This window comes from Pseudomonas sp. SWRI179, assembly GCF_014268705.1.
In the GTDB taxonomy this organism is placed as follows: domain Bacteria; phylum Pseudomonadota; class Gammaproteobacteria; order Pseudomonadales; family Pseudomonadaceae; genus Aquipseudomonas; species Aquipseudomonas zanjanensis.
This window is the reverse complement of sequence record NZ_JABWRA010000019.1, coordinates 1-56,179: the sequence shown is the minus strand read 5'-3', so window position 1 is coordinate 56,179 and position 56,179 is coordinate 1. Positions and strand designations below refer to the sequence as shown.

Sequence of the window (56,179 nt, the reverse complement as noted above, 5' to 3'; positions counted from 1 at the left end):
TTCTTTAAACTTCCCTCGGGAATTTTCTTTCACAGTTAGGCGAGGCAGTTTTTGCTCGCTTAACCAAAATGAGGATTCTCAAAATGGCTAACACCGGAAACAAGAACCCAGGTAATTTCGCAAATGACCGTGAGAAAGCTTCGGAAGCCGGCAAGAAAGGCGGACACGCTTCGGGCGGCAATTTTGCAAATGACCGGGAAAAAGCCTCTGAAGCCGGCCGCAAAGGTGGCGAACGCAGCCATGGCGGCGGCAGGAAATCGTAACCTGGAAAACCGTCGGGGCGCAGTACTGCTGCGCCCTGGCGCTTAACCGCAGCGAGGCCGCCCATGAGCAACCAGGATCGATTCATCATCAGTTTCATCAGCAACAACCAACCTGACAATCGTGTGGTGCAGGCGAGCACCGAGACATTGAGTGCCGACGAAGCCGAAGCACTCTTGAGGGCGACGTTCAGTGAACTCAAGGATGTTGAACTCAGCGATGTCCAAGTTCAGAAAAAAACCCGGCCCAACGAAGAAGAACATGGTGTGCCGGGGCATTTCAAACAGCCGTAGTTCAAACTATTCCGAAACGCACTTACTCCCTTTATTACTCCGAATACCCTGTGGCGAGGGAGCTTGCTCCCGCTGGGCTGCAAAGCAGCCCCCCTCTATTGCTCAACTCGGTCAGTGATATGCCTGAGGGTTAATGGGACTGCTGCGCAGCCCAGCGGGAGCAAGCTCCCTCGCCACAAAAAAGCGGAATTTCGACAACCTTTTAATGGGCGTGATCCCCTGTCGGATCCTTGATTTGCCACACCTGCCCTTTCTGCCAGGCGTCCGCACCGGGATCGATCGCCGGCGCTTCAATACCCGCTCGGGCCCGCTTTTTCGCTTCGCTGTCGATGCCCATCCGACCGTCCCGCTCGCGTACCAGCCGTGAGCTGATCTGCCCGTCGGCCGTGAACCCCATCATCAACTGAGGCACTCCGTAAGGCAGTGCGTTGCCCTGTTCGGTATGCCAGGTGTGCCAGGTCTTGCCATAGGTGCCGACCAGGTTTTCCATCAGCCGGGTTTCCGCAGCCTGGGGGATCCCCGGTGCGATCAATTGTCCGGATTTCACCTCATGCACATGGCTGTGCCACAGCTGTTTTTCACTGGCTGGCAACCCTTCGAACAAACGCTTGCTGATGATGTACTCGACGCCCATCAGCTTGGCGCTGGCGGTGTTGCCGTCGAAGATCGCGCACTGAAAGACTTCCTCGTTCAGCGCCGTGCAGTAGTGATGCGCTTCCATTTGCCCGGACATCCGCCCGTTATAGAAATGAAAACCATCGAGGTAGGTGTCCAGGGCCCGCAACGGCGGTTTGTCCTGCATGAGCCGCGCCCCGGTTTCCAGCGTCGCGGTGGTCGGGGTCTTCGCAGCGCCCGGCGCATCGACGGGCGAGCCGCTCGTGCCGCCCGCGCAACCGGTCAATCCCAAAGCCGTCGCCCAAAGCAGTGTCCAGGCGCCATAAACGCTTCGATCAGGCATGTCATCGCTCCTTTTCATGACTGTTCATGAGAAAGACAGTGCCGGGGGCGGGTTTGATTTTCCTGGCGACCTACCGACGAATGGCGCGCATCGGCAACCTCTGCGATCAACCGGCGCTATGGACTTGCTTCACCGTCTCGATCCAGCTCGGGTCCAGGCGCGACTGTTCAGTGTCCAGGCCCAACGCCTGCATCTTCGCCAGATGCGCGTCGGCCTCTCGTGCCAGGGAACCCTGGGCGCTGGAGTTGGCGTCCAGCTGATGCATCTGCGCCAGCCCCAGGTGATAGAAGCGCAGCAGCTTCATGGCGGCGGGGTCCTGGGCCTGCACACCGGCGGTCACCTGGTGCATCACGTTGGTGACTTTCATCAGGCTGCGCTTGAGTTGCCAGCCGTACACCGCGGCGGCCATCCACGGCTGCGACCAGAAATACTGGCGCATCAGCACCGCCATCGCCAACACGGCGACAATCACTCCGCCCAGGTTGAAGCGAAAGTTATCGCCTCCGGGCGTACCCAACAGCATCACGGCCAGGCTGGACAGCAGCATCGCCAGGGCCAGGAACACCACCGCGATGATCAGGGTGCTGCGGCGGGTCTGCCTGCGGTAGGTATCGCCATCCCACGGTTTGATCTCGAACATCGTGGCGCAATTTCCTTGTACGGCATCAAAAGAGTCACGCATTATCGCCTGCCCGGTCGATTTAGCTATGCTGGGGCTCATTTTGTATCGCTACCGACTCGCCGGGCGAGGATCGAAGTCCATGGCGATGGCGCAAGGATCGTGCGATCTTTCGGTGTGGACGTTTTTTTCAAGATGCCGTCGTTGTGTGCATGGCATCGTTTTCAAGGAAAGCTGAATGACTCAAAGACATGTAATCAACGCTTCGGTAAGCCCGAAAGGCAGCCTGGAAACCTTGTCCCAGCGCGAAGTGCAACAACTGAGCGAAGCCGGCTCCGGCAGCATCTACGACCTCTTCCGCCAGTGCGCCCTGGCCATCCTCAATACCGGCGCCCATGTCGATAACGCCAAGACCATCCTGGAAGCCTACAAGGACTTCGAGATCCGCATCCACCAGCAGGACCGGGGCGTGCGCCTGGAGCTGCTGAACGCGCCAGCCGATGCGTTCGTCGACGGTGAAATGATCGCCAGCACCCGCGAGATGCTGTTCAGCGCCTTGCGCGACATCGTCTACACCGAGAACGAGCTGGACAGCCAGCGCATCGACCTCAGCTCGTCCCAGGGCATCAGCGACTACGTGTTCCACCTGCTGCGCAACGCCCGCACCCTGCGCCCGGGTGTCGAGCCGAAAATTGTCGTGTGCTGGGGCGGTCATTCGATCAACACCGAAGAATACAAATACACCAAGAAGGTCGGCCACGAACTGGGCCTGCGCAGCCTGGACATCTGCACCGGCTGCGGCCCGGGCGTGATGAAAGGCCCGATGAAAGGCGCCACCATCGCCCACGCCAAGCAGCGCATCCATGGCGGGCGCTACCTGGGCCTGACGGAGCCGGGCATCATCGCCGCCGAGGCACCGAACCCGATCGTCAACGAGCTGGTGATCCTGCCGGACATCGAGAAACGCCTGGAAGCCTTCGTGCGGGTCGGCCACGGCATCATCATCTTCCCGGGCGGCGCCGGCACGGCGGAAGAGTTCCTCTACCTGCTGGGTATCCTGATGCACCCGGCCAACCAGGACCTGCCCTTCCCAGTGGTGCTCACCGGGCCGAAAAGCGCCGCGCCGTACCTTGACCAGTTGCACGCGTTTGTCGGTGCCACCCTGGGCGAGGCGGCGCAGAAGCACTATCAGATCATCATCGACGACCCGGCCGAAGTGGCCCGGCAGATGACCCAGGGGCTCAAGGAGGTCAAGCAATTCCGCCGCGAGCGCAACGACGCCTTCCACTTCAACTGGCTGCTGAAGATCGACGAGGGCTTCCAGCGCCCGTTCGACCCGACCCACGCCAACATGGCCAGCCTGGGCCTGAGCCGCGACCTGCCGGCCCACGAATTGGCCGCCAACCTGCGCCGGGCGTTTTCGGGAATCGTGGCCGGTAACGTCAAGGACAAGGGCATCCGCCTGATCGAGGAACACGGTCCTTACGAAATCCACGGCGACCCCGCCATCATGGAACCCCTCGACCGCCTGCTCCAGGCCTTCGTCGCCCAGCACCGCATGAAACTGCCGGGCGGCGCGGCGTATGTGCCGTGCTATCGCGTGGTGACCTGACCGGTTCAAAGACCACTGCAGGTCCAAGGTGGGAGCAAAGCTTGCTCGCGATAGCGGCTTAAAGCCAACAGAGGTGTTGTCTGTGATGACGCTATCGCGAGCAAGCTTTGCTCCCACAGGTTTGCCCCCAGGCTCGCATCCATAAAGGGGATCTGCTGAGATTACGAAAGAGGGGTCAGTCGCATCAGCCCGGCTTCATCCACTTCAAGGCCTAGCCCAAGGTAATCCTTGATCTGCGGATGAAGGGTCACCACCGGGTGCGTATGGGTTGCCGTCACCACCAGCACATCCGCCTCGGCGGCCTCGCCTGCCCGGATGCCCGCCTCGGCGTCTTCAAAGACCAGGCATTCCTGGGGCGTCACTTGCAGGCGCTCGGCGGCCAAGCGATAGCAGGCGGGGTTGGGCTTGCCGTCGCTGACGTCTTCGGCCGTGACCATGACCAAAGGACGCGGGATTCCGGCGGCTTCCATGCGGCGCAAGGCCAATGCCATGGGCGCTGAGGTGACGATTGCCCAGCGCTCTGGCGGCAGGCTGTTCAGAAAGGCCTGCGCACCGGGCACCTGGACCACCCCCTCGACATCTTCGATTTCCTCACGGGTAATCTGCTCGGCTTCCGCCTGGGCATCCACCCCTGGCAGGTGCTGTCGGGCAATGGTGTCGATAGCGCGCACGCCATGGATGGTCGGCAGGAACGCCGCCACGTCCACGCCATGGCGCAGGGCCCAGCGTGTCCAGATCCGTTCGGCGGCGGCGATGGAATTGAGCAGCGTGCCGTCCATGTCGAACAGGAAGGCGCGGTAGGCGATGTTGGAGCGCAGAGTGACAGGCATCGGATCCTCAATGATGAAGGGGCGCATGACGGCCACTGTAACATCGCTATGCCCCGAACCTGTGGGAGCGGGCTTGCTCGCGAAGGCGGTGGATCAGTCAATGTTGTTGTTGAATGCAACACCGCATTCGCGAGCAAGCCCGCTCCCACATTTGGATTTGAGTTGTGTCACACAGCAGCGATCTACACCAACCGCTCGATCGGCTGATGCTGCCACACCCGCTTGTAGTACAGCGTCTGCAACAGCAGCATGCTCAGGTAAGCCACCGGGAACGCCATCCACACCCCTTGCAACCCGAAGCGGGCGTCCAACAGATACGCCGCCGGCACTTGCACGGCGACGATGCAGAAGATCGAGATGGCGACCGGCGCCAGCACCGTGCCGCTGGCGCGCATGATCCCGCCAACGATTGCCTGGAAACCGAACAACAGCAAGCTCCAAAGCATGATATGCAACAGGTGTTCGGCCTGGATCCGCGCCGTCGGGTCAGTGATGAACAGCCCCAACAGCCAGTGGGACAACAGATAGCCCAGCAGCACCAGCCCACCGGTGAGCCAGAGGTTGATCGCCAGCCCCGTGCGCAGGATCGGCCCCAGGCGCTCCAGGCGTCCGGCACCGATGGCCTGGGCGCCGAGGATCGAGGCGGTGATGGCAATCGACAGCGCCGGGAACTGCACGTAGTTGACGATCTGCGTCACCGCGCCGTAGGCCGCCGTGGCCTCGGAACCGTGGCGATTGACCAGCGCGAGGATCACCAACTCCGACAGCGAGATCACCACCATCTGCAACCCTGTGGGCAGGCCAATGCGCAGCACTTTGCCGAGGATGTCCTTGTCCAGGCGCATCGCCGCGAACAACGCACGGTCCGGCGCCAGGGCATGCTCGCGACGATTCAGGCGCCACGCCAGCATCAGCATCGCCGACGTCGTCCCCACCAGCCCCGCCCATGCCGCGCTCTGGATGCCCATCTGCGGCAAACCCAGCCAGCCGCGAATCAACGCCGGCGTGAGCAGCAGCCCGACACTGGTGGACACCAGCAGCGCCAACATCGGTGACACCGTATCGCTCACCCCGCGCAGCAGTTGGGTGAACAGCACGAATACCAGCAACATCGGCAAGATCCACAGCATGACCCGGGCGTAGGAAACGGCGTCCTCCAGCACATCGGCCGGCGTGCCGAGCCCCTGCAACGCCTGTCGCGCAAAGACACTGCCAAGCACCGCCGCCGCCAGGCCGATGATCGCCCCCAGCAATAAGGTCGCCCCGGCAATCGCCTTCACCGTGCCGGTTTCGCCGGCGCCGTAGGCCTGCCCGATCAACACCCCGGCCCCCGCGCCGAGGCCGATCACCAACGCGATAAAGAAAAACACGATGGGAAACATGCCCGACACCGCTGCCAACGCCTGGGTCCCCAGCATCTGGCCGATGTAGATGCTGTTGAGCGTGCCGGACATGGACTGCAGGAAGTTGGACAGGACCATGGGAAGCAGGAACAGGAGATAGGTTTTCCAGAGAGGCTGGGTGGGCATGGGGGCTCTGATGGCAGGTTTGAAAATCCGGGTGCCGGTAATTTAGCTCAATCCATACAACTCGTTTCAGAAGATTCGGCGCAGGCTGCTCTTGTGGCTCTTGTGGCTCTTGTGGCTCTTGCGGCTCTTGTGGCGAGGGAGCTTGCTCCCGCTGGGCTGCGCAGCGGCCCCGAAACCTGGACACGCCGTGTATCAGGCTGACCTCGCCTGCCGCTTTTGGGACCGCTTCGCGCTCCAGCGGGAGCAAGCTCCCTCGCCACAAAAGCCCCGCGCACCCGCTATCTCGCCAATGGGGTTCATACCTTCGTCGGGGCCATTCGACATTTCCCAGACAGCGTCTAATCTGAAGGCACAGTGCCACGTACTGGGTAGGCCAATGCCTACGGCAATATCGGAATCGGACAGCCGGTCTTAAAGTCCGAGTAAGGGTCGCAGATAACCAGTTATTCGCAAATAACCTGTCCGCAACACTGTTCAAGGACCGAACCATGACGTCGTATTCTCACGGTCATTCCCTTTCCCGACCACAACCGCGCATCCTCTGGAGTGCCGTGCTGGTGGCCATTGCCGCGAGCGTTGGCGTGCTCGCGCTCAATGGCGCGAGTGCATCGAACATTGGCTTGAGCGTGGCGATCCTGGCCTTGGGCGTGGTTAGTGGCATATGGGGAGCGCGCGTACAACGCCAGCAGTTCGACAGCGCCCTCGCCGCCGCCATGGCCGACCACGACCTGCAAGGCAGCGAGCACCAGGCTCATAAAACCCACGCACAATTCAACGAAGTCATTCTCGGTGCCATGCCGATCTGGGCCAAGCAAGTCGAAAGCTCCCGGCAGCAGACCGAAACCGCGATCGTCTCCCTGACCAGCCGCTTCACCGGCATTTCGTCGCGCCTGGAAGACACCGTGCAAGCCTCGCAACTGGCCGCCGGTGAACTGGCCGGGCAGAGCAGTGGCGGCGCTGTGCAGGTGCTGGCCCAGAGCGAAGGCGAACTGGTCAAGGTCATCGATTCCCTGAAGGCCACCCAGGCCAGCCGCGACGAAACCCTGGCCCAGGTGCGCAACCTGACGGCCTATACCGGCGAGCTGCGGACCATGGCCGCCGACGTCGCGGCGATTGCCGCGCAGACCAACCTGCTGGCCCTCAACGCCGCCATTGAAGCCGCCCGTGCCGGCGAAGCCGGGCGTGGCTTTGCCGTGGTGGCCGACGCCGTGCGCAGCCTGTCGAGCAAGTCCAGCGAGACCGGCCAGCAGATGTCGGCCAAGGTCGACATCATCAACACCGCCATCACCCAACTGGTCCATGCCGCGTCCAGCGGTGCCGACCAGGACAGCCATTCCGTCAGCGCCTCCGAGCAGAGCATCCAGCAAGTGCTGGAGCGCTTCAAGAGTGTCACCGGCCGGCTGGCCGACTCGGCCGACATGCTGCAACGGGAAAGCTTCGGCATTCGCGATGAGCTCACCGAGGTGCTGGTCAGCCTGCAATTCCAGGACCGGGTCAGCCAGATTCTCAGCCACGTGCGCGACAACATCGAGGACCTGCATGTGCATTTGCAGCAGGCCAGTCAGTCGCCCGAACAGGCCGTCTCCATCGACGCCCGCCAATGGCTGGCGCGCATGGAAACCACTTACGCCACCGACGAGCAACGCCGCAATCACCACGGCGACTCGAGCGCGCAACAGACTTCACAGGAAATTACCTTCTTTTAGGAGAGCCGTTCATGGCTAAAAGTGTATTGGTTGTCGACGACTCCGCGAGCGTTCGGCAGGTGGTCGGCATCGCGTTGAAAAGTGCCGGCTACGACGTGATCGAAGCCAGCGATGGCAGGGACGCCCTGGGCAAGCTCAACGGCCAGAAAGTGCACCTGATCATCAGCGACGTGAACATGCCCAACATGGACGGCATCACCTTCGTCAAGGAGGTCAAGAAGCTGGCCAGCTACAAGTTCACGCCGATCATCATGCTCACCACCGAATCCCAGGAATCGAAGAAACAGGAAGGCCAGGCCGCTGGGGCCAAAGCCTGGGTGGTCAAGCCGTTCCAGCCGGCGCAGATGCTGGCGGCGGTCTCCAAGCTGATTCTTCCTTGATGGCCGGAGGCTTAGATGCCGTTGCACTACGAAACAACCGATGACACCGCCCAGGTGCGCATCGACGGCGAGCTGACGATCTACACCGCGGCCGAACTGGCCGCGCAATGGTTGCCGCACCTGGGTGCAACACCGCGGATGGCCCTGGATCTGTCGCAGATCACCGAGATGGACGGCGCCGGCCTGCAACTGCTGTTGATGGTACAGCGCGAGGCCTCCAGGGCCGGGACTCAACTGAGCCTGACCGGCCAAAGCAAGGCCGTCACCGAAACACTTGCCCTGTGCAACCTGGTTGCCTAGGGACGTTGGACACGACAAAGGATATGAGCGTGAGCATCAATCTCGATCAGGCACAACAGACCTTCATCGTCGAGGCACGGGAACAGTTGCAAGCGATGGAAGAGTCGCTGCTGCAACTGGAAACCGACCCCGGTGACGATGACGCCATTGGCGCGATTTTCCGGGCGGCCCACACGATCAAGGGCTCGGCCGGGCTGTTCGGCCTGGAACCGATCGTCAGTTTCACCCACATCGTCGAAGACGTGCTCGATCGCCTGCGCAACGGCAGCGTCGAGGTGGACGCCGGCCTGATCGCGGTGCTGCTCAAGTCCAGCGATCACATGCTGGAACTGATCAACGTGGCCGCCAACCAGGGCGGAACGCTGCCGCCGCCGGCCCTGCAACGGGAAGTGGAGCTGTGCCAGATCCTGCAGGAGTACCAGGCGCCCTCGCCCGCCGCGGCCCCGACACCAGCCCCTGAAACCAACCCCAGCGAACCCGGCGAAACGCGTCTCTGGCACATCTCCCTGCGCTTCGGCCAGGACGTGTTCCGCAACGGCATGGACCCGCTGTCGTTCCTGCGCTACCTGCAAACCCTGGGTGAAATCGTCGACATCGCCACCCTGACCGACGCCCTGCCCGCCGCCGAGGCCTGGGACGCCGAGTCCTGTTACCTGGGCTTCGACATCGCGTTTCGCTCGGCCGCGAGTCACGGCGCGATCAACGAAGTGTTCGACTTCGTCCGGGAAGACTGCGAAATCGACATCGTTGCCATCGATGACGCCGCCGCGCCACAGGGAAACACTGGCCTGGTCACGACCTCGCCGGAGCCGCCCGAGGAAAACACCGCGTTGGTCGCCACCGGCGAGTTGCTCGGCGACCAGCGCAAGACGCCGCGCATGCCCGCCCAGATCGCCCCCGACAAACAACCGGTGACCAGCGACAGCAAGGGCAAGGACGGCACCTACGTGCGGGTCAATGCCGACAAGCTCGACGAGTTGATCAACCTGGTGGGCGAACTGGTCATCGCCAGCGCCGGTGCGAGCCTGCTGGCCCGCACCTGCCACAACGACCCGTTGCAGGAAGCCACTTCGTCAGTCTCCGGGCTGGTGGAAGAAATCCTCGACGGCGCCCTGCGCCTGCGCATGATCCCCATCGGCGAAACCTTCAATCGCTTCCGTCGGGTGGTGCGCGATGTCAGCCAGGAGCTGGGCAAGGACATCGACCTGATCATCAGCGGCGCCGAGACCGAGCTGGACAAGACCGTGGTGGAAAAAATCGGCGACCCACTCATGCACCTGCTGCGCAACGCCATGGACCACGGCATCGAAACCGCCGAGGCCCGCCTGGCCGCCGGCAAACCGGCCAAGGGGCACCTGCACCTCAATGCGTACCACGACTCCGGCAGCATCGTGCTGGAAATCGCCGACGACGGCGCCGGCCTGAACCGCGACCGGATCCTGGAAAAAGCCCAGGAACGTGGCCTGGTGCCCCAGGGTGCCAGCCCCACCGACCAGGAGATCTACAACCTGATTTTCGAACCCGGCTTCTCCACCGCCCAGGCCGTGACCAACCTGTCGGGGCGTGGCGTGGGCATGGACGTGGTCAAGCGCAACATCACCCTGCTGCGCGGCACCGTCGACCTCGACAGCCAGCCCGGCAGGGGCACGGTGGTGCGCATCCGCCTGCCGCTGACCCTGGCGATCATCAATGGATTCCTGGTGGGCATCGGTCAGTCGACCTATGTCATTCCGCTGGACATGGTCCAGGAATGCATCGAACTGAGCGAAGACGATGGGCTCGCCAGCCGCGAACAAGGCTACCTCGACCTGCGCGGCGAGGTGCTGCCCTTGGTCTACCTGCGCGATCACTTCAACCATGAAGGCCCGCCCGCGCGTCGGCAGAACGTGGTGGTGGTGCGCTACGCCGAACTCAAGGCCGGGCTGGTGGTGGATGACTTGCTGGGTGAATTCCAGACCGTGATCAAGCCCCTGGGCAAACTGTTTGGCGCCCTTCGCGGCATCAGTGGCTCGACCATCCTGGGCAGTGGCGCCGTGGCGTTGATTCTCGACGTACCGGCCCTGCTCACGCAGATCGCCCAGACAGAAAACCGTTACAACCCGACTCAATTACAACAAGCCAACGCTCGCTGACGCTTTAGCAATTCCATGGAGAGGTACTTCCCAATGAAATGGTTCTACGACCTTAGAATCGCCACCAAACTGATCACTTCATTTCTTGTGGTGCTGGCGCTGACCGCCGTCATGGGGGTGTTCTCGATCATTCAACTGGGCCAGGTGAACCACACCGCCCTCGACATCCGCGAAAACTGGATGCCGTCCATGCGCGCCGCCTCGGGCATGCGTTTCTACGCGGCGAGCTATCGCCTCAAGGAAAATCGCCACATTGCCGCCGATTCCGAGCAAGAGCGCGTCACCCTCGAGCAAGAAGCCGAGGAAGCCAGGAAAGCCTTCGACACGCGCCTGGACACTTACGAAAAACTGCTCTCCAGCGCTGAAGATCGGCAGGTATTCGACACCACCCGCAACGACTGGGCCGCCTATCTGGCGATCAGCAAAGACCTGCTCGCATTGTCGCGGCAGAACCTGACCGAGCAGGCCAATGCGATGCTCAAGGGCGAGTCCAAGCGTCGGTTCGACCTGGTGACCGGCGACCTGCAAAAACTGGTCGAGCTCAACGCGGCTGGCGCTGATGTCGCCAGTGCACACGGCACCAAGCTGTATGAAAACGCACGCCTGTCGATCATCGCCGTGCTGGTTGCCGCCCTGCTGGTGGGCGTGGGCCTGGCGCTGTTCATCTCGCGCATCATCTCCCGCCCTTTGAAACAGGCGGCGGTTGTCGCCGAACAATTGGCCGAAGGCAACCTGAACGCAAAAATCGAAGGCGGCTCCAAGGACGAAACCGGCATGGTGCTCAACGCCATGCAGAACATGGTCGGCAAGCTCTCGCACATCATCGGCGAAGTGCGTAACGCCGCGGACAACCTGGCCAGCGCCTCCGAAGAAGTCAGCGCCACCGCGCAGTCGATGAGCCAGGCCACCAGCGAACAGGCGGCCAGCGTCGAGGAAACCAGTGCCTCCATCGAACAGATGAGCGCCAGCATCAACCAGAACACCGAGAACGCCAAGGTGACCGACGGCATGGCCAGCAAGGCCGCCAAGGAAGCCACCGACGGCGGCGAGTCGGTGCAGCAGACCGTGGTGGCGATGAAAAAAATCGCCCAGCGCATCAGCATCATCGACGACATCGCCTACCAGACCAACCTGTTGGCGCTCAACGCCGCCATCGAAGCCGCCCGTGCCGGCGAGCATGGCAAAGGCTTCGCGGTGGTCGCCGCCGAAGTACGCAAGCTGGCCGAACGCAGCCAGGTGGCCGCCCAGGAAATCGGCGAGCTGTCCTCCAGCAGCGTCGACATGGCGGAAAAGGCCGGGAACCTGCTAAACGAGATGGTCCCCTCCATCAACAAGACTTCGGACCTGGTGCAGGAAATCAGCGCCGCCTCCGAGGAACAGGCCGCCGGCGTGGCGCAGATCAACACCGCCATGACCCAGCTCAACCAGGTGACCCAGCAAAACGCCTCCAGCAGCGAAGAACTGGCCGCCACCGCCGAGGAAATGAGCAGCCAGGCCGAGCAACTGCAACAGGCCATGAGTTTCTTCACCTTGGACACGCCGCCCAAGTCTGCCGTGCAAGTTGCCAGGGTCGATAACACCCCAGGTCCGTCCAGCCGCAAACCGGCGCGGGCACCTGCTCCGGTCAAGCCCCCGGTGTATGCCTACAACACGGCCCACGAGCTCAACGAATCGGACTTCACCCGGTTCTGATGGCCCGGTTCCACAGGTTTGCTTAAAGGAGAAAAGGCAATGGGCGCCATCGCGACCACACGTCAAACCGCCCTCGCGGTCGAGGAAGAAGCGCAATACCTGACGTTCATGCTGGGCACGGAGATGTTTGCCATCGGCATCCTGTGCATCAAGGAAATCATCGAGTACGGCAACCTCACCGTGGTGCCGATGATGCCGGCCTTCGTGCGCGGGGTGATCAACCTGCGGGGCGCGGTGGTGCCGGTGGTGGATTTGTCGGCCCGTTTCGGCCGGCCGAATTCGGCAATCAGCCGGCGTTCGTGCGTGGTGATCATCGAAGCGTCCAGCGCCGACGGCCTCGCCCAGGACATCGGCTTGCTGGTGGACACTGTGTCGGCGGTGCTGGAAATCCCGGCCTCGCAGATCGAGCCGCCACCGAGCTTCGGTGCGAAGATCCGTGCCGACTTCATCAGTGGCATGGCCAAGGTCGATGGCAAGTTCGTCATCGTGCTGGAGGTGGACCGCGTGCTGTCCATCGACGAAATGTCCCAACTCGCCGAAGCCAGCCCGAACGCGCTGGAAGTGGATGCCCCGTGAACGCCGATACCTGCAAGGAGCGCACGCTGAACGCTCAGGCGCTTACCGACCGAGAGTTCGGCCAGTTCCAGTCCTGGCTGTACCAAGCCGCCGGCATCAGCCTGTCCGAGGCCAAGAAAGCCCTGGTGGCCGGGCGTTTGTTCAAGCGCCTCAAGCACTATGGGCTGGACAGCTACGGCGAGTATTTCAAGCTGATCATGAACGGCCAGCGCACCGATGAACTGCAGGTAGCGCTGGACCTGCTGACGACCAACGAGACCTATTTTTTCCGCGAGCCCAAGCATTTCGACTTCCTGCGCCAACACGTACTGCCCCACGCCACGCCCGGCAAGACCTTCCGCCTGTGGAGCGCGGCCAGCTCATCGGGGGAAGAACCCTACAGCCTGGCCATGACCCTCGCCGAAGGGCTCGGCACCACGCCTTGGGAAGTCATTGGTTCGGACATCAGCAGTCAGGTGCTGGCCAAGGCGCGCTCCGGACATTACCCGATGGAACGTGCCCGCACCCTGCCCCAGCCGCTGCTGGTGAAATACTGCCTCAAGGGCACCGGCAGCCAGCAAGGCACGTTCCTCATCGACCGGGCGTTGCGCAGCCGAGTCAACTTCATCCAGGTCAACCTCAACGACACCTTGCCGGAGCTGGGTGAGTTCGACGTGATCTTCCTGCGCAACGTCATGATCTATTTCGACCAGCCCACCAAAAGCAAAGTGGTTGCCCGCCTGCTCCCCCGGCTCAAGCCCGGCGGCTATTTCATCGTCAGCCACTCGGAAAGCCTCAACGGCGTGTCCGATGCATTGAAACTGGTGGCGCCCTCGATCTACCGCAAACCATGAGTGCCGCCATCAGGGATGTGGCCGAGGTGTACCTGGCGCCCGGGGAATTTCGCTTCGCCACCTGTCCGACCCGCCTGCGCACGATCCTCGGTTCTTGCGTGGCGATCACGCTGTGGCATCCGGAACGCAAAATCGGCGGTATGTGCCATTTCATGCTGCCCAGTCGGGTGCGCTGCTCCACCGCACTGAACGGCCTCTACGCCGACGAAGCCATCGAACTGTTCATCCGCCAGGCCAGGGCCCATCGCACCGACCCCGAAGACTACCAACTCAAGCTGTTCGGCGGCGGCGAGATGTTCCCCGAGCTGCAACGCCACGTGCCCTACGGCGATGTGGCGCGGCTCAACGTCAACGCCGCGCTGGAAATGGCCGCCCTCTATCGCCTCGACCTGATCGCCCAAGACATGGGCAGCACTGGCCACCGCAGCATCATCTTCGACCTGTGCAGTGGCGATGTGTGGGTCAGGCACCAACCCATAAGGACCCGGCACTGACCATGTCAAAAAAGATCAATGTACTGCTGGTGGATGACTCTGCCGTGGTTCGCCAGGTGTTGCTGGCGATCCTCAGCGACACGCCGGACATCCACGTCATGGGCGCGGCGTCCGACCCGATTTTCGCCATGGACAAACTGGCCAAGGAATGGCCCGACGTGATCGTGCTGGACGTGGAAATGCCGCGCATGGACGGCATCACCTTCCTGAAGAAAATCATGAGCGAGCGGCCCACGCCGGTGGTGATCTGCTCGTCCCTGACGCCCCGGGGTGCGGAAACCACCTTGCAAGCGATGGCGGCTGGCGCGGTGGAAATCATCACCAAGCCCACCACCGGGCTGAAGAACTTTCTGTTGGAATCGGCACCGGAACTGGTCTCGGCGATCCGCGCCGCAGCCCAGGTCAACGTGCGCAACCTGGGCAAGCGCCCGGCCCCGGCGGCGTTGACGCCAGCGACCAAACTCACGGCAGACGCCATGCTGCCCGCCGCCAACGGCCACGCCATGGCCCAGACCACCGAACGCATCGTCGCCCTCGGCACCTCCACCGGTGGCACCCAGGCCCTGGAAGCGGTGCTCACCGCCCTCCCGCGCGTGAGCCCGGGCATCGTCATCGTCCAGCACATGCCGGAAAAATTCACCGCTTCGTTCGCGGCCCGGCTCAACAGCCTGTGCCAGATCGAAGTGCGCGAAGCCCGCAACAACGACCGCATCCACCCGGGCCTGGCGCTCATCGCACCGGGCGGCAAACACATGATGGTGACTCGCAGCGGGGCGTTCTATCACGTGCAAGTAGTGGACGGCCCGCTGGTCAACCGCCATCGGCCCTCGGTGGACGTGTTGTTCCGCTCCGTGGCCAAGTTCGCCGGCCGCAACGCCACCGGCATCATCATGACCGGCATGGGCGACGACGGCGCCCGCGGCCTGAAGGAAATGCTCGACGCCGGCGCCAGCACCGTGGCCCAGGACGAAGCCAGCTGCGTGGTCTTCGGCATGCCCAAGGAAGCGATCAAGCTCAATGCCGCGCAACGGGTGATGGGGTTACAGGAGATTGCGCAGGTGATCTTGCATCGTTAGCCAGGAAGTGAATCAAGCATGCCCGGCACGCGACGAACGCTGTGTGACCGGGCGCAGTGCCGCAGAGTCGGGCAATGACGCGACATGGACCATGCGTGACGGGAACGCAAACTGCGTGTCGAGTTCTGCAACCGCTTCCATTATCGCCAGGTTGATCCGTTGCTGGACGTCCATGTAGACGTTGTAACTGGCGTCCAGAACGATATACACCGTCTCGAATTCCAGGGCGCTTTCGCCAAAGCTTCTGAAATGACACCGGTCGAACCGGGCTTTGTCTTCATTCCTGATGATCGCTTCAACCCGTTGCGTGATCTGCCTGATCTGTTCGGTGGAACATTCATAAGTCAGGCGAAACTCGAAGACGATCCGACGCTCCTGCAGCCGCTTGTAGTTCTGGATGGTGCTGCCGATCATATCGGCGTTGGCCATGACGATTTGCTCGCCCCCCAGGCTTCGTATCCGGGTGGTTTTCAGGCCAACGTGCTCCACCGTACCGGCGAGCGAACCCACCACGATGAAGTCGCCCACCTCGAATGGCTTGTCAACGGCGATCGACAGCGAGGCGAACACATCGCCAAGAATATTCTGCACCGCCAGTGCCACGGCGATACCACCCACACCAAGGCTCGCCACGAAGGCCGTGATGTTAACGCCAACGTTCGAGAGCATCGCGAGGAGGATCACCGCCCACAGGAGCACCCTTGCGCCCCAGAGGCTCAGGGTCGCCAAGGCACTTGCCTGGAATGTCCCGTTCGCACCATGGACCGAGAAATAGCGATGCAGCAACAGCGCCAACGCTCGGTTCGTCCATAAGCCGACCTGCAACGCCGCCACCACGAACCAAAGGCTGCTGACGCGACTGAGCCAACGCTCAGGCAAATCAAGGATGCCTATCCCCACCAGAATCGACGCCAATAACAGCAGCGTGTTACTGGTCGCTGAGAGCACTTGGCTGGCAATGTAGCTGAGATGACCATTGCCCGCCTTCGCCCTTGCCTGGATTCTCCTGAACACAAACCGGATCGCGGTTTTCGCAAGCACGTAGCTGAGCACAGCCGCACAACATGCAAAGATCCAGCTAGCCAGTGAAATACCTAGAATCATGTACCCCGTGAAAAACGCCTCGAAACCCTCAATCATCGCCCCACCCTTGAAGTCCTGCGGCTGCGCATGAGTGATGGAGCCGCGCCAGGTCAAACGCCGCTTGATCCCTTGCGCAAATCAAGTGGCCTGTTGGGGATTAGTCGTTATGGGCACCGCAGTGTTCAATGAAATCGTCACGTCGTCGCCAGGAAAAAGCGCCAACCACCTTGCCTATACCGGCGAAATCGTCGCCAGTACGCCGATCAAAAGCGTCAGTGCCAAAAACCCACCTAAAAAAATCGCCATCTTCGCCATGAGCACTCCTGAATCAAGAAATTGCAGTACACGGGCCGTCCGCTAGGCCAACCGCGTGGTTATTCTGGGGTGGCGACTGGGCGCGTTACAGAGGCACCTGAGGCAGGAAAGTACGGATCAGACGCCCCCCAGGCCAGCACAGGACTCGCTCAATGCAATTAACCCGGGACTGGGCCCTGGCGCACGACCGAAAACTCAAGCAGGTAAATCGCTAACGGTCCTCGATCACGGCTATGATTGCCGCTCGCCCTTCTGACAGGCGATGTCGCAGGCCACCCTCAAGGATCCAGGTATGACTTTTCTGCCGTCACGCACCACCCTCTTCGTCTCCAGTCTCCTGCTCAGCTCCCTGTGCTTTGCCGAAGGCGAGCCAACCGACGGCAGCCTCATCAAGGACTCGACCAAGGCCGCCGTTTCAACGTTCATTACCGCCGGAAAGAACCTGTTGGGCGGCGTTAGCGAAGGCGTGCTCGATGGCCGCGAATCAGCCCAAGGCACCGATGGCGCCGCGATCATTTCCTCCGGCGAACAAATGAAAGACCGCATCGCCGTTGAAGTGTTGAAGCTCGAACCCAGCGACGAAAACGTCAGCATTACCCTCGGTTTCAAGAACAGCACCGACACCCAACTGCGCGTGGTCAACCTCGGCCAGACCGGCGTGCTGCTGGCAATCGACCAGGCGGGTTACTCCAACCGCCTCACCGGCCTGGACAACCCGGACGAAGTCACCATCCCGCCGAAGACCGCCGTGCGCCAGAAGTTCGTATTCGAAGGCATGAACGAGGCGGTCAGCACAGTGCGGATGTGGGGGGAGGATTACCCGGTCAAGAAGTAATGCCGCAGGGTGTCTGGCAAGCGTGCCTGGTTCTCGCCATGTGCACGCTAACGGCTTGCGAGTACAGCTCAGAGCCCAACCCGCTAAAAACCGCCCTGCTCGACGCGCCACCTGAGCTCGTTTTCAAGGGCCCGCCACCACTGGGGGAACCTACCGCACGACCGATGGACGAGGATGGAAAAAGTTGTAGCCATAACACACCCTGTGGCGAGGGAGCTTGCTCCCGCTGGGCTGCGCAGCAGCCCCAAAAAAAGCCGCTACAACATCCCCTTCATTGTCTAAACCCACGACAGAATCAACCGACTTTTGCCCCACTCCCCGGCTCAAGCCTCAACGCCAACACGCTCATCAACACAATCACCGCCCCCACAATAACCATCATTGACGGGCGCTCAGCCAGCACCAAAGAAGCCACCAACATCGCCGTGGGCGGTATCAGGTAAAGCGCCATGGAAGCGCGGCTCACGTTGCTGTGCGCCAACACATAAGCCCAAGCAAGATACGCCAACGCACTGGGAAAAATACCCAGAACCAACACCGCCAGATTCACCGAAGCCGATGCCTGTCGCGCCGCGCTCAACACCCCCGGCGCAAAAATGAACAACAGGATCGTGCCCGACCAAACGGTGTAGCAAACCACGGTCAAACCGTCATAACGATGGGCATGGCGCTTCTGCAAAGCGAAATACACACTCCAGGACAGCGCCGCCAACAGGATCAATAGCCCATGAGCGTCCATGTCACCCAAGCCACGATCCCCCGCGACCACCACGCCAGCGCCAAGCAAGCCGCACCACACACACACCCACTGCCAACCACTGACCCTGTCCTTGAAGACAAAATGCGCCAGCAGCGTGCTGAACAACGGCGTGGACTGGGCCAGCACACTGGCCGCCCCGGCGCTGACGCCCCGCTGACCGTAATTGAGAGCGATGTGGTGCAGGCTGACGGCAAAGAAACCCAACACCGCCAGCAACGGCAAATCCCTGAGACGCGGCGAGGAAATACCCTTCACCATCGCCACGAAGCCCATGAACACGGAAGCGATGAGAAACCGCATCAACGCCAATTGACCCGGCTCATAAGCCTGCAAGCCAATGCGGATACCAATCGGCGAATAGGCCCAGCAAACAATCACCAACAGCGTTGCCAGGATAACCTTCACACCGGTTTTGCCGGAGGAACCTTCAACCCGCGCAAAACGCGTTTCCATCTAAAGTTCCCGCTCACAGGCCGATTTGCCTCGAAGTATCAAAACCACCCAGCCTCAGCACAAGTGACTTAAACTCAGCCCACCATTCACTTTTGGTGAGCTATGGAACTGTCCCAACTGCGCATGCTCAAGACCGTCTGCGACACCGGCAGCATCGCCCGCGCCGCCGAAGTGCTGCACTGCGTGCCGTCCAACATCACCGCGCGCCTCAAGTCCCTGGAACGGGAACTCGGCACGCCGTTGTTTTTCCGCGAAGGCCGCGGACTGCGGGTCAGCCCGGCGGGGGAAGTGTTTCTGGAGTACGCGACCAAAATTCTGAGCCTGACGGAAGAGGCCCGCCGCGCAGTCGCCCCCACCCGCGCCCCGAGTGGCCCACTGCGTATCGGCGCCATCGAGTCCAGCGCCACGGGGCGCCTACCCCAGCTGCTCGCCAAATACCACGCGCAGTATCCGCAGGTGTCGTTGGAACTGAGCACCGGCACCTGGGCGCAGCTGCTGGACGATATCCAGCATCACCGGCTCGATGGCGTGATCGTCGCGGTGGACATCGAACGGCCTGGACTCAAGCGAGCGGTGATGTACCGCGAAGACCTGGTGCTCATCGCCTCCGAGTCCCACGGCCCGTTGCGCAGCGCCGCCGATTTGCAAGGCAAGGCGATCTTCATGTGGCCCACGGGCTGTCCGTACCGCTTGGCGCTGGAACAGTGGCTGCTGCGTCATGACCAAGTGCAACCGATCACCAGCATCGCCAGTTATGGCGCCATTGTTGGCTGTGTCAGCGCGGGTGCCGGCGTGTCGCTGGTGCCCCGGGGAATCTACGAGCAATATCGCCAGGGCGCTGGTTGGACAGGCTATGAGTTTCCCGAGCTGACGGGCATCGATAACCTTTTCTACTGGCATGAAAACGCTGGCCGGCATCCTGCCAGAGAGGCGTTTTTGACAATGCTGCAAACGGAGTTCGAAAGCTAGTTGCAGCACTGCCCCTTGTGGCGAGGGAGCTTGCTCCCGCTGGGCTGCGAAGCAGCCCCAATACCCGATCATCCTGATAAACGAAGATTTCAAATTAACAGGGAGTCAGCTTTGAAATTAGCCCCACACTTCGTCCTCCACGAAACCACCCACTGGCTAGTCAACCACCACCTGGCATCCGCCCTGCCCGGCTACCTCATGCTCGGCTCCAAGCATCACGTTAATTCACTGGCGCAACTGCCCGAACCCGCACTCGCGGAACTGGGTGGCCTGATGGCAAACATCCAGAGCGTCGTTGAAACACAACTGAACCCCAAATGGCTTTACATCAGCCGCTTCGGCCACGATCCCCGCTACCCCATCCACTTCCATTTCATCCCGGTGTACGACTGGGTCGAGGCACTGTTCTGGAAAGATGCGCGGTACAGGTTGCTGGAGACCTTTGGGGCTCAAGAGAACGCCCAGACATTGACCGATGGCGCGGAGCTGACATTGTTCATCTGGCGTGAGTTTGGTGAGAGCCCTACGCCACCAGCGATCCAAGGGCCCTCTATCAGCCAGGTAATTGAAAAGTTGCGGCAAGCGTTCAGGACTCAGCCAACACCAAACCTTCCTCCAGCGCGGTGGCCATGATGTCTGCTGCAGGTGCGTTGACCCAGGTCGAAATATCAGTTTCGCCCCTCGACGCAAGCCAACGTCCGACCATTTGATAGCCCAACGAGTAACCGAGCCATTTGGGTTTGTCGCCAAAACCAAAGAACCACTCGTTGTGATCGTAATACCTCGACTCGAGAATTTGCAGTCCAACCGGTGAGCGCAATAGATCAGCAGATGCGATGGCATGCTCCCAAGGCTCCGGATCGCTACCAAGCACACGCCGAACAAACTGACCGGCAAGCCCTTCGCTGACCAACGCCTCGCCTAACGTCCAGCCATAACCAGGACCGCCCATGCGCAGGCAATGATGAACCTCATGAACAACATGTCGACGCAGTGCGCCGGTGCGTAGGCTGGAAAAGAAATTCGGGTTGTCGGGATCAAGGGTCATGGTAAACATGGAGCTGCGATACGCCCGTCCTACCAGGCCCATTTCCGGAATGGTTTCGCCCGGTAGCCGCTGAATCAGGACATCGAGTCGCGGTAGGGGCATTAGGCGAGCAATAGCCTCGTAAGCGGCGTCAAACTCATCAACCAGCTCGCGGCGAAACTCGGCCAGACTTCCCGAGGCCTCTAGCCAGTGCAGCGTCCATTTTTCCATGTCCCCTCTCCTTTATTGATCAAAGCACCTGACTCTATGACTCCGGGCCGCTCGCGACGGTAGATCCCCCGCCGGGCAGCTGTCCAGTGTCGATCAGGTTTGACTGCGCCTCTGTCTGCCCGGTTATCTCTGGCAAAAAACTGTCGCGATTCCTACAAGGCTCTCGGAAGCAGGTGTCTTGTCCGTCGTGTCTGGTGAAATCTATAGTCATTCCCATCGCCGAATAGGGTGATCAGGTTTGGCGACCTGCGTATCGGATCAGCCCTTTGAATTAATTGGAGCAATCCCATGCAAAGATACACGCCCATCACCGGCATCGACTGCACTCCCGCTTCCCTGCTCATCGACACCCAAGCCCCGCTTGACGTGCTACACGCCACAGCTGATTACCGCATCCGTGTGGTGACTCAGGTGCTGGAGAACATTGCGTTTCGCTCTGAGATCACCAGCGATACGGTGGTGCTTTCGGACTTTGCACAGCTTTTGGTGATTCCGTTGCGGGATGGGTGTGATTTGCTGGAGGTGATTGGTCGGCGGCTTCAGGCGCAGGTTGAAAGCTGATGGAACGACGGGCGCCTGAAAGCGCCCGTTTTACGTAATTAGAGGTGGTATCTGCACCGAACCTCAAATCTTGCTACCTAGTTCAAAGGTTCCAACCGGCAGAGATCGGCCAGAATCTGCCTTCCAGAAAGCTAATGCGGAGCGGTCACTCGTCAAACAAGGTCCAGCCATGGCAAATGCCGACAAAGTCCTTTGCCGTAAAAAATAATGTCAGTTCCTCTGGGTCAAATTCTTTGTAGAGCCAGTGCCCAGGAATTGGGCCTCTCGTTATCACGTATTCCAAGCGGTATTTTTGAACAGGTCCAAAACTGAAGGAGCGTGAGTTCAACTCAAACCTGCCACCTCTGTCGAGCGCCCATAGCTTTTCAACAAGGCAATCATCAAGCACCACCTCTCCAGCTATCTCAATGAGATGCTTTGAATGAAGTTTCTTTTGAAGCCTAACGCTTCTGGCCATACATCAACCTACCTATGAACAGTCCGGGCATCGGCATAATAATACTGGAACATGAAGATGACCGCTTTGGGTCGGTTAGCGACGGCTTGACTTCGACCGTCGCTATGCATAGTCAAACTGCTGCTCCAAGAGGCCCAGCTTTCTACGCTTACTCCACGAATTATCTGATCGATACCGAGCACGGCGTGATCATGGATGTGGAACCCACACCGGCTCATCGAACCGCAGAAGTCGAGAGCACCAAGACGATGATCGAACGGGTCGAAGCGCAGTTCGACATCAAGCCGGAGCGCCTCATTGGCGATACTGCTTACGGTACAGCGCCGATGCTGGCCTGGATGGTGGAGGAAAAAGACATCGAGCCGCATGTGCCGGTGTGGGACAAAACCGAGCGCAAGAACGACAGTTTTTCGAGCAACGATTTCCATTGGAATGAAGAGGCTGAGGAATACCGCTGCCCGGCCGGCAACCCATTGCGCAGCGAATGGCGAGCCTTCAAAAATGAGCGTTCACACGTCACCAAAGCCAACACCATTATCTTCCGATCCCGGCAGACCGACTGCGCTACGTGTCCGATGAAAGCCAAGTGCTGCCCGAACACAGCGTTCCGCAAGATCGCTCGCAGCGTCCATGAAGCCGCTCGCGATGTGGCTCGGCGCATTGCAGCAACGCCGGTATATCAGCGCTCTCGCCACGAACGTAAAAAGGTCGAAATGTTGTTTGCCCACCTCAAGCGCATCCTGAAATTGGATCGCCTGCGGCTACGTGGCATGAGTAGCGCGACGGATGAATTCACGCTGGCCGCTGCGGTGCAGAACCTGCGACGGCTGGCCAAATTTTCATCTCAAGGGCCACCAGTCACGGGATAGGTGCGCCTGCACCAAGCAAAAAACCTCAAATTAACCCAATAACAGAGCAGCAAAGGTCACCGAAGGGCCGAAAAACCACTCGATGTGGTGAGTAGGTTCTCCGGTGGTGGTCGTGCCTGAGTTCAGGCGATCTGAAAATCCGACTTTTTCAACAAAATCGGTCGAAAGCCGCCTGTCGGCTGGGTTAGCTTCTGCGAAAGTTGGCCCGTATTAGGTCACGTCCTTTAAACCGGTAACACTCATCAATCGGTGGCATTGGACGGCGAATATAGCAATTAGCTACTATGCAGAACATTCACAAAGCGCCTCCGCTTCAGTCGCTTGAACAAGTCTGCTCTCCTCCAAACTGATGGCTTGGAAGTGGTATTGCCTCCATCGGTTTAAAAACCAATTTCCTGCTATTCCACCAGTGCGACAAGGACCGTTCAATGCACCACGATAAGGACGACCCTAAGGGTTACTACGCAGTCTTGGGCCTAACATCGATCGTCAGCGCTGAGCAGATCAAAACGGCATACCGTAGACGCGCCATGGAGCTGCACCCTGACCGCAACCCCGGCAACAACACGACTCAGCAATTCCAGTTTTTGAATGAGGCGTACGCAGTGCTCTCGGACCCTGCTTCCAAAGCCGAGTACGACACTCAGACCATTCATAGCAGCGCCGCAGAACCCGAGACCTCCAAAGTACCAGACCCCATCGTATGCTCCGTCTGCGCAAAGGTATCAGCCCAGCCGCGAGTAGTGGTGTTCCGTTCCGTAAAGAGCTTTCTCTTGCTCACAATTCGTAAGCCTATCGCCGGCGTGTATTGCAGCCCCTGTGCACAAAAGCAGTCTCTCAAGGCGTCGGCAACCAGTTGGCTGCTCGGGTGGTGGGGATTTCCATGGGGGCCGCTGTATACGGTCCATGCATTGGTTACCAACATGTTCGGTGGGTCACATCCACCGCTGGAAAACGCCAGAATGCTGGGTTACCAAGCATATTATTTCTACACAACCGGTCGTCCAGACCTAGCGCAGTCAATCGCCCAAAACGCGATGAAGTACTGCAAGAAGATCCCTACGACGCTTGGCCGCAATGCGGCAGGGATCAACGAAAGAGATAGCTTGACCAACAACCTTGAAGCCTTCATAGATGAGCTGGGCGGCGACAAAGACAATCGCTTGAAAAGTAGTTGGGGTCTCATTCACGGCCGATTCTTCATCCATCTCGGCGCGATTGCTGCCGTGGCTGCGGCGATCACCATCACGGTAATTAATACGGCCGGGACGCATTATTCCCCTCCACGTGGTCCGATGCCGTATTCCGCTCAGGCCGTTCCACCGGCAACCGCTGCAAACGGTTCAGCTACCAACACAGCTCAACGTCCTGTAAATGCCACCAATCAACGCGAGACTGCCGCGAAGAAGCCGGCCTACGTGCGGCCGAAAACCGCGCCCAATGGCCGACCATGGCCTCGTACTGCCAGTTACCTGGTAGGCGAGCCACAGACGCACAAAACCGGCCATTCAGAAGTAACCATCGACAATGGGCAGAACAACTCAGACGTGTTTCTAAAACTCGTTGCCCTACAAGGTGCGGTAGCCAGACCAGTAAGGCAGATTTTCATTCCCGCGCGAAGCCGCTTCACCATCAAGAATCTCACTGCAGGTGCTTATGACGTTCGGTATCGTGATCTGACGTCTGGTGGCCTCTCACGCTCCGAAGCAATGACGCTCACTGAAACGACGACTAGCAGAAACACCCGATACAGCGTTGTCACACTCACCCTCTACAAAGTTGCTAATGGCAACACTACGACTTACGGGCTTCCAGAGGACGAGTTCTAGAAAGTGTGGAACAGGTGTCGAACCTTAGATAGCTCATGCCTAAATCAATTTACCGCTCTCGGAAAATTGTGAGTAGGTAACTACCAGTGAATGGCAGGAAAATATTTAATGGCAACTGAGAGTGAAGTGAGTATCGGAGGGACGTACCTTGGAGGCACTCCTAAACGTGTCGGAGACCAACAGGCAATGCTATTTAATGCTTCCGATTTGGTTGCAGTGGGGGAAACCGGGGACAGGAAACCGGGGACAGAGCACGATTTGAGTTCACCTATAATCGGACCGTCTCATAATCGTGGTCTGTCCCCGTTCCCCCTCAACCTATCCCTAGCTTCCCTTAACCAGTAAGGGAACGGAACTATTTTCAAGCAAATAAATCCGTCTCCCTTTTTCCTAATCTAGCCAATATAGAGGACCATCGATGACTGTCACTCAGAGCGAAACCCTAGTCGAGGCAATGCGAGAGTTAGGCGGGCGTAGAACGTTGTCTGAGCTTTCTATATGGTGCGCCGCACGCGGTGTAAACATGGGGGACCCCCATGCCGTAGCATCAGCAAATACAGTGAATGATAGAAATCGCTACCAGGGCAATCGATGTGGTATTCGGAACGACTACCGAACAGACCAAGAACACCCAAAGGATAAGTTGTACCGAAGAGGACCACCTCGAAACAAGACCTATGAGTTGTACGATAAAGTACAGCACGGCATCTGGGATCGACGTGAGTTTTCCACTGGCAGATACCTCCCCTTCTGCCTAGTTGAGCCTGAAATGGTACAGGCTTTGGCAGAAAGCGAAGCCGAACAGAAGTCTTTGGCTAGTACAGGTCAGAAAGCCCCCGATGATGACAGTAGGAAGAAAGCCCTTCGCTTGATTGCGCAGCGAGAAGGTGGCCAAGCGTTTCGCTCAGCTCTGATTCGGGCGTACCACTCTCGCTGTGCAATCAGTGGTTGCGCAGTCTTGGAAATTCTTGAGGCAGCTCACATAAAGCCCTACCGCGGCCCAGAATCAAATTACGTGAATAATGGGCTACTACTACGGGCGGACATCCACACTCTCTTCGACAAGGGACTTTTGTGGATTACAAACTCCCGGCAAGTCGCGACCTCTCTGCGGCTCGTCGGCAGCGATTACGAAGCCCTAAAGGGGCGAAGCATTTTCTTACCAGAGGTTATTTTAGAGCACCCGCTTCTTGAAAACTTGTCCGATCACAGAGCATTTGCACTCGGGTTGGAAAACCGTCGGCGAATTGAAGATGAGGACTTCCGAGAGGAATAAGAGAATCTGCGCGCTTGGAGTGCGAAACTGGGGACCATTAGAAAAGGGGACGAATCTATTTACAAGCAAATAAATTCGTCCACTTTTCCGCACTTTTCCGTTCCGATGACGAAAGTTTCACTGTGGTTCCAATTCTGACCATAAACCTCTGCGCCCAATGCCGGCCATTAATGTTCCGTAGTCTTCAAAATTACAGACATTCACCTCAGCCTGGCTAACCCACGTTGCTTCACACTCTTCGCACACCCACAGCAAAAGTTGTGTAGAGCGGACCCGCATTGCTCGAACGTAACCTTGGCCGCACCTTTGGCACTCAATCAGCATGAAAATAATCTCTGACAGGAATGCGGTGTAGTCTAATCCTATCGGCCGAAAGCCGCCGATCAAGAAAATAGCCATCCCCCTGCCAACCAACTAGCCTCTAACCGCCTTCACTCAACGCCAATGGACTCGGCGAAGTCGCGGCGACTCCATTGGATTGCCAGGTTGATTCGAGCCATCGCGGCATCCGGCGCGGCGATGTCTCGCAACATCCAGCCATGGGGGCCTTGGCGTACGCGAAAGATAATCCCTCGCTCATAGACGGGGGCCATGGTCTTCGAAGAAGGATTCGCCCTGAGCATCGCCAGGACCGTCATTCTGACTCCAAAAATGATCAATCCCGAGGCGCACAACCCGACTACCAGCCCCCTTGGACTCAAGCCCCCAATACACGCTTCACCTCAAACACTCTCACCGTCACCGATATGAATACCAAGATCGCAACGACCAGCTGCAAGATGCGATTTAAGCGTCAACGCCGGAATTTCATAATCGCCATGATTCTGGCGACGAAATGGCAGAGGTTGATCACTAAAAAGCCTATCCAAGCGAGCGGCATAAGCCGTGCAAATAGATTGAAACCGGGCGGCGTCCATCTTGCTGGTCTTATAGATTGGGAAGGCCGGCATGACCGTGAAGCCAGGATAGAAAAGCACCCCATGCTGGATGGGAAATAGCAGGTCATCCAATGCGCCGTTCACCCCTCGGCCACTGTAGTGGGATTCCCAACCGCCCATGGTGACCACCAACATGGCGCGCTTGCCTGTCATGCTGCCTTCGCCGTAGCGATCGCCCCAGTGGTTTTCGCTATGTTCGCCGACACCATAGGCAAACCCGTAAGCGTAGACGCGTTCGATCCAGCCCTTGAGAATCGCGGGCATCGAGAACCACCACAGCGGAAACTGAAAGATGACGGCATCGGCCCAGAGCAATTTGGCCTGTTCTGCCTGGATGTCCGCCGGTTGGCTGCCAGCGGTAAATACACGCTGGGATTCAAGTGCCGGGTTGAAAGGCGTTTCTGCGTCATAACCTGGGGCGTCGTCCGGATCGAGGGAGGCTTTCCACCCCATGCCGTAGAGATCCGAGACTTTGACCTCGTGGCCTGCTGTTTCCAGGTGAGTGATCGCAAAATCCTTGAGCGCGCCATTGAGCGAACGAGGTTCGGGGTGGGCGTAGATCAGCAGTATTTTCATGAGGGCTCCGCGTTGAGTTTGTCCCTCAGCGTAAGCATGCATCCGCTATGATAGAAATGAATTCCCGAAACACATGGTATTTGCATGCACAATAGCTTGCGCCGTCTGGATCTTAATTTGCTGGTCACATTAGATGCCTTGTTGGCCGAGCAAAATGTGACGCGGGCGGCGCGCTTGCTCAATCTCGCGCAACCGACCGTCAGCCTGCAACTGGGCAGGCTGAGAGATCTGCTTGATGATCCGCTTTTGCTGCCTGGCCCCCGAGGGATGTCGCCCACCGAGCGAGCACGCGAGTTGCAGGGGCCCCTGCGTGACGCGTTGGCCGCGCTGGAAAGCGCACTGAGTCCTGTTGCCGCTTTTGAACCCGGACGGTCCCATCAAACGTGGAAGATCGCTGCCAGTGATTATGCGACGACTGCCTTGATCTGGCCGTCGCTCTCGCAGCTCAGGCACCTGGCCCCGTACACGCGGTTGGCGCTTATGAATAAACCGACTGTCGACTTTGCCAAGGATCTGGAAAACGGCCTTATCGATCTGGCGCTGCACACCCGCGATGAAGCGCCGCCCAAGTTGCGTCAACGCTCCTTGATTCACGAACGCTATGTGCTGGCGGCGCGGCGCGGCCATCCCGCTCTGGCAACCAGGCTGTCGCTCAAAGCGTTCTGCGCCCTTGAACATGCCATCATGTCACCTGATGGCGCCGGCTTCGTTGGCAGTACCGACCACGCGCTGGCAGCTGAAGGCCTGGAGCGGCGAGTGGTATTGTCCGTGTCCAATTTCAACTCGCTGGTCTCAGCATTGGTGCACAGCGATTTGGTTGCGGTGGTGCCGGAAAGCCTGGTGAAACATGAGCCAGCGCTTCACGTCCAGCCACCTCCCCTCGCCATCCCCGGGTTTGAAATGCTGATGTTATGGCCCGAGCGACTGCATCGCGATCCTGCCCACATGTGGCTACGCGAGCTTATTGCTTCGACGTTGGGAACAACCGGCATGCAGAAATGAATGGACCGGGAGACACACCTTCAATCCAATGCTATTCGGAAAACATGGGGACCAAGAACGGAATAACGGGGACAGATCTATTTATCTTGAGTTAAATAAATCCGTCTCCTTCCCACCATGCAGGTCTCTTCAATACTCCAACTTATTGATTTCCTGTAAGAAAATCCTGATCCCCCTCAGGGCCAGACCACAATTTGATAACCGGGGTCTGAGCCCGGCTCTCGGTAATGCAAGTCGCAGATGGGCTGCGGGAGGTTCCAGAATCTGCCGGCTTGCAAACACTATAGACACGCCTATGCTGATATCAAACTGCCGCCAAGAGCATTCGCTTCCCCGTTCACCCCCCATTCATAAGTGATGTTTAAGGCGACGGAATGCAGTCGACAGCGAAGTGGCTATTTACATTCCTCATTTCTCTAACGAGTTCCTGCACGATCGTGCATGTCGTCGGCGAGGGTGGGACTGTAGAAACGCATTGGATGCCCGGAATCGCCTATATCTACATAGAGGCAGATGAGAGCCCACTATATATGCAAAGCGAGACCGTGGGTGTTGGCCTATCCAATAAGTCCCTTACCCTTGGCTATGGAATATTTGAACAAGTATTAGTGAAAGGCAAGGTAGGAGATGCTTGTTTACTTATCTCTATTTACGACGGCCCCACCAAACGAGATTTTTCATTTCAGAAAAAGGATCCTGAATATGTTTGCGCAAAAGAAGAGGTCGGTACTAATTAATTTCAAGGGAATGTTTTTTGTTGTTGCAGCGGCAGGTGTGGGATGTGCTCCATTGCAACAGGCTCCCTTGGTTTATACATCTTCGCACGTGATAGGTGTGAAAATTGGGGTGGCACCTACGCAGCCGGAATCACTTGAGGCCGTGATCGGCTACAAAGATCTCGATGCCGCGTATGCCCCTGTTGCGGTATCCAATCCACATTTGAATGAGGCGATGAAGCCAGGAAATAAATATGATAAAGATCTTTATGAGATTAAAGAAATATATGGAATCTATGGAACTCAAGCTAGTGCTGCTGGTGCCTCCAACCTTTTGACGGACGAAGAGTCGGCGGATATGCAGGTTTATTTTGAACGTTTCTCTGCGAAAGAAAGTGCCGCGAAGACTGCTGGCTCTGCTAAGTTATCGTGGTTAGAAGCGCAGAAATTAAAGACATTGGCCGATAATCTAAAAATAGAGCCCAGAACGGATGCATGTAGACCTTTTCTGCCTAAAGACACCATTAAAAATAGTTATCAAAATTTTTTCAATTGCTCAACGGCCGATGCGCAAGAAGAAGTAATCAGGAAATATTCTCTACTGAGCAACCTGGATAAAACATACGACATCATAGACAAAGAACAGAATGATGCAAAAGACATATATGATAAAGCCAATGCGGCATCCCAGAGTGCCATTACAAATTTCGCCTTAGTCAGTGACAAAGTCAAAGGCGCTCTTGAAAAATTAGCCAGCATTCAAAAAAGAGATGCTATTTCTGTATATGGCTCATTCGACGCTGACACCGGAGCTGAAACAGCTAAGCCACTGGCAGGCACCCCTAGCGAGGGTGATAATGGTGTAAAGGTTAAAGTTGGAAAAGTTTTCTCTACAGGGGTGGCGGCACAAAATGTGTCCGAAGCACAAAAAATAGCTGCCTCGGCGGTTATTATCAGCGCCTGTATTAATGCAATTGGCGATCAAGCAAATAAAGTATATCCAGACCCCAATGCTGGTGGTGCTAGGAAAGAGTATCTACTAGCGCTGATTCCGGAATGTTTCAAGGTGAAGAAAGATAAGTAATTTATTTTAGTCTGCCTTATATCTATAGTTCTTAGGCTCTGCGCGGCATTATATGCTATTCGCCATCGGCAGCTTTTGGCCGGAATTCGTCAGTCGCAATCGGCCATTAGATTCCAGTCACAAAAGGCTGATTTCGACCCTTTGCGGACGCTGGCCAACGCGCCAAAACTCAGCGGCGTCGAAGCTGTCCGCTACACTGCCTTGTTAGGCCTGCGATATATAGGATTAGATGACAACTCAGAGCGGGCCGTCCTCTACCTGTCGACTGAGCTGCATACACAATGCTGCGTCTTGAACAGGCGCGGGCTGTAGATAGGCTGGCTGGACCGCGTCGTAGAACCGGCAGGCCAAGTAGCCCGTGGTGCGTTTGCGGTAACTGCCCGGATTAACCAAGCCCCGTGCCCTTACCCAATCGGACTTCGTGTCATTCAAATAGGTTCCGACTTTGCCATATACCGTATTGAACAGACTAAGTCGTGCACCATCGACCAGAATTCGAATGGAATGCTCGCGGATAGCGGCCAACTCAGGCTGTTTGATTAGATTTATACCGAGTCGGTTTTCAAAAGCTTTGTAGTTTTGGATCTTGGTGAGCTGCGTCAGGCCGCGGCCATAGTAAGCGCGACCGTATTTATCCGGTTTTGCATACGCAGGAGGGTCGGCGCTTCTGAATTTTTCGATATATCCGGGTTGCAAAGTGTAGTTGGATTCCTTCAGGGCAGTGGATAGTGATAGTGCAAGCACCTTAGGGTCGCCGCCTCCACTGGTTTCCCAATAATCGAAGATGCCTTCGATCGTGCATTTGGGAACGCCGTTGAGGATCGATCTAACTCTTTTGTAATTGAAGGAGGTTGCTTCATGACGTTTTCTCAGCACGGGCCCACCGGATGCGTCCTTTATGCGTTCCCCGTTTGCATCTTTCACTGGCTCTTTAAAGTCGTACTCGAATATTTCTTGACGTCGGACGATTTCTTCCATCTTTGACCAAAACTTTTCGCGGTCGATCAACCGCGTTGCTGACGGCGCTCCGGGCAGGTACCGACAGGCGTCGGCATCTGGCGCAACCGCGAGTGCTGGGACTGCGGAACCTTCGGCTGCATGGCATATATTTATCGAAGTGAAGCTCGCGATTATTGCGCAAGCGATAGCCCGTAACTTTTTCATTAGTAATCCCTCGAAATGGATGAAGGTAAGCAGGGGACGAGGCGGTAGTGAGGATCACGAGGGATTCCTAAAGGAAGGCCTTACGTTTAGGTTAAGGGCCACGGAGCGCGGCCCCAGTGAGCGAAACGAACGATTTGAGCGCCTTGTTAGAGGCTGCGCACAAGGTAAAACAGCAACCTGTCTCGCATCACCTAAGTCGTGTTCGGTACTTTAGAAGATGCAAGCCTCCCCGGAGATATCACAATCTAGCTAAGCAGGATTTCAAAAAGTTGCCATCCGAATAATTTTTCTCCGTAAACATGCTGGGAACAAAAATTCGATATTTAAATTCAAGAGTCCGCTTTTGGCCGATTCTGTTGAAAACATTCGGCCATGGTTAGCTGCAGGTCCTCACTCACGGCGAACTCGCCGATACGCGCGATGCCGGCACCGACTCGCGAGAGTTGTGCCAGCGCTTCAGCACTGTTGAGCAATAAGGGGACGGAACTATTCCAAGCTCATAAACCCGTCCCCTTTTCCAGATTTGCGTTCTACACCCAGAAGTTATCAGCCACTCCGATCAATTGAACGGCCTCCTCCCCCAACGGCTCGGCAAAGACGACATCCAAGTCACGATACCCGGAATAATCCCCCACCAAGCTCAACTCGAACCGAGCCCCATCCGCGTCAGTTTCATAGCTCTTCAAATAAGTCAGGTCCTTGGCTTCATTAAAAACCACGTCCAACGTGCCGTCGTAACCATTTCCCAACCGAGTAAAGCCCAAGGCGGACACATCAATCGTGTCTTCCCCCACGGTATAGTCCATCAGGCGATCAGTGTGATTTTCGGTGGCGGTACGGTAGCTGTCGCTCAGCAAGTCGAAGCGGAACACATCGTTGTTGCCGCCACCCACCAATTGGTCCCGGCCCTCTCCGCCCACCAGGACATCATTCCCTAGCGCTCCATACAGGCGATCATCGCCCGCGCGCCCTTCGATGATTTCGCCTCGGGCGTTGCCTTGTAGATGATCGGCCCCTTCGGTGCCCGTCAACCTGGCTTGCTGGAACAGGATGTTGGTTTCATTCAGCGCTTGGCCCAGGTTACCGTCGAAGACCAATTCGAAACGTTCGCCATCCGCATTGACCTCGAAACTTTTGAGGTAGGTCCGCGTCCCGCTTTCATTGACGCGTATTGCCAGGGTTCCGTCATGTCCATCACCCAGCCCGAGGAAGCCCAGGGACGAGAGATCGATTGTGTCGGTGTTGGGGTCGAAGTCGGTGATTCGGTCGCTATGGGCAGCGGTTGCGGTTCGGTAACTGTCGGTGACTGACTCATAACGGAACGTATCGGCCCCGGCGCCGCCCGTCAGCAGGTCACGACCTTGCTGGCCATCGAGCAGATCGTTACCGGCCCCGCCAGAGATTGCATCGTCAAACGACGCGGTACCGAGCAAGTAGTCGTCATCGCGGCCACCGTCAAGGTGGTAATAGCCGTCGTCGGGATTGCCAAAGCTGTGGTCCAGGCTGCCGTCGGGGTTCAACTGAACCAAGGCGGCCAGATAACCGTCCGCCCGCGTGCCCTGGCTTCCACCAATCAATAGCTTGCCGTCGGCCAGCACGATCATGTCGGCGACGGCGAAAGGAGCGCTTTCCGAGCCCCAACGTACCTGACCGCCATCACCGAATTGGGTGTCGAGTGAGCCGTCGGTGTTGAGTCGAATGACGGTCGCGACGCCGCCCGAGGCGCCCGCCAGGAGGATTTTGCCGTCATCCTGGATGGCGAGGGCGTTTGCGTGAACATCCAGGGCCAGGCTGCCGCCGTTTGCAAAGCTGCTGTCCAGGGTGCCGTCCGGGTTGAGGCGGGTCAGGGTCGCTTGCCCCGTGACCAAAACCTTCCCGTCTGCCTGCAGCGAAACGTCGAGCGTGCGGCTGGGGTGAATGCCGACGGACGCTGGCAAGTGCAGGACCCCAGCCTCGCCGAAAGACGAGACCAAGGTCCCCGTCGCGTCGAAGCGGGCGATGTAGATCTCCCCAGAGGCATACCCAGCGCTTGCGAAAAAGCTGCCGTCGCGTTGCACGGAGAACGACGCTTGCTGGCCTAGATCTTCATTCCAATAGAAAGGCACTGTCGCGGTGCCGCCGTTCCCGAAACTCGTATCGAGGCTGCCGTCAGCCAAGTTACGACTGATGCCCGACACCCAGGCATCGCCTACTTTCACGTAGCGCGTCACCAGGTAACCGCCTCCCGGCTGCACGGCCGCATTACCGCCGTCCTCGATATCGAGCGCCACCGGGAGGAGGGATTTACCGTCTCCACTGAAGTTGCGGTCCAGGCTGCCGTCGGCATTGAACCGGACCAGGCTACCGGTGAAACCTGAATCCTCTTCGCCGCCGAGCCCCAGGCGACTATAAGCGCCAAGCCAGAGAGTACCGTCCGGATCGACCGCGATACCGCCGATTTTGTCCGAGCCCCATAAAGTTGTCGCGACCATGCCCGTGTTCCGCACAGCTGAAGCGGCGGGCGAAATGATCTGAGTCATGTCGATGCCTCCGATAGCTATCTGTCGCCAGAGACAATAGACACGGCTCAGTCAGGTTGCCACCTTACAAGACGAAGGGAAGTTCTTGGACGACCTACTACTCGGCTATCGATGTCGTGGCCTCGGCCGACTTCCCGGCAATAGTGTTCAGGTAAAGCGACAAGACGAAACCTGGTGACGTTCCCAGGGCAACGTCGACCGGAGCGCCAGCGTCATCCGGAATCAACTGCCCGCTCGTATCCTGTTCTTCGTTCAGCTCTTGCTCGACCCGCAGGCCATAACGGGTAAATTGAATAAACCGAGGGTCGGTTATCGCGATGGCCGCCAACGGGTCCCAAAAATACAGATAAGCGCCGATACCGGGGGCGATGGTCGAGCTTTGCAACACCTGCGTGAGGAATTGAGCAACCGGGTTGCTGATTCTGGAGAGTTGTCGCAGAAAATCCGGTGTAAGGAGTATCTGGTTACAAGCGTTCAGCGCAACCAATTGCACTGGAATCCCGCTATCAAAAACATATTGGGTAGCAAGCGGATCCAGAAAGATGTTCCACTCGGCCACTTGATTGGTGTAGTAAGGCGTCTTGCCCAGAGCATCAATAATATTGCCGCCCGCGCCGGGCTGGACGTACTGCGGCAACAAATTGCCTCCCATCATCACGATGCGATCTATTTTGCCGCGCAACAAGTCTTGTAATGCCTTATCGGTTTGAGCCTGCTGAAACAAATGCCCCCAGGTCGTGCCGCCACCGATCATCAATACGGTAAATTTATGATCGGCGTTCTTCAATGTATCCCTTAAGAACGCGACCGCATCGGTTCCCGTGGGGTTCAGGTTTGTCCGTGGAAACTGGGCGTCGTAATGTTGATCCGCTGCCTGGCGTGTTTCGAAGGGAAAGGTATTGCTGTACACCATGGGCCGCTGAAAGCCAGCGACAACGGGGATGCGCTCGATCTCCGGGTCATTGAACACGGTGAGAAAGTTGCTGATGTTTTGAACGCCGTGACTCAAGTGAACAGCGCCCACCCCTGTCACGGTGATGCCTTCGACCTTGACGGCAGGATGCTTCAGCAAATACGAGATGGCCATGTAGTCGTCGAAATCGACATCGGTATCGATAAGCAGGTGCGTGAGGGATTGTGCTGACATAGTGCTAGCCTCCTGGCCAATGAAGAATTCACGTCCGATATAGGTCTTCCGTCAGCGGTCGCCTCCCGCCGCAGGTAGCGATGTAACAGTAGCATCGCCCAAGATAAACGCCTGTTTAAAAGCGATTTACCGCCGCCCGGTCACGCGGCTCCAGAATGTGCCCGCTACAAGCCCCTGCGCATCGCCTACTCCAACCTCTACAAGCTTTATCCGTCAGATAAATCCTGCAATACTTAATGCGAATCACTCTCACAAGCATTAGTAAATCAGGACCTGCTCATGTCGACTCGCACCACCCCGCCGCGTCACTTCACCCCTGCCCGCAATCTTCTCGCCATGGCCATTTGCATGACCACCCTGGCCCCCGCCTACGCCGATGACAACAGCACCACCCCACCCGCCACCCTGGAACTGGACGCGACCGAAGTCTCCGGCAGCGGTCAACTGGGCAGCACCACGGAAGGCACCGAGTCCTACACCACCGGCGCGATGTCGACCGCGACCAAGCTCCCGCTGACCATGCGTGAAACCCCACAAGCCGTCACCGTCATTACGCGCCAGCGCATGGATGACCAGGTGATGACCAGTATCAACGACGTGGTCAAGGCGACGCCCGGTTTGTTCCTGGACTTTTCCGGCGGTCCTGGCCGGCAGACTTACAAGGCGCGCGGTTTTGAGATCGACAACCTGATGTATGACGGCATCCCGAGTGGCTACGATGGCGTTAACGTCGGCGCCCAGCCTAACTTGGCGATGTTTGATCGAGTCGAGGTCGTGCGCGGTGCGACCGGCCTGGTGACGGGTGCAGGCAACCCTTCGGCCGCCATCAACCTGATCCGCAAGCGCCCATTGGCCGAGCAGAGAGTGACCCTGACCGGTGCCGCCGGCAGTTGGGACGACTACCGCGGCGAGCTCGATGCCTCCAGCCCGCTCAATGACAGTGGCACATTGCGCGGCCGGGTCGTGACCTCTTACCGCGATGCCAACAGCTTCATCGACAATGTCGAGGAGGATCACGGCCTGTTCTATGCGGTCACCGAAGCGGACCTGAGCGAAGACACCACCCTGACCCTGGGGTTTTCCCATCAGAAGGACAAGACCAATTACTTCTGGGGTTCTTCGATGATCGGCCAGGACGGCCATCACCTGGACCTCCCGCGCTCCTACAATCCAGGTACGGATTGGGAGAACAAGGATCAGGAGATCAACACCGTATTCGCCGAAGTCCGTCATCGCCTGGCCAACGACTGGAACCTTCAGGTCAACGCCAACTACGCCGAACAGAACGCGTTGTTCTCCGGTTCTTACCAATCGCGCTGGGTCAACAACACATTGGCGCGCACGGTTTACCAGGCCGACTTCGATGAAAACCAGGCCGGCGTAGATGCCTTTGCCAGTGGCCCCTTCGAGGCGTTCGGGCGCACCCATGAACTGGTGGTGGGCGCCAGCAAGCGCATCTACGACATGACCACCCACAACTACAGCCCGTACGACATGAACTGGCCGATCAATGCCGGTAAACCGAATTTCGTCCACACCAACGACCAGCGCGAAGTGACCACTCAAGATGGCGTCTACCTCACCACACGCCTGAACTTGGCCGACCCGCTGAAGCTGATCCTCGGCGGGCGCCTGGACTGGTATGACTACGATAACCGGGACGGCGACACCGACTACAAGGTCACCCGAAACGTCACCCGTTACGCTGGCTTGATCTACGACCTGGACGACCATCACTCAGCCTACGTCAGCTACAGCGACATCTTCACGCCGCAGCGTGAAAAGGACACCTCGGGTACCCCGGTCAAGCCGATCATTGGCAAGAACTACGAGGTCGGTATCAAGGGCGAATATTTTGGTGGCGCGCTGAATGCGAGCGTGGCGCTGTTTCGCGTCGATCAGGAAAACCGTGCGGTGCAACTGTTCACGGCAAACTGCCCACAGGCAAGCTGTTATGAGGCGTCCGGAGAGATTCGCAGCCAAGGTATCGACTTCGAATTGCAAGGCGCCTTGACCGAAAACTGGCAAGTCGGCGGTGGCTATACCTACGCGCGCACCCACACCGTCAAGGATGCGGCCAATCCACAGAATGTGAACAAGCAGTTCGACACCGATACACCGGAGCATCTGTTCAAGCTGACCACCAGCTACCAACTCCAGGGCCCGCTGGAAAAACTGCGCGTGGGTGGCAGCGTCTCCTGGCAGAGCCGCATGTACAACGACATCCCATTGGCTAATGGCAGTGAATACCGGCTCAAACAAGGCAGCTACGCGGTTACGGACCTGATGGCCGGCTACCGGGTCAACGAGAACCTGGATTTGCAGGTCAACGCCAACAACATCTTTGACCGTCGGTACTATTCGACCATCGCCAACTCCGCAAGCTACGGCGGTGATGCCTACGGTAGCCCGCGCAATATGATGTTGACGGCCAAGTACAGTTTCTAGAAGAAAGGGGCGCCATTTGGAACGCCCCCTTTCGGCCTGAACGGAGGCTCTACCTGTCTGGAAACAGGCCTATCCCCCTACCCCTGACAAACACACAAGCCGTGGCGAGGGAGCTTGCTCCCTCGCCACAGGGTTATTGCCCGGCTTTATTTCGCTTAGAGGAAAGCCCCATTTCCCTCACCGCCCAACCGCCCCCTCATACCGCCGCTGAATCCGCTCCAATTCCCCCGAACGCCGCAACTGCTCCAACGCCCGGGACCACGCCGCCACCACCTCATCGTCACTATCAGGGCTGAAAGCGATGTACAGCGATGAGCGATACAGTTCGATAGGAATCCGTCGCAGGGTGCCCGGGGCGATGTTCAGTTGGCGGCTGTAGTAGGCCACGCCCGCGTCAGTGTCGCCGACTATGATCTGGGTGCGACCGGCAAGCAGCATGCGGTAGAGCAGCTTGCTCTCGGTGGCGCTTTTGTCCAGGTTGTTGAAGCCCAGTGACTGCAGCATCTGAGGTACCAGGCCGGCGTGGCGCGTGGTGATCTGCGGGGCGTTAAGGAGTTGTTCCAGGGTGTCCAGTGGAGGCGCATTGGCCAGTTGATAAGGGTGGATGGACTCTTCCACGATCGGCCCGACCCATTTGAACTGCGATTCGCGTTCAGGCGTGCGGAACATGGAGTACATGATGGTCTTTGGGCGATGCTTGAGTATCTGGCTGGTGCGCATGCTGGGCTGCAGCAGCACTTCGAAATCATCCCCGGTCAGCGCCATGATGGCCCGGACGATTTCGGTGGTCATGCCGGTGAGCCGGTTGTTTTCCTGGTAGTTGTACGGAGCCCATTCTTCGGTGACGATTTGATACTGCTCGGCCCTGGCAACCGTGCCGAGCAATAGGCAAAACAACGCTGCAGCCGGTATCGAATGTCTCACGCGTACTCCCTGTGGACCGTTCGGTGTTCGTGCATGGGTGGGCCTGATTCACGAAGGCAAGGTAAGCATAGACCCAAACACTTGCCCGGCAGTTGACGCAGTCCACATTCAGCCCCTTAGCAGCCACTGGAGCTTGGTGTAGGATCAGCGCGAACCCGATACGCGGCGCTCTCCTCTCGCCCTCCTCCTTGTGACCCAGCCCACATGAACCCAATCGATCCCCTGTCGTTGCAACGCATCATCAGCGCCCATGGCGATTTCGAAGGCGCGGCGTATTTCGATGTGGAGGAAAGCCTTGCCCATGAAGTGTTTCCTGACCGCATCGTGTTCCAGACCAACTACCTGGATTACCGCAGCTATGATGTCGATCTTGCCGAAGGCAGCGTGCGTGTGCGCAAGACGCGGCTGGACAATTACCTGCGCGGCCATAAGGCCCAGGTGATCGAGGATGACATGGATGACGAGGATTGGGACGAGCTGGGCAACCTGTGGCAGCGCTTGAGCCACGACCTGGACACCCAGGGGCAAGGGCCGCAGCCCGATCTGGCCGATACCCTGGCTGACCTGTTCGATAACCTGTTCGACGAGGCTCAAGCACAGGTACTCATTCAGAACCTGCCGGCGCCTACCGGGCAGTGGGATTGGGCCTGGACGCAAGTCGAGTCAGCGCTCACCGAGGCCAATCAATTGGCCGGGTTCGAATGGAAGGAATGGTCGTCCTGCGGCGTCGATGCGGTCAATGCCCTGGCCCCATTGCGGCAACTGGGCATTGAAATTCCGACGCCCGAGCGTAAAACCATCGAGGCGGTCAACCGCGCCGACGATTGGGAACGCGCGCTCCTGCACTACTTCAATGGGCAGCTGGAAACCCATGATTTGAAGTTGCTGGCCATCGGCACGCACTTCGATGAATACCAGGCCTTCGCCTGCCTGCCCATGAATGGCCTGGGCCTGGTCAATGCCTTGGAGATCATGGGCAGGCTGGGCATCGTCTACAAATATTAAGCGACTGGCGCCCGGTGTTTTCGGCCGCTTTTACAAGCCCATAGAGGGCTACCCTCCTTTGAGCCTTGAAGCGACGACATGACAAACTGTGAACACTGCGGGTACCTCCTCCTTGACGACACCGCTGTTTGCCCACGATGCGCCGGGGAGATGACGTTCCCGGTGGAGCCCCTCGCGCCGGGGGCTCCGTCGAAAGGGCTGAAAATTCTTAAATGGGTGCTTATCAGCATCGTGGTCGCGGTGCTGGCGGCCGTAGCGGTGGTCGTGTGGATCTTTAATTCGTTGGGGCCGATGCCTTCGTTTGGTTGAGGGCGATTTCAGGGCGCTTGAACAGTACATTGTGGCGAGGGAGCTTGCTCCCGCTCGGCGGCGCAGCCGTCGCACATCGGCCAATGAAATACACCTGGAAGACTCGCATCGCTCCGTTTGGGGCGGCTTCGCCACCCAGCGGGAGCAAGCTCCCTCGCCACGAACGAGCCATGGCAACCGAAGCGCAGCGCAGCTATCCGATTTTCCCATAGTTGCTATCGATGCCCACGCCGTTCTCGTCATCGGCCTCTCTCTCTAATCTGCCCACCAACGCGATCGATGACGATCGCCGCAGATCAAACCGACCTTATGGAGAGAGACACGATGAACACCTTCAACCGCACCCTGGCTGTCGCGACCCTGGCCTTGGCCACCCTCAACGCCGAAGCCGCGTCGCCGGTCCAGGCCGCTGCCAGCGTGTCTGCTGTCGGCAGCGTGGTCCAGTCCGCCAGCTACATCACCACCCAGGATGGCGTGCAGCTGTACTACAAGGACTGGGGCCCGCGTGATGGCCAGGTCGTGACGTTCAGCCACGGCTGGCCGCTGGACTCCGACAGCTGGGAAGGCCAGATGATGTTCCTCGCCTCGAAAGGCTATCGGGTGATTGCCCACGACCGTCGCGGTCACGGTCGCTCCAGCCAGCCTTGGGAAGGCAACGACATGGACCATTACGCCGACGACCTGGCGGCGGTGATTGAAGCGCTGGACCTCAAGAACGTGACGCTGGTGGGCTTCTCGACGGGGGGCGGTGAAGTGGCGCGGTATATCGGTCGCCACGGTACCGCACGGGTGAAAAAAGCCGTGCTGGTTTCTTCGGTGCCACCGTTGATGCTCAAGACAGAAACCAACCCTGGTGGCTTGCCTATCGAAGTGTTCGACGGCCTGCGCAAGGCGTCCCTGGAGAACCGCTCGCAGCTGTACCTGGACATCGCCTCGGGCCCGTTCTACGGCTACAACCGCAAGGGCGCCAAGCCGTCTCAAGGGCTGATCCAATCGTTCTGGGTGCAGGGCATGCAGGGTGGCAGCAAGAATACCTACGACTCGATCGCGGCCTTCTCGGCGACAGATTTCCGCGGCGATTTGAAGAAGTTCGACGTGCCGACCCTGGTCATCCATGGCGATGACGATCAGATCGTGCCAATCGACGCTGCAGGCCGGGCCTCGGCGGCGCTGATCAAAGGCGCCCGACTGATCGTCTACCCTGGCGCACCGCACGGCTTGACCGAGACCCACAAGGACCGGTTGAACCAGGATCTGCTGACGTTCCTCAAGGAATAAAAGCGCAGATTCCATGTGGGAGCGGGCTTGCTCGCGAAGGCGTCGGATAAGTCGGCATTGAAGGCGACTGATCTACCGCTATCGCGAGCAAGCCCGCTCCCACAGGGGGTTGGTTGTGAATCCAGAATTGGCGTACACCCAAGATCAAACTGTGGGAGCGGGCTTGCTCGCGAAAGCGGTAGGTCAGTCGCCTTCAATGCCGACTGATCCGACGCCTTCGCGAGCAAGCCCGCTCCCACAGGGGGTTGGTTGTGAATCCAGAATTGGCGTACACCCAAGACCAAACTGTGGGAGCGAGCCTGCTCGCGATAGCGGTGGAACACATTGCATCTATTCCTCAGACCGCCCCGTACCCTCACGATCCTGCTCATAACATCGGGTAAGCGCAAACGCCGGCAACCACGACTCACGGCGCACGGTCCAGCTTTCGTAGGTGGGCAGCAGTTGATCGGGGCTATCCAGAATCCCCAAGTGCACTTCGATCTCATCGCCCGAGCGGGCAAACAGCGACGAGCCACAGCGAGGACAAAAAAATCGTCCGGCATAATCCCGGGTTTCACCCTCGATCGTCACCGCGTCCTGAGGAAACACCGCAGCCGCGTAGAACAGTGCCCCGTGATGCTTGCGGCAATCGAGGCAGTGACAAAGACCAACACGATACGGGCGCCCTGAGGCTTCAAGTCGAACGTTGCCGCACAGGCAACCGCCGGTGAATCGGTCCATGGTGTATCTCCTCTACAACTGGACAGCCAAATTTCACGAAACAGATCGATCAATAATAGGCGCATGCTGCGCCATCAGCTCCACGACCCAATCGATGAACACCCGCAACTTGGCGCTGATATGCCGGTTCGGGGGGTAAGCCAGGTACAGCGGCATCGGGTCCAGCTGCCAGTCTTCGAACAACGGCACCAATTCCCCTTGCGCCTGGTGACGCCGGGACATTGTACTCGGGCAGCCAGAGCACGCCCAGCCCCGCCAGCCCGGCCGCGAGGTAGGCGTTGCCGTCGTCGATGGCCAACGCGTAGCGCCCTTTGACGTGAAGCAGCTCACTGTCACGGCGCATGGCGTAGGGCAAGGATTTGCCGGTGCGAGCCCAGAGGAAACCGACGGTGCGATGGTGCGAGTCTTCCAGTTCGCGAGGGTGCGCGGGCGGGCCAAACCGTGCCAGGTAACTCGGGGCGGCGAAGACGCCAAGGGCCAGGTCGCCAACGCGTCGGGCGATCAGCGACTGATCCCGCAATTCACCGCCGCGCACCACGCAATCGACGTTTTCATCAAGCATGTCGACGATGCGATCGCTGACGCCCATGTCGATCTGGATGTCCGGGTAACGCGCGTAGAACGCCGGCAAGGCTGGTATCAGGATCATCGCCGCCAGCGGACTCGGCACGTCCACCCGCAGTCGCCCGCGAGGTAACGCCTGGGCGCCGGCCACGCTGGTCTCGGCATCGTCCATGTCGGCCAGCAACCGGATCACCCGCTCGTAATAAGCCGCGCCGTCGGCGGTGACATTGACTTTGCGTGTGGTGCGGTTGAGCAGCTTGACCCGCAACCGTGCCTCGAGTTGCTGCACCAGTTGGGTCACGGTGGTCTTGCTCATGTGCAGGGTTTCTGCCGCCTTGGTAAAGCTGCCCGCCTCCACGACTCGCACGAACGCTTGCATCGCATCAAAACGGTCCATTTCTGCCTCGGCATGGTTCGATTGTTTGGGATTCACAAACAGTGAGCACCAAGGTTGCTCGTTTATCGCCTGGATACAAGCCCCTAGAGTGAGTTCATCGTTTGGAACCACTTTTTGATGGAGGTATTCATGACACAGCGTGATGTGGTTTTTCCGCCTGGACGCCAGGCACTGTATGAGCGCAATCGCTATTCGCCGGCGATTCGTTCCAATGGTTTCCTGTTCGTCTCCGGGCAAGTCGGCAGCACCGACGACGGTTCGCCAGAGCCGGACCTGGAGGCTCAGGTCCGGCTGGCGTTCAACAACCTGAAGGCGATCCTCGCCGCGGCCGATTGCAGTTTTGACGATGTGGTGGACGTGACAGTGTTCATGGTCGATCCCGAGTCGATCTTCGAACGGGTCTGGAGCGTCGTGCCCGAATTCTGGGGCAACGCACCGCATCCGACACTGACGGCGGTGGGGGTGACGTGGCTGTATGGTTTTCAGTTTGAGATCAAGGTGATTGCCAGGGTGCCTGAGGCCGCCCTATAGGTGAGCTTGCATCAGGGTTGGCTGTGCCGCCGTCATCGCGAGCAGGCTCGCTCCCACAAGGGGATCTGGGCAGGCCGAGCAATCGAAGCCACCACAAAACAACTGTGGGAGCGGGCTTGCTCGCGAAGGCGTCGGATCAGTCAGCATTGAAGTTGACTGACCCACCGCCTTCGCGAGCAAGCCCGCTCCCACAAGAAAATGATGGTGGTGATTCGCCGGCTAGCCTTTTCACCGCCGCTTCAATCGCGGCAATGTCGATCTTGGTCATGGTCATCATCGCTTCGAAGGCCCGCTTGGCCACGGCTTTGTCAGGACTGCCGACCGCTTCAAGCAACACCCGCGGGCTGATCTGCCACGACAAACCCCACTTGTCCTTGCACCAGCCACAAGCGCTTGCCTGGCCACCGTTGTCGATGATGGCGTTCCACAAACGGTCCGTTTCGGCCTGGTCTTCCGTGGCAATCTGGAATGAAAAGGCCTCGCTGTGCTTGAACACCGGCCCGCCGTTGAGGCCGATGCAGGGGATGCCGATCACCGTGAAATCAACGGTGATCACATCGCCCTCCTTGCCCGACGGATAATCACTTGGGGCATGGTAGACAGCGTTCACCGCGCTGTCGGGAAAGGTTTTTGCGTAGAACCGCGCAGCTTCCTCGGCGTTGCCGTCGTACCAGAGGCAGATCCTGTTTTTATTGTTCATTCCGCTTCTCCGAAAGGGACTGGACGATAAAGTCTAGCAGTCCCCCCGAAAGTTGCAGATGGCCGGGCCTCAGGTAAACAGATCGACCCCCAACTGGAACGCAACCCACAATGCCAGGCCTGTGGCAAACACCAGCGCGATGTTCTCGAACAGGTTGTTGCGGTACTCCTTGCCCAGCAAGGACTTCTGGTTGGACATGATCAAAAGGCCCAGGGAAATCACTGGCAAGCCGACGATGTTCAGCGCGTTGACGCCGATGGTCAGCGTGACGAAGTCCGGCATGCCCGGCAGCGACCAGATCAGTGGCGTCACCAGGATGAACAGCATGAACCATTTGTGCATCGGGTCACGGTGGAACTCTTTGCCGTAACGCTCCCGGCGCTCGGGGCGCACATGCTGGAAGGCGTCGGTAATGAGCATCGGGAACGCCGTGGTCTTGCCCGAAATGCTGGCGAACAGCGTGGCGAACACACCCACGAAGAATACGTACCAACCGATCGGACCAAAGAATATTTCCAGGGCCTTGCCCAGGTCGCCCAGGGTTTTGACCTCGATGCCGTTGGGTCGCAGGATTTCCGCGCCGACGATCCAGATGGCCAGGTTGATGATGATCCCGACAAACACCGCAAACAGCAGGTCGTTGCGCTGGATACGCTTGTGCTCAGGTCCTACCCAGCCCTTCTGGCGCATCACATACGGATGAACGAAGTTGGCGATGGAACCGGCCACTGCGCCGATCACCGAGACGGCCACCAACAGCGCGCCATGCACGCCTTCATCGGGCGGAATGCTGAAGCCGATGGTGCCTTTGACGATGCCGGCGACATCCGGGCCGGACATCACCGCCAGGGCCAGGAACGCCAGCGTCATGATCGCCAGCAGGCCTTTCATCACGCCTTCGATCATCGAATAGATATTGCGCCCGACGAGCATCCACACCGCCAATACCACCGCCACCGAACACAGCAGCGGGTAGTCGATCTTGAGCAGCATGGCCAGGGCCTCACCGGCCCCCTTGATCATGTAGGCATTCATCAGGTGCCCCATGAGCAGCGCATACACCAGCAGGAACCAGGCGAAAAACGGATTGAGCTGGGCATACCCCTGCAGGATGGTCATGCCCTGGTTATTGCAGAGCTGGAAACGCGCGATGATATTGACGATCAGGTAGCGCAGCAGCAGAGAGACCGCCAGCACCCACATCATCGCGTAGCCGTAGTTCGCGCCGGCCACGGAGGACGTGATGAGATCGCCGGCGCCCAGCCAGGAAAGAACGGCGATGATGCCGGGGCCGAGAAGCTTCAGCAGGCGTACGAAACGGCCTTGCACGGGCGCCGCAGCTTGTTCCTCAGCGGTAGGAATGCTCGTCATGGGTGAATCTCCGTTTATTTTTTTTGTAAGAAACGGCCACAGTCGAACATATTAGATATGACGTCGTACAACCATTATTAATCCGTAATTATGTATAAATATTTCACGGCATTTGCGCTCAAAATGCCGTTGTATTAAGCAGCAAATTGCCACTAACCCCTCATCTGTTCGCCGTTATCGATCATCCAGCGCACTATCGCCGCCAACGGCACCCGATGTTGCCGTAGGGCGCACCAACCGAGACGTTGATGGCGATACAGCTCGACATAATGGTTGAGCAGCACGTGGCTACCGTCCTCGGCCAACCGCAGTTCCACCTCACGGCAATGCAATGCATCCGGCTGGAGCAAACGCATTCGCCGATGCAAGACCAGCGCCTCGTTACTCATCAGCGGCCCCTTCCTCCTGGCATTGCGGATTGTCCTCCACCACCGACCCCAACTTGCCCTGGGCGACAAGATCGGCACGCCGCTGCGCCGTGGCATCGCGAAGGGCCGCGTAGTAGTCCGCTTCGGTCTGCAATTGATCGGTGGTTGGCAACGCCTCGGCACGGCCATCGACAATGCCGCCGACGGTGTTGATCGTGCCCAGGGTCTCGACCGTGCTGCTGTTGTCGCCGAACGGGTCGACGGCAAAGCTCAGCACTTTACCCGTCGCATCCCGCAGGTTGGCGCTGCCCAGCAGTGGCAGTTCCAGGATGGGCCCCGGGGCGACGTTCCAGACGCCGAAGGTCTGGCCGAAGTCGGCCTTGTGGCGCTCGATGCCCAGCTTGCCCGACACATCGATCAGCCCGACGATGCCCGCCGTGGAGTTGATGACGAAACGACCCAGCGTGTTGACCGAGCGCTGGGCATTGCCTTGCAGCAGGTCGTTGATGAACACCTTGGGCTCGCCGAAGTTCGCCACGAAGTTGTGCACCCCGGCCTGGAACATCTCCGGCAGCTTGCGATAACCACGGGCCACCGGTGCCAGTGCGTAGTCATCCACGGTTCGGTTGAAGGCGAAGATGCCACGGTTGACGGGTTCGGCGGGATCGTAAACGGTGTAGGTCGCGCTTTCACACGAGCCTGGTTTTGCGGCTGGCGTGCTGGAGCAACCACTGGCGAGTGCCGCCAATACAACCACGACGGTGGAGCGAACGAACAACGGAGCGGGCTTGGTGATCGGCATACGGGGTTATCTCGGCGAGGATTGGGATGCTGCATAGGCCGGTCAAAAAGCCAAACACCACCCTCTGTGGCGAGGGAGCTTGCTCCCGCTGGGGCGCGAAGCGGCCCTAAAAAGCGGTGAGCGCTTCGCACTCAAGCGGGAGCAAGCTCCCTCGCCACGGGTTCAGCGTTGGCTGGCTGTTCAACTGACCGACATCAAGGCCATCCTGCCGCCGTTTTTTTGCCCACAGATTTCCACAATATTGCCCGCCGGCAACTTTGTTTCCGGGTTGAAATATATGACGCAGGCCCTGGATTGACCCTAGTATTCCCCCTGTATTCATTACCCTGCGTGCCCACCGTGAGCCATTTACTACTGGTGGACGATGACCTCGAAGTCCTCGCCCTCTTGCGCAAATTCCTCGAACAACATGGCTATAGCGTGGACGTGGCCGCCGACGGCAATGCCCTGTGGCAAGCGGTGGAACGCCAAGTGCCGGACCTGATCATCCTCGACGTCATGTTGCCGGGGGACAACGGCCTGGTGCTGTGCCAACGGCTGCGGGCCGAGCACACGGTCGGCATCATCATGCTCACCGCCATGGGTGAATTGAGCGACCGCGTCGTCGGCCTGGAGCTGGGAGCGGACGATTACCTGACCAAGCCGTTCGACGCCCGGGAGTTGTTGGCCCGGGTGCGTGCCGTGCTGCGGCGCACCGGTGAAGCCAGGGCCACGCTGAACGACTCATCCCGGCCAATCCTGGAGTTCGAAAACTGGCAGCTGGACGTCACCCGCCGCGAATTGCGCTCACCTGACAAGGTCATGATCCCGCTGTCCAGCGGCGAGTTCGAATTGCTGCTGGTGTTTGCCGAACACCCGCGCCGGGTGCTGACGCGCCAGCAGTTGCTGGACCTGGCCCGTGGGGAAACCTTCGAGGCGTTCGATCGCAGCATCGACGTCCAGGTCAGCCGCCTGCGACGCAAGTTGGAAACCGACATCCCCGGCGCCTCGATGATTCGCACCGTGCGTAACAGCGGCTATCTGTTCAGCCCCCACGTGGTGAAGCGATGAAGCGCTCGCGCCCGGGCATTCATCGACCAAGGGACACGGTGGCGCGCTGGATCGCCCTGACCACCATGATCGCCATGCTGACCCTGCTCGCCCTCAACGAGCTGTTCAGCCTGCTGGCCGGTGCCTGGGCGCGCCCTCCCCTGATGGAAACCGGCCTGATGGAAAGGGCCGCCACCATCACCCGCATCATCGACTCCGTCGCCGCTGAACAACGGCCGGCGATTGCCAAGGCCGCGAGCAACCAGGCATTCAACGCGCAATGGCTACAACGCCATGAGGATGCCCGGCTACCGGTGATCGATGACCCGGAATTCAGCGAAGGCTCGGCGCTCCTGCGCCAGCAATTGGGCCGGCCGGACGCCAGGATCGAAGCCTACGAACCGGCCGACTGGCCGGCCAACCAAGCGGATGCGCGCTACGCGGTGATCATCGAACTGGCCGACCATTCCTGGGTGATTTTCTCCGTGCCGTCGCGCAGTTGGGGGCTGGGCGAATGGGCGCGCAACCTGATCATCATCGCGCTGATCCTGCTCTCGACGTTTATCGTCGCGCTGATCGCCACCCGGCACTTGGCCGCACCGCTGGAACGCTTTGCCGAAGGTGCGCGGCGCTTTGGCGTCGACCATCAGGCGCCGCCGATTCCGGTCATCGGCCCCCACGAAATCCGCCAGGCGATCCTCGCGTTCAACGCCATGCAGGCCCAGCTCAAGCACTTCCTGCAGGACCGCACGCAGATGCTCGCGGCCATCTCCCATGACCTGCGCGCACCGTTGACCCGCATGCGCCTGCGCGGGGAGTTCATCGAGGATGCCGAACAGCAATCGCGCCTGTTCCGGGACGTGGATGAAATGCAGGCGATGGTCAATTGCGCCCTGGAGTTTTTCCGCGACGATGCCCGGCTGGAACATGCCACCGCGTTCGACCTGGCCGAACTGCTGCACACCATCGTCGATGACCTCAAGGACGCTGGCACCGAGGTCGCATTCGAAGGCGCCCAGCGCTTCGTGTACGTCGGCCGGCCCATCGGCATCAAGCGTGCCTTGGTCAACCTGATCGACAACGCGATCAAGTATGGCGGCGAGCCGACGGTTCGGCTCCAAGCCGACGCCCACCGGGTGGACATTCGCATCCTCGACCGTGGGCCGGGCATCGATGCCCAACACCTTGAGCAGGTCTTCACGCCGTTCTTTCGCATCGAAGGCTCGCGCAACAAGCACACCGGCGGCGTCGGGCTGGGCCTGTCGGCGGCCCGGGCGACGGTACTGGAGCATGGCGGGACACTGACCCTGAGGAATCGCAAGGGTGGCGGGTTGGAGGCCAGGGTCTCGCTGCCGCTTGGCTGAAGTGTCCCGATGTATCGATCCGCGCTAAACAATCAGCGCCTTCCTCGGTAGGATGTCCGGCCTTTCCGGCCTCGACCCTGCATGGGAAGGCGCTCTTGTTTGTATCGCTCGGCTCCATGTGCCATCGCTCGCGCTCACGACAGACAAGAATCGACGGAGCCAAACCAAGGAATTCACCGATGATTCTTATCATTTATGCGCACCCCTACCCTGACAAATCGCGGGTCAACCAGCAGATGCTCAAGCGAGTATCCAGCAATCCGGACGTGGTCATACGTTCGCTGTATGCGCTTTATCCCAACTTCGATATCGATGTCGAAGCGGAACAACGCGCAGTGGAACAAGCGGAGCTGGTCGTCCTCCAGCACCCGATGTACTGGTACAGCACCCCGCCGCTGCTGAAACTGTGGATCGATAAAGTCTTCACCCACGGCTGGGCCTATGGCAAAGGCGCCACGGTGCTCAAGGACAAGCGGTTGCTGTGGGCCGTGACCACGGGTGGCGAACAGGATCATTTCCAGATCGGCGCCTACCCGGGTTTTTCGGCGTTGGCCCAACCCCTCCACGCCACGGCCATTTATTGCGGCATGCGCTGGCTGGAACCCGTTGCCGTGCATGGCGCGTATGCCGCCGACTCCGAGGCCCAACGCGCCCAAATCGAACATTACGGCGAACGCCTGGCCGCCTGGAAGGAAAATTGAGATGGAGACGCACAGCCTGATTGAAATGCTGATCTACCTGGCCTCGGCGACGCTGATCGTACCGATTGCCGTTCGGTTCGGCCTGGGCCCGGTGCTGGGTTACCTGCTGGCCGGGTGCATCATCGGCCCGTGGGGGCTGAAGCTGATTACCGATGTAAAGGCGATTCTGGAGTTCGCTGAAATCGGCGTGGTGCTGATGCTGTTCATCATCGGCCTTGAACTCGATCCCAAGCGGCTCTGGGCCCTGCGCCGGATGGTCTTCGGCGGCGGCGCCTTGCAGATGCTCGCCTGCGGCGGTGCGATCGCAACGTTCTGCGCGGCCCTGGGCCTGAACTGGACGGCGGCGCTGCTGGTCGGCCTGACCCTGAGCCTGTCCTCCACGGCCATCGCCATGCAGGCCATGAGCGAACGCAACCTGACCGCCACCGCCGTCGGCCGCAGCAGTTTTGCCGTGCTGCTGTTCCAGGACATCGCCGCCATTCCCTTGGTGGCGATGATTCCGTTGTTGTCGGCCCACGGCGACACGCCTTCGGGCACCGCGCTGTTGCTGTCGATTGGCAAAATCGTCGCCGCCATCGCCATCGTCGTACTGCTGGGGCGCTACGTGACGCGACCGCTGCTGCGCTTCGCCGCACGCTCAGGCTTGCGCGAGATTTTCAGCGCCGTCGCACTTTTCCTGGTGTTCGGCTTCGGCTTCCTGCTGGAGGAAGCCGGCTTGTCGATGGCCATGGGCGCATTCCTCGCCGGCGTGCTGCTGGCCAGTTCCGAATACCGCCATGCCCTGGAAAGCGACATCGAGCCGTTCAAGGGCCTGCTGCTGGGTCTGTTTTTCATCGGCGTCGGCATGTCGATCGATTTCGGCACGTTGATCAACGCACCGCTGAAAGTCATCACCCTGACCCTGGGTTTCATCCTGATCAAGTTGCTGGTAATCAAGACCATCAGCCGCTTCTTGAATGTCCCTGCCGGCCAGCGTTCCTGGCAAGCGGTGTTGCTGGGCCAGGGCAGCGAATTCGCCTTCGTGGTGTTCGGTGCCGCGACGCTGGCCGGGATCCTGACCGACCAATGGGGCAAGAGCCTGACCCTGGCGGTGGCGTTGTCCATGTGCCTGACGCCTCTGCTGATCCTGCTGCTGGATCGCTTCGAGTCCGTCACCCAGAAAAACCAGCGCGAATCCGACCTCGTCGACCAGCAGAATCCCCGCGTGATCATCGCTGGCTTCGGCCGCTTCGGGCAGATCGCCGGACGCCTGCTGATGTCCTGCGGCGTCGACGTGGTGGTTCTGGATCACGACCCTGACAACATCGAGACGCTGCGCAAATTCGGCGTGAAAGTCTTTTATGGCGATGCCACGCGCCTCGACTTGCTGCACGCAGCCGGCGCGGCCCAAGCGGTGGTCTTGATCAACGCCATCGACAACCAGGAAGACAACCTGACGCTGACCCGACTGGCCCAGGAGCATTTCCCGGCGTTGCAGTTGATCGTACGGGCGCGGGACATGGGCCACCTCATCATCCTGCGGCAGATGGGCGTGGAGGCGGCCGAGCGGGAGACATTCGAGAGCGCGCTGTCCTTAGGTCGCAGCGCGCTGGAGCGCATGGGCGTCGGGGCTTACGAAGCGCGTGAGCGCGCGGATCAGTTCCGCCGATTGAACCTCAAGATGCTGGAGGAAATCGTCGCCCAGCCGGAAGACGACCTCAAGTTCCGGCATGACGCCTACCGCCGCGCCAATGCGCTGCTCACGGAGATGTTCAACGAAGACCGTGCCCACCCCGTGGACAACTGGCCGGAACACCATCGCAACGAAACCGACAAGACGCCGGGCTGACCGACGTCACACACGCCCGAACTTGCGCCGGTATGCCATCGGCGTCAGCCCGGTCAGCGCCTTGAACATGCGCTGCAAGTTGGAGCTGCTGCTGAAACCCAGCTCGGCGCCGATGCTGGCCAGGGGCAGCGAGGTCAACGTCAGGCGCTCGCTGACCTGGTTCAACTTGATGCGCCGGGCGTAGGCCGCGACGGCCTGCCCCGTTTCACGACTGACCTTGCGCGCCAAGGTGCGCTCGGACACCGCCAGCGCGCTTGCCAGGGCCTGCACGGTGATCCCCTCGGCCGGCATCTGCTCGATCAACCCATGCAACTGCCGCAACCATCCGTTGGGTTGCTCGATCAGCGTGCTGCCCTGGAACGCCGCATGGGGAATGGCCGGACGCGGTAGCACCATGAGCCGGGTGATGTCGCGCAGGACGTCGCTGCTGACGCTGCGCTCGATGAGTTGTTCGGCGATGGGCAGGTAGCCGTTCACCCCGGACGCGGTCGCCGTGCGCGCGTTGAACACGCAGTTCTGTTCGCTTTGCCAATGAACCTTTCGGTATTGCTGTTGCATCGCTTGCGCCAGCCACCAGGTCACCGTCGCGCCCTGCCCGTCCAAGCGACCGCTGGCGGCCAGCACGCAGACACCGGTGCAATAGGACCAGAGCTGCAGTGCTCGGGCTTGCTTCGACAACGCGCTCAAAAGGGCTGTCTGCTCGGTCAGGACGGCATTCACCTGCTCGGCCGATTCGGCCCAGAAACCGGGAACCAGGACCGCATCCAGCCCGGCGTTTTCCAGGGCCGCTTCCGCGTGCAGGGTCACGCCATGGGCGCACACCACCGGCCCGGCCTGCAACGCGATGTAGCGTGCCTCGAACAGCGCACGCCCTCGCCTGCGGTTGGCGGCGTGCAGCAGATCGGCAAAGGCGAACAGGCCGGCAGGCATGCAGCCGGGAAACAGGAGCAGACCGATGCGGAGTTTTTGGGTCATGGCATAAAACGAATCAAAGATGTCAGATCCGGCCATTATGCACACGGGACCTAATCGGCACCATGAAGCGCTCGCCCCACAGGAACGCCTCATGAACATCCATCAGATCCGTAACGCCACCATCCTTCTTGAATTCGGCCCGTATCGCGTGCTCGTCGACCCAATGCTGGCGGACAAGGGCACGCTGCCGCCGCTTCGACTGTTTGGTGCCAACCAGCGCAATCCGCTGGTGGCGCTTCCGGCGTCAACAGCGAAGGACCTGGAGACGGTCACGCACTGCCTGATCACCCACTGCCAGAAAGGCCATTTCGATCATCTGGACCGCGCGGCCAAGCGCTGGCTGAGGGAAAGACAGATCCCCGTCATCTGCACACCCCATGACGCCCCGTACCTGGCCAAGCGTGGCTTGAACGTCCAGCCACTTGCCCAGGCACATGATCAACCCAACCCCTTCCTGGGTGGCACCATTCGCTCTGTGAGATGCACCCATGGGCTGGGCCTGGTGGGCAAGTTGATGGAGCATGGGGTCGGCTACCTGATCGAGTTGCCCGGCGAACCGAGTGTCTACCTCACCGGCGACACCGTGCTCACCCCCACCGTGCGCGAATTCGTCTTGCGCCACCAGCCGCAGGTCAGCGTGGTGCCGGCAGGCGGGGCACGGTTCGACATTGGCGGCGACATCATCATGGGCATCGACGAGACGCTGGAATTCATCCGTCTGAGCCGTGGGACCGTGGTGGCCAATCACCTGGAAGCGATCAGCCATTGCCCGACGACCCGCAAGGCCTTGGCCGAGGCTGCCGTGAGGGCCGGTGTCGCAGGTCAACTGTTGATACCGAAGGATGGCGAGACGTTGGTTTTCCAGGCGGCCTAGACCAATGCGTCAAGCTCGACCAGCATCGGCGCAGGGATCGTCAGTTCACTCGCCGTGAGGTTTTCCCGCAGGAGGTCAGCGGTGTAGCGGAGAATCCTGCCCCACCACAACTCCATTGTGGGAGCGAGCCTGCTCGCGAAGACGGCGGTACATTCAGCATTGATGCAAGCTGATCCACCGCTTTCGCGAGCAAGCCCGCTCCCACAGGGGCTCGGCGGTGTAGCTGAGAATCCTGCCCCACCACAACTCCATTGTGGGAGCGAGCCTGCTCGCGAAGACGGCGGTACATTCAGCATTGATACAAGCTGATCCACCGCTTTCGCGAGCAGGCTCGCTCCCACAGGGGCTCGGCGGTGTAGCTGAGAATCCTGACCCACCACAACTCCATTGTGGGAGCGAGCCTGCTCGCGATGGCGGCGGCACATTCAGCATTGATGCAAGCTGATCCACCGCTTTCGCGAGCAGGCTCGCTCCCACAGGGGCTTGGCGGTGTAGCTGAAAATCCTGACCCACCACAATTCCACTGTGGGAGCGAGCCTGCTCGCGATGGCGTCAGTGCATCCACCCCAATTGCCCGCTCGTCTCCCCGCCGCGAGGATTTTCGAACCAAGCATTTCGCCACGGGTTCGGACCTACATGACACCGCTGAAAGCCACGGCAACCGGGGTTTGAACGGCGGGTACATCAAGGCTTCTTTGCGTTTCTCTGCCGGGAGTGTTCGTTATGTGTGACGGTCTGGTTCAACACGTTTCTTCAAAAGATTCCCTGGCGTATTTCGCCCAGCGAGACACCTCCGGCAGCCGTTTCGGTACATCCGTCACGCCCCTGGACCTGTACGAAACAACGCCGCCCAAGGCTCAGGAGCGGCACAGCCTGGTCAAGCCGAACATGCAGGTCAGCGCCATTCGCCGTCGCGGCGGGCACTTGGAATGCATCAAGGTTCGCTGGGGCTGGTCGCCGATCTGGTCGGTGGGCACCATGCCCCCGCTGACGCACCTGCCCTTGCACCTGGTCATGCGTTCCAAAGTCTTCGATCCCATCAAGCACGAAGGCCGCGTACTGGTCGCCGTGGAGGGCTGGTATGAGTCGCAAGCACCCGCCTCGCCGTCCCAGGCGCCACGCCTCGCCTACCTGACCGCTCGGCAATCGGCGCCGATTTTCCTGGCCGCCCTGGCCCAGGCCAGCGAGACCCCGTTTGGTTGTGACGGCTTGGCCCTGGTGACCTATGGCGACATCGCCAACCAGCAACAACGGGTCTTGGCCTTCAGCGCCGACGACGCTCTCGACTGGCTGGAGCCCGATCTGGGATGGGAACAGGCACAACAACTGGTCGCACGCCTGAACGGCACGCAACCGCCCCTTGAACCGGCGCAAACCAGCCAACGTCCGGCCCAGGGTGGCCTTTGATTCCAGGAGATGAAGCCATGTACGTGATCATGGGCGCCACCGGCCACGTTGGATCGGCCACGGCCCGGGCCTTGCTAGCGCCAGGGCATGTCGTGATGGTCATGACCCGCAATGCCAGCCACGCCGCTGAATGGCACGCCAGGGGCGCTCAAATCGTCGAAGCCGATGCTGAAAATGTCGAGTCATTGCGTGCCGCCTTTCGGCTCGGGCGCAGGGCCTTCATTCTCAACCCGCCCGCCGCACCCAGTACCGATACCGACGCGGTGGAACGGCGCACGGTCGCCAACATCCTCGCGGCCCTCGACGGCTCGGGGCTGGAGAAAATCGTCGTGCAATCCACCGCCGGCGCCCAGCCCGGTGAGCGCATCGGCGATCTCAGCGTCTTGTGGGAACTGGAAGAAGGCGTGCGCAACCAGTCGATTCCGGCGGCGATCAATCGCGGGGCATATTACATGAGCAACTGGGACAACCTGCTCGAGACCGTCCGCGAGACCGGCAAGCTGCCCACGCTGTTCCCCGCCGACCTGGCGTTTCCCATGGTGGCGCCCCGGGACTTGGGCGAGGTCGCCGCCGCGCGCTTGCTTTCGCCGATTGACGACGTTGGCGTGCGTCATGTGCAAGGGCCTCGCCTGTACACGCCTGACGATGTGGCACAGGCGTTTTCCCAGGCGCTCGGCCGGCCGGTCGAGGTACAGGTGATACCCAGGGACCAATGGGAAAGCCATTTCCGGAGCCTCGGCTTCAGCCCCGCTGCGGCGCAATCCTATACGCACATGAGCGCCGTCAGCCTCGACAGCGGCTTCGAGGTAGGCGACGACGCGGCCCTGCACGGCACCACGACGCTGGAGGCCTACATCCAGGCGCTGGTGCAAAACCATGGCCTGGAAACGCACGGCTAAAGGAATGCAGGAACGGCGCGGCAATGGACGGTAAACTGCGGCGGTCCTTTTTCTTTCCTGCATGAGGCTTTGCATGAGCAACCCAGACATCACGTTTATTCCAGATCCGGATGCCGATTCGATTTCCTCCGACGTCGCCGGCTTCGGCGGCCTGCTGGTTTCCACGCAAATCCCCACCCGCGCCGACGGCAGCCTGGAACTGGGCGACATCACGCTGCAGAGCGAATGCACATTGCAAGCCCTCAAGACCGCCTTGGAGGGTGCCGGCAGTTCCATGGACCGGGTGTTGCACCTGACCATCTACCTGACCGACATGGCCGATCGCGCCGCGTTCAACGAGGTCTACAAACGCTTCTTCGCCAAACCCTGGCCGGTTCGCGCCGCCGTGGGCGTGGCATCGTTGGCGGTCGAGGGGATGAAGGTGGAAGTGACGGCGATGGCGGCGAAGGGTTAAGCGGACGCACTGCACCGTTAGCGCTGCACTGCTTTTGTGGCGAGGGAGCTTGCTCCCGCTGGGTGGCGAAGCCGCCCCAAAATTTCTGCATTGAGCAAAAAAACTTGGGCCTGCTTCGCAGTCCAG

At 59.5% G+C, this 56,179-nt stretch carries 51 protein-coding genes and 6 pseudogenes; 35 read left to right on the top strand and 22 right to left on the bottom strand.

Going from position 1 to position 56,179, the window contains the following annotated elements:
* Positions 1 to 101 precede the first annotated feature (101 nt).
* Together HU767_RS13090 and HU767_RS13085 are read left to right on the top strand one after the other, a co-directional pair.
* Positions 102 to 263: pseudogene (locus tag HU767_RS13090) on the top strand (general stress protein); the annotation flags it as partial.
* Positions 264 to 326: 63 nt separating this feature from the next.
* Positions 327 to 554 (top strand): hypothetical protein, encoded by a 228-nt coding sequence (locus HU767_RS13085; protein WP_186709283.1) that lies wholly within the window; start codon positions 327 to 329, stop codon positions 552 to 554.
* Between the two features lie 202 nt (positions 555 to 756).
* Here the strand turns inward: HU767_RS13085 and HU767_RS13080 are convergent, their stop codons facing one another.
* Both HU767_RS13080 and HU767_RS13075 read right to left on the bottom strand, forming a co-directional pair.
* Positions 757 to 1,512 (bottom strand): OBAP family protein, encoded by a 756-nt coding sequence (locus HU767_RS13080; RefSeq protein ID WP_186729698.1) that lies wholly within the window; start codon positions 1,510 to 1,512, stop codon positions 757 to 759.
* Between the two features lie 106 nt (positions 1,513 to 1,618).
* Positions 1,619 to 2,152 (bottom strand): DUF3087 family protein, encoded by a 534-nt coding sequence (locus HU767_RS13075; RefSeq protein WP_186729697.1) that lies wholly within the window; start codon positions 2,150 to 2,152, stop codon positions 1,619 to 1,621.
* Positions 2,153 to 2,369: 217 nt separating this feature from the next.
* Here HU767_RS13075 and ppnN point away from each other — a divergent pair, with 217 nt between their 5' ends.
* Positions 2,370 to 3,743: a nucleotide 5'-monophosphate nucleosidase PpnN gene (ppnN, locus tag HU767_RS13070; RefSeq protein WP_053122984.1), complete on the top strand. Its 1,374-nt coding sequence runs from the start codon at positions 2,370 to 2,372 to the stop codon at positions 3,741 to 3,743.
* Positions 3,744 to 3,904: 161 nt separating this feature from the next.
* On the opposite strand, the gene HU767_RS13065 is transcribed toward ppnN, so the two are convergent.
* Positions 3,905 to 4,573: an HAD family hydrolase gene (locus HU767_RS13065; protein WP_186709278.1), complete on the bottom strand. Its 669-nt coding sequence runs from the start codon at positions 4,571 to 4,573 to the stop codon at positions 3,905 to 3,907.
* A gap of 182 nt (positions 4,574 to 4,755) precedes the next feature.
* Positions 4,756 to 6,102 (bottom strand): MATE family efflux transporter, encoded by a 1,347-nt coding sequence (locus tag HU767_RS13060; RefSeq protein WP_186729696.1) that lies wholly within the window; start codon positions 6,100 to 6,102, stop codon positions 4,756 to 4,758.
* Positions 6,103 to 6,590: 488 nt separating this feature from the next.
* On the opposite strand from HU767_RS13060, the gene HU767_RS13055 reads away from it, so the two are divergent.
* From HU767_RS13055 to HU767_RS13015, 9 genes are read left to right on the top strand one after another with little or no spacing between them, the layout of a single operon-like run.
* The gene (locus HU767_RS13055; RefSeq protein ID WP_186729695.1) at positions 6,591 to 7,808 is read left to right on the top strand and encodes a methyl-accepting chemotaxis protein; all 1,218 of its coding nucleotides are present in this window, start codon (positions 6,591 to 6,593) and stop codon (positions 7,806 to 7,808) included.
* A gap of 11 nt (positions 7,809 to 7,819) precedes the next feature.
* Positions 7,820 to 8,188, top strand: coding sequence for a response regulator (locus HU767_RS13050; protein ID WP_186709275.1), 369 nt, complete (start codon positions 7,820 to 7,822; stop codon positions 8,186 to 8,188).
* 15 nt (positions 8,189 to 8,203) lie between these two features.
* Positions 8,204 to 8,488 carry an STAS domain-containing protein gene (locus HU767_RS13045; protein ID WP_186729694.1) on the top strand — a complete coding sequence of 95 codons (285 nt, stop codon included), beginning with the start codon at positions 8,204 to 8,206 and terminating at the stop codon, positions 8,486 to 8,488.
* A gap of 29 nt (positions 8,489 to 8,517) precedes the next feature.
* Positions 8,518 to 10,620, top strand: coding sequence for a chemotaxis protein CheW (locus HU767_RS13040; RefSeq protein WP_186729693.1), 2,103 nt, complete (start codon positions 8,518 to 8,520; stop codon positions 10,618 to 10,620).
* Between the two features lie 33 nt (positions 10,621 to 10,653).
* Entirely contained in the window at positions 10,654 to 12,312 is a 1,659-nt protein-coding gene (locus HU767_RS13035) for a methyl-accepting chemotaxis protein (RefSeq protein WP_186729692.1), read from the top strand.
* A 39-nt stretch (positions 12,313 to 12,351) separates the two neighbouring features.
* Positions 12,352 to 12,888 (top strand): chemotaxis protein CheW, encoded by a 537-nt coding sequence (locus tag HU767_RS13030; RefSeq protein WP_186709271.1) that lies wholly within the window; start codon positions 12,352 to 12,354, stop codon positions 12,886 to 12,888.
* Positions 12,885 to 13,721 carry a protein-glutamate O-methyltransferase CheR gene (locus HU767_RS13025; RefSeq protein ID WP_186729691.1) on the top strand — a complete coding sequence of 279 codons (837 nt, stop codon included), beginning with the start codon at positions 12,885 to 12,887 and terminating at the stop codon, positions 13,719 to 13,721. Before HU767_RS13030 ends, HU767_RS13025 begins: the two co-directional genes overlap by 4 nt.
* Positions 13,718 to 14,215: a chemoreceptor glutamine deamidase CheD gene (cheD, locus tag HU767_RS13020; protein WP_186709266.1), complete on the top strand. Its 498-nt coding sequence runs from the start codon at positions 13,718 to 13,720 to the stop codon at positions 14,213 to 14,215. Before HU767_RS13025 ends, cheD begins: the two co-directional genes overlap by 4 nt.
* Positions 14,216 to 14,217: 2 nt before the next feature.
* Positions 14,218 to 15,291, top strand: coding sequence for a chemotaxis response regulator protein-glutamate methylesterase (locus tag HU767_RS13015; RefSeq protein WP_186709264.1), 1,074 nt, complete (start codon positions 14,218 to 14,220; stop codon positions 15,289 to 15,291).
* A 12-nt stretch (positions 15,292 to 15,303) separates the two neighbouring features.
* Here HU767_RS13015 and HU767_RS13010 read toward each other — a convergent pair whose 3' ends face one another.
* Positions 15,304 to 16,431, bottom strand: a complete 1,128-nt coding sequence (locus HU767_RS13010; RefSeq protein WP_186729731.1) for a mechanosensitive ion channel family protein — start codon at positions 16,429 to 16,431, stop codon at positions 15,304 to 15,306.
* A gap of 109 nt (positions 16,432 to 16,540) precedes the next feature.
* On the opposite strand from HU767_RS13010, the gene HU767_RS13005 reads away from it, so the two are divergent.
* Complete coding sequence (locus HU767_RS13005) at positions 16,541 to 16,735, top strand: hypothetical protein (RefSeq protein WP_186709262.1); 195 nt, start codon at positions 16,541 to 16,543, stop codon at positions 16,733 to 16,735.
* Between the two features lie 246 nt (positions 16,736 to 16,981).
* The gene (locus HU767_RS13000) at positions 16,982 to 17,524 is read left to right on the top strand and encodes a hypothetical protein (RefSeq protein WP_186729690.1); all 543 of its coding nucleotides are present in this window, start codon (positions 16,982 to 16,984) and stop codon (positions 17,522 to 17,524) included.
* 295 nt (positions 17,525 to 17,819) lie between these two features.
* Here HU767_RS13000 and HU767_RS12995 read toward each other — a convergent pair whose 3' ends face one another.
* On the bottom strand, positions 17,820 to 18,737 hold the full coding sequence (locus tag HU767_RS12995) for a DMT family transporter (protein ID WP_186729689.1): 918 nt from the start codon (positions 18,735 to 18,737) through the stop codon (positions 17,820 to 17,822).
* A gap of 102 nt (positions 18,738 to 18,839) precedes the next feature.
* Between HU767_RS12995 and HU767_RS12990 the strand changes: the two genes are divergently transcribed.
* Both HU767_RS12990 and HU767_RS12985 read left to right on the top strand, forming a co-directional pair.
* On the top strand, positions 18,840 to 19,706 hold the full coding sequence (locus HU767_RS12990; RefSeq protein ID WP_186729688.1) for a LysR substrate-binding domain-containing protein: 867 nt from the start codon (positions 18,840 to 18,842) through the stop codon (positions 19,704 to 19,706).
* Positions 19,707 to 19,817: 111 nt separating this feature from the next.
* Positions 19,818 to 20,339, top strand: a complete 522-nt coding sequence (locus HU767_RS12985) for an HIT family protein (RefSeq protein WP_186729687.1) — start codon at positions 19,818 to 19,820, stop codon at positions 20,337 to 20,339.
* On the opposite strand, the gene HU767_RS12980 is transcribed toward HU767_RS12985, so the two are convergent.
* On the bottom strand, positions 20,293 to 20,964 hold the full coding sequence (locus tag HU767_RS12980) for a DUF2268 domain-containing putative Zn-dependent protease (protein ID WP_186729686.1): 672 nt from the start codon (positions 20,962 to 20,964) through the stop codon (positions 20,293 to 20,295). The two genes, HU767_RS12985 and HU767_RS12980, sit on opposite strands and share 47 nt — an antisense overlap.
* A gap of 288 nt (positions 20,965 to 21,252) precedes the next feature.
* Between HU767_RS12980 and HU767_RS12975 the strand changes: the two genes are divergently transcribed.
* Positions 21,253 to 21,525: a hypothetical protein gene (locus HU767_RS12975; protein WP_018601122.1), complete on the top strand. Its 273-nt coding sequence runs from the start codon at positions 21,253 to 21,255 to the stop codon at positions 21,523 to 21,525.
* A gap of 145 nt (positions 21,526 to 21,670) precedes the next feature.
* Here the strand turns inward: HU767_RS12975 and HU767_RS12970 are convergent, their stop codons facing one another.
* Entirely contained in the window at positions 21,671 to 21,982 is a 312-nt protein-coding gene (locus tag HU767_RS12970; protein WP_186729685.1) for a hypothetical protein, read from the bottom strand.
* Positions 21,983 to 22,098: 116 nt separating this feature from the next.
* On the opposite strand from HU767_RS12970, the pseudogene HU767_RS12965 reads away from it, so the two are divergent.
* The 3 genes and pseudogenes from HU767_RS12965 to HU767_RS12955 form a co-directional block, all read left to right on the top strand.
* Positions 22,099 to 22,851: pseudogene (locus HU767_RS12965) on the top strand (transposase); the annotation flags it as partial.
* 428 nt (positions 22,852 to 23,279) lie between these two features.
* On the top strand, positions 23,280 to 24,680 hold the full coding sequence (locus HU767_RS12960) for a J domain-containing protein (RefSeq protein WP_186729684.1): 1,401 nt from the start codon (positions 23,280 to 23,282) through the stop codon (positions 24,678 to 24,680).
* A gap of 682 nt (positions 24,681 to 25,362) precedes the next feature.
* Positions 25,363 to 25,956, top strand: coding sequence for an HNH endonuclease (locus HU767_RS12955; protein WP_202894656.1), 594 nt, complete (start codon positions 25,363 to 25,365; stop codon positions 25,954 to 25,956).
* Between the two features lie 434 nt (positions 25,957 to 26,390).
* On the opposite strand, the pseudogene HU767_RS12950 reads toward HU767_RS12955, so the two are convergent.
* Positions 26,391 to 26,549, bottom strand: a pseudogene (locus HU767_RS12950) (AraC family transcriptional regulator); the annotation flags it as partial.
* Positions 26,550 to 26,678: 129 nt separating this feature from the next.
* Positions 26,679 to 27,470 (bottom strand): NAD(P)H-dependent oxidoreductase, encoded by a 792-nt coding sequence (locus HU767_RS12945; protein ID WP_186729683.1) that lies wholly within the window; start codon positions 27,468 to 27,470, stop codon positions 26,679 to 26,681.
* An 84-nt stretch (positions 27,471 to 27,554) separates the two neighbouring features.
* On the opposite strand from HU767_RS12945, the gene HU767_RS12940 reads away from it, so the two are divergent.
* The 3 genes from HU767_RS12940 to HU767_RS12930 all read left to right on the top strand — a co-directional run bounded on the left by HU767_RS12940 (position 27,555) and on the right by HU767_RS12930 (position 30,272).
* On the top strand, positions 27,555 to 28,472 hold the full coding sequence (locus tag HU767_RS12940; protein WP_186729682.1) for a LysR family transcriptional regulator: 918 nt from the start codon (positions 27,555 to 27,557) through the stop codon (positions 28,470 to 28,472).
* A 374-nt stretch (positions 28,473 to 28,846) separates the two neighbouring features.
* Positions 28,847 to 29,209, top strand: coding sequence for a hypothetical protein (locus HU767_RS12935; protein WP_186729681.1), 363 nt, complete (start codon positions 28,847 to 28,849; stop codon positions 29,207 to 29,209).
* Positions 29,175 to 30,272, top strand: coding sequence for a hypothetical protein (locus HU767_RS12930; RefSeq protein WP_186729680.1), 1,098 nt, complete (start codon positions 29,175 to 29,177; stop codon positions 30,270 to 30,272). Before HU767_RS12935 ends, HU767_RS12930 begins: the two co-directional genes overlap by 35 nt.
* Positions 30,273 to 30,509: 237 nt before the next feature.
* Here HU767_RS12930 and HU767_RS12925 read toward each other — a convergent pair whose 3' ends face one another.
* The 4 genes and pseudogenes from HU767_RS12925 to HU767_RS12915 form a co-directional block, all read right to left on the bottom strand.
* Positions 30,510 to 31,436 (bottom strand): hypothetical protein, encoded by a 927-nt coding sequence (locus HU767_RS12925; RefSeq protein WP_186729679.1) that lies wholly within the window; start codon positions 31,434 to 31,436, stop codon positions 30,510 to 30,512.
* A gap of 380 nt (positions 31,437 to 31,816) precedes the next feature.
* Positions 31,817 to 31,908 (bottom strand): annotated as a pseudogene (locus HU767_RS28810) (LysR family transcriptional regulator); the annotation flags it as partial.
* 58 nt (positions 31,909 to 31,966) lie between these two features.
* Entirely contained in the window at positions 31,967 to 33,907 is a 1,941-nt protein-coding gene (locus HU767_RS12920; RefSeq protein ID WP_238349464.1) for a M10 family metallopeptidase C-terminal domain-containing protein, read from the bottom strand.
* A gap of 145 nt (positions 33,908 to 34,052) precedes the next feature.
* The gene (locus HU767_RS12915) at positions 34,053 to 35,102 is read right to left on the bottom strand and encodes a nucleoside hydrolase (protein WP_186729677.1); all 1,050 of its coding nucleotides are present in this window, start codon (positions 35,100 to 35,102) and stop codon (positions 34,053 to 34,055) included.
* Positions 35,103 to 35,381: 279 nt separating this feature from the next.
* Here HU767_RS12915 and HU767_RS12910 point away from each other — a divergent pair, with 279 nt between their 5' ends.
* Positions 35,382 to 37,550: a TonB-dependent siderophore receptor gene (locus tag HU767_RS12910; RefSeq protein WP_186729676.1), complete on the top strand. Its 2,169-nt coding sequence runs from the start codon at positions 35,382 to 35,384 to the stop codon at positions 37,548 to 37,550.
* Between the two features lie 177 nt (positions 37,551 to 37,727).
* Here HU767_RS12910 and HU767_RS12905 read toward each other — a convergent pair whose 3' ends face one another.
* Positions 37,728 to 38,474: a transporter substrate-binding domain-containing protein gene (locus HU767_RS12905; protein WP_186729675.1), complete on the bottom strand. Its 747-nt coding sequence runs from the start codon at positions 38,472 to 38,474 to the stop codon at positions 37,728 to 37,730.
* 204 nt (positions 38,475 to 38,678) lie between these two features.
* On the opposite strand from HU767_RS12905, the gene HU767_RS12900 reads away from it, so the two are divergent.
* Both HU767_RS12900 and HU767_RS12895 read left to right on the top strand, forming a co-directional pair.
* Positions 38,679 to 39,479 carry a hypothetical protein gene (locus HU767_RS12900; protein WP_186729674.1) on the top strand — a complete coding sequence of 267 codons (801 nt, stop codon included), beginning with the start codon at positions 38,679 to 38,681 and terminating at the stop codon, positions 39,477 to 39,479.
* A 633-nt stretch (positions 39,480 to 40,112) separates the two neighbouring features.
* On the top strand, positions 40,113 to 41,066 hold the full coding sequence (locus HU767_RS12895; protein ID WP_186729673.1) for an alpha/beta hydrolase: 954 nt from the start codon (positions 40,113 to 40,115) through the stop codon (positions 41,064 to 41,066).
* 330 nt (positions 41,067 to 41,396) lie between these two features.
* On the opposite strand, the gene HU767_RS12890 is transcribed toward HU767_RS12895, so the two are convergent.
* Positions 41,397 to 41,789, bottom strand: coding sequence for a GFA family protein (locus tag HU767_RS12890; RefSeq protein ID WP_186729672.1), 393 nt, complete (start codon positions 41,787 to 41,789; stop codon positions 41,397 to 41,399).
* A 33-nt stretch (positions 41,790 to 41,822) separates the two neighbouring features.
* Positions 41,823 to 42,750: pseudogene (locus HU767_RS12885) on the bottom strand (LysR substrate-binding domain-containing protein).
* Between the two features lie 129 nt (positions 42,751 to 42,879).
* On the opposite strand from HU767_RS12885, the gene HU767_RS12880 reads away from it, so the two are divergent.
* Positions 42,880 to 43,281 (top strand): RidA family protein, encoded by a 402-nt coding sequence (locus HU767_RS12880; RefSeq protein WP_186710727.1) that lies wholly within the window; start codon positions 42,880 to 42,882, stop codon positions 43,279 to 43,281.
* Between the two features lie 238 nt (positions 43,282 to 43,519).
* On the opposite strand, the pseudogene HU767_RS12875 reads toward HU767_RS12880, so the two are convergent.
* The 4 genes and pseudogenes from HU767_RS12875 to HU767_RS12860 form a co-directional block, all read right to left on the bottom strand.
* Positions 43,520 to 43,981, bottom strand: a pseudogene (locus HU767_RS12875) (VOC family protein); the annotation flags it as partial.
* A 69-nt stretch (positions 43,982 to 44,050) separates the two neighbouring features.
* A complete protein-coding gene (locus HU767_RS12870) occupies positions 44,051 to 45,352 on the bottom strand; it encodes an Nramp family divalent metal transporter (protein ID WP_186710723.1) in 1,302 nt (433 codons plus the stop codon).
* Positions 45,353 to 45,504: 152 nt separating this feature from the next.
* A complete protein-coding gene (locus tag HU767_RS12865) occupies positions 45,505 to 45,741 on the bottom strand; it encodes a hypothetical protein (protein ID WP_186710719.1) in 237 nt (78 codons plus the stop codon).
* Positions 45,734 to 46,522, bottom strand: coding sequence for a VacJ family lipoprotein (locus tag HU767_RS12860; protein ID WP_186729670.1), 789 nt, complete (start codon positions 46,520 to 46,522; stop codon positions 45,734 to 45,736). The genes HU767_RS12865 and HU767_RS12860 overlap by 8 nt, the downstream gene beginning before the upstream one ends.
* A 339-nt stretch (positions 46,523 to 46,861) precedes the next feature.
* Between HU767_RS12860 and HU767_RS12855 the strand changes: the two genes are divergently transcribed.
* The 4 genes from HU767_RS12855 (at position 46,862) to kefC (ending at position 51,444) form a co-directional block, all read left to right on the top strand.
* The gene (locus tag HU767_RS12855) at positions 46,862 to 47,572 is read left to right on the top strand and encodes a response regulator (RefSeq protein WP_186729669.1); all 711 of its coding nucleotides are present in this window, start codon (positions 46,862 to 46,864) and stop codon (positions 47,570 to 47,572) included.
* A complete protein-coding gene (locus HU767_RS12850) occupies positions 47,569 to 48,915 on the top strand; it encodes an ATP-binding protein (RefSeq protein ID WP_186729668.1) in 1,347 nt (448 codons plus the stop codon). The genes HU767_RS12855 and HU767_RS12850 overlap by 4 nt, the downstream gene beginning before the upstream one ends.
* Before the next feature lie 179 nt (positions 48,916 to 49,094).
* Complete coding sequence (gene kefF / locus HU767_RS12845; RefSeq protein WP_186729667.1) at positions 49,095 to 49,616, top strand: glutathione-regulated potassium-efflux system oxidoreductase KefF; 522 nt, start codon at positions 49,095 to 49,097, stop codon at positions 49,614 to 49,616.
* Position 49,617: 1 nt separating this feature from the next.
* A complete protein-coding gene (gene kefC, locus HU767_RS12840; protein ID WP_186729666.1) occupies positions 49,618 to 51,444 on the top strand; it encodes a glutathione-regulated potassium-efflux system protein KefC in 1,827 nt (608 codons plus the stop codon).
* 6 nt (positions 51,445 to 51,450) lie between these two features.
* Here the strand turns inward: kefC and HU767_RS12835 are convergent, their stop codons facing one another.
* A complete protein-coding gene (locus tag HU767_RS12835; RefSeq protein ID WP_186729665.1) occupies positions 51,451 to 52,419 on the bottom strand; it encodes a helix-turn-helix domain-containing protein in 969 nt (322 codons plus the stop codon).
* A 91-nt stretch (positions 52,420 to 52,510) separates the two neighbouring features.
* On the opposite strand from HU767_RS12835, the gene HU767_RS12830 reads away from it, so the two are divergent.
* From HU767_RS12830 to HU767_RS12815, 4 genes are all read left to right on the top strand, one after another.
* The gene (locus tag HU767_RS12830; protein WP_186729664.1) at positions 52,511 to 53,293 is read left to right on the top strand and encodes an MBL fold metallo-hydrolase; all 783 of its coding nucleotides are present in this window, start codon (positions 52,511 to 52,513) and stop codon (positions 53,291 to 53,293) included.
* A gap of 723 nt (positions 53,294 to 54,016) precedes the next feature.
* A complete protein-coding gene (locus HU767_RS12825; RefSeq protein WP_186729663.1) occupies positions 54,017 to 54,700 on the top strand; it encodes an SOS response-associated peptidase family protein in 684 nt (227 codons plus the stop codon).
* A 17-nt stretch (positions 54,701 to 54,717) separates the two neighbouring features.
* Positions 54,718 to 55,599: an NmrA family NAD(P)-binding protein gene (locus HU767_RS12820; RefSeq protein ID WP_186729662.1), complete on the top strand. Its 882-nt coding sequence runs from the start codon at positions 54,718 to 54,720 to the stop codon at positions 55,597 to 55,599.
* Positions 55,600 to 55,672: 73 nt separating this feature from the next.
* Positions 55,673 to 56,053 carry a RidA family protein gene (locus HU767_RS12815; protein WP_186729661.1) on the top strand — a complete coding sequence of 127 codons (381 nt, stop codon included), beginning with the start codon at positions 55,673 to 55,675 and terminating at the stop codon, positions 56,051 to 56,053.
* Positions 56,054 to 56,179: the final 126 nt, after the last annotated feature.

What these genes read in the sequence shown, in the direction of transcription:
- HU767_RS13035 (WP_186729692.1), top strand. Translation starts at nt 10,654, where the DNA reads ATGAAATGGTTCTACGACCTTAGAATCGCCACCAAACTGATCACTTCA.
- HU767_RS13045 (WP_186729694.1), top strand. Translation starts at nt 8,204, where the DNA reads ATGCCGTTGCACTACGAAACAACCGATGACACCGCCCAGGTGCGCATC.
- HU767_RS12815 (WP_186729661.1), top strand. Translation starts at nt 55,673, where the DNA reads ATGAGCAACCCAGACATCACGTTTATTCCAGATCCGGATGCCGATTCG.
- HU767_RS12995 (WP_186729689.1), bottom strand. Translation starts at nt 18,737, where the DNA reads ATGGAAACGCGTTTTGCGCGGGTTGAAGGTTCCTCCGGCAAAACCGGT.
- HU767_RS12915 (WP_186729677.1), bottom strand. Translation starts at nt 35,102, where the DNA reads ATGTCAGCACAATCCCTCACGCACCTGCTTATCGATACCGATGTCGAT.
- kefF (WP_186729667.1), top strand. Translation starts at nt 49,095, where the DNA reads ATGATTCTTATCATTTATGCGCACCCCTACCCTGACAAATCGCGGGTC.
- HU767_RS12880 (WP_186710727.1), top strand. Translation starts at nt 42,880, where the DNA reads ATGACACAGCGTGATGTGGTTTTTCCGCCTGGACGCCAGGCACTGTAT.
- HU767_RS12900 (WP_186729674.1), top strand. Translation starts at nt 38,679, where the DNA reads ATGAACCCAATCGATCCCCTGTCGTTGCAACGCATCATCAGCGCCCAT.
- HU767_RS12825 (WP_186729663.1), top strand. Translation starts at nt 54,017, where the DNA reads ATGTGTGACGGTCTGGTTCAACACGTTTCTTCAAAAGATTCCCTGGCG.
- HU767_RS13055 (WP_186729695.1), top strand. Translation starts at nt 6,591, where the DNA reads ATGACGTCGTATTCTCACGGTCATTCCCTTTCCCGACCACAACCGCGC.
- kefC (WP_186729666.1), top strand. Translation starts at nt 49,618, where the DNA reads ATGGAGACGCACAGCCTGATTGAAATGCTGATCTACCTGGCCTCGGCG.
- HU767_RS13065 (WP_186709278.1), bottom strand. Translation starts at nt 4,573, where the DNA reads ATGCCTGTCACTCTGCGCTCCAACATCGCCTACCGCGCCTTCCTGTTC.
- HU767_RS12820 (WP_186729662.1), top strand. Translation starts at nt 54,718, where the DNA reads ATGTACGTGATCATGGGCGCCACCGGCCACGTTGGATCGGCCACGGCC.
- HU767_RS12980 (WP_186729686.1), bottom strand. Translation starts at nt 20,964, where the DNA reads ATGGAAAAATGGACGCTGCACTGGCTAGAGGCCTCGGGAAGTCTGGCC.
- HU767_RS12990 (WP_186729688.1), top strand. Translation starts at nt 18,840, where the DNA reads ATGGAACTGTCCCAACTGCGCATGCTCAAGACCGTCTGCGACACCGGC.
- HU767_RS12970 (WP_186729685.1), bottom strand. Translation starts at nt 21,982, where the DNA reads ATGGCCAGAAGCGTTAGGCTTCAAAAGAAACTTCATTCAAAGCATCTC.
- HU767_RS13000 (WP_186729690.1), top strand. Translation starts at nt 16,982, where the DNA reads ATGACTTTTCTGCCGTCACGCACCACCCTCTTCGTCTCCAGTCTCCTG.
- HU767_RS13060 (WP_186729696.1), bottom strand. Translation starts at nt 6,102, where the DNA reads ATGCCCACCCAGCCTCTCTGGAAAACCTATCTCCTGTTCCTGCTTCCC.
- HU767_RS12935 (WP_186729681.1), top strand. Translation starts at nt 28,847, where the DNA reads ATGCAGTCGACAGCGAAGTGGCTATTTACATTCCTCATTTCTCTAACG.
- HU767_RS12850 (WP_186729668.1), top strand. Translation starts at nt 47,569, where the DNA reads ATGAAGCGCTCGCGCCCGGGCATTCATCGACCAAGGGACACGGTGGCG.
- HU767_RS12960 (WP_186729684.1), top strand. Translation starts at nt 23,280, where the DNA reads ATGCACCACGATAAGGACGACCCTAAGGGTTACTACGCAGTCTTGGGC.
- HU767_RS12830 (WP_186729664.1), top strand. Translation starts at nt 52,511, where the DNA reads ATGAACATCCATCAGATCCGTAACGCCACCATCCTTCTTGAATTCGGC.
- HU767_RS12975 (WP_018601122.1), top strand. Translation starts at nt 21,253, where the DNA reads ATGCAAAGATACACGCCCATCACCGGCATCGACTGCACTCCCGCTTCC.
- HU767_RS12870 (WP_186710723.1), bottom strand. Translation starts at nt 45,352, where the DNA reads ATGACGAGCATTCCTACCGCTGAGGAACAAGCTGCGGCGCCCGTGCAA.
- HU767_RS12920 (WP_238349464.1), bottom strand. Translation starts at nt 33,907, where the DNA reads ATGGTCGCGACAACTTTATGGGGCTCGGACAAAATCGGCGGTATCGCG.
- HU767_RS12865 (WP_186710719.1), bottom strand. Translation starts at nt 45,741, where the DNA reads ATGAGTAACGAGGCGCTGGTCTTGCATCGGCGAATGCGTTTGCTCCAG.
- HU767_RS13050 (WP_186709275.1), top strand. Translation starts at nt 7,820, where the DNA reads ATGGCTAAAAGTGTATTGGTTGTCGACGACTCCGCGAGCGTTCGGCAG.
- HU767_RS13080 (WP_186729698.1), bottom strand. Translation starts at nt 1,512, where the DNA reads ATGCCTGATCGAAGCGTTTATGGCGCCTGGACACTGCTTTGGGCGACG.
- HU767_RS12890 (WP_186729672.1), bottom strand. Translation starts at nt 41,789, where the DNA reads ATGGACCGATTCACCGGCGGTTGCCTGTGCGGCAACGTTCGACTTGAA.
- cheD (WP_186709266.1), top strand. Translation starts at nt 13,718, where the DNA reads ATGAGTGCCGCCATCAGGGATGTGGCCGAGGTGTACCTGGCGCCCGGG.
- HU767_RS12925 (WP_186729679.1), bottom strand. Translation starts at nt 31,436, where the DNA reads ATGAAAAAGTTACGGGCTATCGCTTGCGCAATAATCGCGAGCTTCACT.
- ppnN (WP_053122984.1), top strand. Translation starts at nt 2,370, where the DNA reads ATGACTCAAAGACATGTAATCAACGCTTCGGTAAGCCCGAAAGGCAGC.
- HU767_RS13030 (WP_186709271.1), top strand. Translation starts at nt 12,352, where the DNA reads ATGGGCGCCATCGCGACCACACGTCAAACCGCCCTCGCGGTCGAGGAA.
- HU767_RS12945 (WP_186729683.1), bottom strand. Translation starts at nt 27,470, where the DNA reads ATGAAAATACTGCTGATCTACGCCCACCCCGAACCTCGTTCGCTCAAT.
- HU767_RS12860 (WP_186729670.1), bottom strand. Translation starts at nt 46,522, where the DNA reads ATGCCGATCACCAAGCCCGCTCCGTTGTTCGTTCGCTCCACCGTCGTG.
- HU767_RS13075 (WP_186729697.1), bottom strand. Translation starts at nt 2,152, where the DNA reads ATGTTCGAGATCAAACCGTGGGATGGCGATACCTACCGCAGGCAGACC.
- HU767_RS13010 (WP_186729731.1), bottom strand. Translation starts at nt 16,431, where the DNA reads ATGATTGAGGGTTTCGAGGCGTTTTTCACGGGGTACATGATTCTAGGT.
- HU767_RS12940 (WP_186729682.1), top strand. Translation starts at nt 27,555, where the DNA reads ATGCACAATAGCTTGCGCCGTCTGGATCTTAATTTGCTGGTCACATTA.
- HU767_RS13085 (WP_186709283.1), top strand. Translation starts at nt 327, where the DNA reads ATGAGCAACCAGGATCGATTCATCATCAGTTTCATCAGCAACAACCAA.
- HU767_RS13005 (WP_186709262.1), top strand. Translation starts at nt 16,541, where the DNA reads ATGGGCACCGCAGTGTTCAATGAAATCGTCACGTCGTCGCCAGGAAAA.
- HU767_RS13015 (WP_186709264.1), top strand. Translation starts at nt 14,218, where the DNA reads ATGTCAAAAAAGATCAATGTACTGCTGGTGGATGACTCTGCCGTGGTT.
- HU767_RS12930 (WP_186729680.1), top strand. Translation starts at nt 29,175, where the DNA reads ATGTTTGCGCAAAAGAAGAGGTCGGTACTAATTAATTTCAAGGGAATG.
- HU767_RS12910 (WP_186729676.1), top strand. Translation starts at nt 35,382, where the DNA reads ATGTCGACTCGCACCACCCCGCCGCGTCACTTCACCCCTGCCCGCAAT.
- HU767_RS12835 (WP_186729665.1), bottom strand. Translation starts at nt 52,419, where the DNA reads ATGACCCAAAAACTCCGCATCGGTCTGCTCCTGTTTCCCGGCTGCATG.
- HU767_RS12895 (WP_186729673.1), top strand. Translation starts at nt 40,113, where the DNA reads ATGAACACCTTCAACCGCACCCTGGCTGTCGCGACCCTGGCCTTGGCC.